The sequence below is a fragment of the Burkholderia sp. AU28863 genome (assembly GCF_002223195.1).
Classification (GTDB): Bacteria; Pseudomonadota; Gammaproteobacteria; order Burkholderiales; family Burkholderiaceae; genus Burkholderia; species Burkholderia sola.
Genome location: NZ_NKFE01000008.1, coordinates 1 through 56,488, shown reverse-complemented (window position 1 = coordinate 56,488; position 56,488 = coordinate 1). Strand labels below are relative to the sequence as shown.

At 66.1% G+C, this 56,488-nt stretch carries 52 protein-coding genes, 1 rRNA gene and 1 pseudogene (1 of these 54 cut by a window edge); 25 read left to right on the top strand and 29 right to left on the bottom strand.

The window, feature by feature from the left end:
• From CFB81_RS30160 to CFB81_RS30145, 4 genes are all read right to left on the bottom strand, one after another.
• Positions 1-991 carry the 5' portion of a hypothetical protein gene (locus CFB81_RS30160; RefSeq protein WP_089438127.1) on the bottom strand. The gene continues 419 nt to the left of window position 1, outside the view, so the window shows 991 of its 1,410 coding nt (coding positions 1-991); its start codon is at positions 989-991; the stop codon falls past the left edge of the window.
• Positions 992-1,061: 70 nt separating this feature from the next.
• Complete coding sequence (locus CFB81_RS30155; RefSeq protein ID WP_089437603.1) at positions 1,062-1,952, bottom strand: cupin-like domain-containing protein; 891 nt, start codon at positions 1,950-1,952, stop codon at positions 1,062-1,064.
• A 25-nt stretch (positions 1,953-1,977) separates the two neighbouring features.
• Entirely contained in the window at positions 1,978-3,306 is a 1,329-nt protein-coding gene (locus tag CFB81_RS30150; RefSeq protein WP_256976381.1) for an MBL fold metallo-hydrolase, read from the bottom strand.
• Positions 3,307-3,532: 226 nt separating this feature from the next.
• Positions 3,533-3,742 carry an MbtH family NRPS accessory protein gene (locus CFB81_RS30145; protein WP_069619516.1) on the bottom strand — a complete coding sequence of 70 codons (210 nt, stop codon included), beginning with the start codon at positions 3,740-3,742 and terminating at the stop codon, positions 3,533-3,535.
• A gap of 329 nt (positions 3,743-4,071) precedes the next feature.
• Here CFB81_RS30145 and CFB81_RS30140 point away from each other — a divergent pair, with 329 nt between their 5' ends.
• A complete protein-coding gene (locus CFB81_RS30140; RefSeq protein ID WP_089437601.1) occupies positions 4,072-4,863 on the top strand; it encodes a thioesterase II family protein in 792 nt (263 codons plus the stop codon).
• A gap of 94 nt (positions 4,864-4,957) precedes the next feature.
• On the opposite strand, the gene CFB81_RS30135 is transcribed toward CFB81_RS30140, so the two are convergent.
• The 4 genes from CFB81_RS30135 to CFB81_RS30120 form a co-directional block, all read right to left on the bottom strand.
• Positions 4,958-7,039, bottom strand: a complete 2,082-nt coding sequence (locus CFB81_RS30135) for a bifunctional diguanylate cyclase/phosphodiesterase (RefSeq protein WP_089437600.1) — start codon at positions 7,037-7,039, stop codon at positions 4,958-4,960.
• 237 nt (positions 7,040-7,276) lie between these two features.
• Positions 7,277-8,350, bottom strand: a complete 1,074-nt coding sequence (locus CFB81_RS30130; RefSeq protein ID WP_069619513.1) for a porin — start codon at positions 8,348-8,350, stop codon at positions 7,277-7,279.
• Between the two features lie 188 nt (positions 8,351-8,538).
• Positions 8,539-9,981 (bottom strand): MFS transporter, encoded by a 1,443-nt coding sequence (locus CFB81_RS30125; RefSeq protein ID WP_089437599.1) that lies wholly within the window; start codon positions 9,979-9,981, stop codon positions 8,539-8,541.
• A 233-nt stretch (positions 9,982-10,214) separates the two neighbouring features.
• Positions 10,215-11,138 (bottom strand): dihydrodipicolinate synthase family protein, encoded by a 924-nt coding sequence (locus CFB81_RS30120; protein ID WP_089437598.1) that lies wholly within the window; start codon positions 11,136-11,138, stop codon positions 10,215-10,217.
• Between the two features lie 180 nt (positions 11,139-11,318).
• Between CFB81_RS30120 and CFB81_RS30115 the strand changes: the two genes are divergently transcribed.
• Positions 11,319-12,263 carry a LysR family transcriptional regulator gene (locus tag CFB81_RS30115; protein WP_089437597.1) on the top strand — a complete coding sequence of 315 codons (945 nt, stop codon included), beginning with the start codon at positions 11,319-11,321 and terminating at the stop codon, positions 12,261-12,263.
• Between the two features lie 147 nt (positions 12,264-12,410).
• Here the strand turns inward: CFB81_RS30115 and CFB81_RS30110 are convergent, their stop codons facing one another.
• The 3 genes from CFB81_RS30110 to CFB81_RS30100 all read right to left on the bottom strand — a co-directional run bounded on the left by CFB81_RS30110 (position 12,411) and on the right by CFB81_RS30100 (position 14,868).
• Entirely contained in the window at positions 12,411-13,211 is an 801-nt protein-coding gene (locus CFB81_RS30110; protein ID WP_069619564.1) for a hypothetical protein, read from the bottom strand.
• 121 nt (positions 13,212-13,332) lie between these two features.
• Complete coding sequence (locus CFB81_RS30105; protein ID WP_089437596.1) at positions 13,333-14,160, bottom strand: hypothetical protein; 828 nt, start codon at positions 14,158-14,160, stop codon at positions 13,333-13,335.
• A gap of 120 nt (positions 14,161-14,280) precedes the next feature.
• Entirely contained in the window at positions 14,281-14,868 is a 588-nt protein-coding gene (locus CFB81_RS30100; protein WP_089437595.1) for a tetratricopeptide repeat protein, read from the bottom strand.
• A 400-nt stretch (positions 14,869-15,268) separates the two neighbouring features.
• Here CFB81_RS30100 and CFB81_RS30095 point away from each other — a divergent pair, with 400 nt between their 5' ends.
• Positions 15,269-15,871, top strand: coding sequence for a TetR/AcrR family transcriptional regulator (locus CFB81_RS30095; protein ID WP_069617241.1), 603 nt, complete (start codon positions 15,269-15,271; stop codon positions 15,869-15,871).
• Between the two features lie 241 nt (positions 15,872-16,112).
• Positions 16,113-17,405, top strand: a complete 1,293-nt coding sequence (locus CFB81_RS30090; RefSeq protein WP_089437594.1) for an Nramp family divalent metal transporter — start codon at positions 16,113-16,115, stop codon at positions 17,403-17,405.
• 110 nt (positions 17,406-17,515) lie between these two features.
• Here CFB81_RS30090 and CFB81_RS30085 read toward each other — a convergent pair.
• Positions 17,516-18,037, bottom strand: a pseudogene (locus CFB81_RS30085) (protein-glutamate O-methyltransferase CheR); the annotation flags it as partial.
• A gap of 227 nt (positions 18,038-18,264) precedes the next feature.
• Between CFB81_RS30085 and CFB81_RS30080 the strand changes: the two are divergent.
• Together CFB81_RS30080 and CFB81_RS30075 are read left to right on the top strand one after the other, a co-directional pair.
• On the top strand, positions 18,265-18,546 hold the full coding sequence (locus CFB81_RS30080; RefSeq protein WP_089438126.1) for a hypothetical protein: 282 nt from the start codon (positions 18,265-18,267) through the stop codon (positions 18,544-18,546).
• Between the two features lie 578 nt (positions 18,547-19,124).
• Positions 19,125-20,033, top strand: a complete 909-nt coding sequence (locus CFB81_RS30075; protein ID WP_089437593.1) for a manganese catalase family protein — start codon at positions 19,125-19,127, stop codon at positions 20,031-20,033.
• A gap of 165 nt (positions 20,034-20,198) precedes the next feature.
• Here CFB81_RS30075 and CFB81_RS30070 read toward each other — a convergent pair whose 3' ends face one another.
• The 4 genes from CFB81_RS30070 to CFB81_RS36325 all read right to left on the bottom strand — a co-directional run bounded on the left by CFB81_RS30070 (position 20,199) and on the right by CFB81_RS36325 (position 23,323).
• The gene (locus tag CFB81_RS30070) at positions 20,199-20,486 is read right to left on the bottom strand and encodes a hypothetical protein (RefSeq protein WP_179236123.1); all 288 of its coding nucleotides are present in this window, start codon (positions 20,484-20,486) and stop codon (positions 20,199-20,201) included.
• 116 nt (positions 20,487-20,602) lie between these two features.
• Positions 20,603-22,225 (bottom strand): chaperonin GroEL, encoded by a 1,623-nt coding sequence (gene groL / locus CFB81_RS30065; RefSeq protein ID WP_089437592.1) that lies wholly within the window; start codon positions 22,223-22,225, stop codon positions 20,603-20,605.
• A gap of 80 nt (positions 22,226-22,305) precedes the next feature.
• Entirely contained in the window at positions 22,306-22,623 is a 318-nt protein-coding gene (gene groES, locus CFB81_RS30060) for a co-chaperone GroES (RefSeq protein ID WP_006482399.1), read from the bottom strand.
• A 304-nt stretch (positions 22,624-22,927) separates the two neighbouring features.
• Entirely contained in the window at positions 22,928-23,323 is a 396-nt protein-coding gene (locus CFB81_RS36325; RefSeq protein ID WP_179236121.1) for a hypothetical protein, read from the bottom strand.
• Positions 23,324-23,385: 62 nt separating this feature from the next.
• On the opposite strand from CFB81_RS36325, the gene CFB81_RS30050 reads away from it, so the two are divergent.
• The 8 genes from CFB81_RS30050 (at position 23,386) to CFB81_RS30020 (ending at position 30,951) form a co-directional block, all read left to right on the top strand.
• Positions 23,386-23,664 (top strand): hypothetical protein, encoded by a 279-nt coding sequence (locus CFB81_RS30050; protein ID WP_089437591.1) that lies wholly within the window; start codon positions 23,386-23,388, stop codon positions 23,662-23,664.
• Between the two features lie 773 nt (positions 23,665-24,437).
• Positions 24,438-24,605, top strand: coding sequence for a hypothetical protein (locus tag CFB81_RS36320; RefSeq protein ID WP_176730156.1), 168 nt, complete (start codon positions 24,438-24,440; stop codon positions 24,603-24,605).
• 30 nt (positions 24,606-24,635) lie between these two features.
• The gene (locus CFB81_RS30045) at positions 24,636-25,922 is read left to right on the top strand and encodes a 1-deoxy-D-xylulose-5-phosphate synthase (protein WP_089437590.1); all 1,287 of its coding nucleotides are present in this window, start codon (positions 24,636-24,638) and stop codon (positions 25,920-25,922) included.
• A 53-nt stretch (positions 25,923-25,975) separates the two neighbouring features.
• The gene (locus CFB81_RS30040; protein ID WP_089437589.1) at positions 25,976-26,785 is read left to right on the top strand and encodes a squalene/phytoene synthase family protein; all 810 of its coding nucleotides are present in this window, start codon (positions 25,976-25,978) and stop codon (positions 26,783-26,785) included.
• Between the two features lie 53 nt (positions 26,786-26,838).
• Complete coding sequence (gene ispH / locus CFB81_RS30035) at positions 26,839-27,792, top strand: 4-hydroxy-3-methylbut-2-enyl diphosphate reductase (protein WP_089437588.1); 954 nt, start codon at positions 26,839-26,841, stop codon at positions 27,790-27,792.
• Positions 27,793-27,831: 39 nt separating this feature from the next.
• A complete protein-coding gene (locus CFB81_RS30030; protein ID WP_089437587.1) occupies positions 27,832-28,875 on the top strand; it encodes a Rieske 2Fe-2S domain-containing protein in 1,044 nt (347 codons plus the stop codon).
• Positions 28,876-28,889: 14 nt separating this feature from the next.
• Complete coding sequence (locus tag CFB81_RS30025) at positions 28,890-29,972, top strand: Rieske 2Fe-2S domain-containing protein (RefSeq protein ID WP_089437586.1); 1,083 nt, start codon at positions 28,890-28,892, stop codon at positions 29,970-29,972.
• On the top strand, positions 29,965-30,951 hold the full coding sequence (locus tag CFB81_RS30020) for a terpene synthase family protein (protein ID WP_089449589.1): 987 nt from the start codon (positions 29,965-29,967) through the stop codon (positions 30,949-30,951). The genes CFB81_RS30025 and CFB81_RS30020 overlap by 8 nt, the downstream gene beginning before the upstream one ends.
• Here CFB81_RS30020 and CFB81_RS36725 read toward each other — a convergent pair.
• Entirely contained in the window at positions 30,912-31,463 is a 552-nt protein-coding gene (locus tag CFB81_RS36725) for an RES family NAD+ phosphorylase (RefSeq protein WP_256976380.1), read from the bottom strand. The genes CFB81_RS30020 and CFB81_RS36725 overlap by 40 nt on opposite strands.
• A gap of 40 nt (positions 31,464-31,503) precedes the next feature.
• Here CFB81_RS36725 and CFB81_RS35855 point away from each other — a divergent pair, with 40 nt between their 5' ends.
• The 5 genes from CFB81_RS35855 to CFB81_RS29995 all read left to right on the top strand — a co-directional run bounded on the left by CFB81_RS35855 (position 31,504) and on the right by CFB81_RS29995 (position 36,388).
• On the top strand, positions 31,504-31,722 hold the full coding sequence (locus tag CFB81_RS35855; protein ID WP_143328651.1) for a hypothetical protein: 219 nt from the start codon (positions 31,504-31,506) through the stop codon (positions 31,720-31,722).
• A gap of 67 nt (positions 31,723-31,789) precedes the next feature.
• Positions 31,790-32,320 carry a peptide-methionine (R)-S-oxide reductase MsrB gene (msrB, locus tag CFB81_RS30010; protein WP_089437584.1) on the top strand — a complete coding sequence of 177 codons (531 nt, stop codon included), beginning with the start codon at positions 31,790-31,792 and terminating at the stop codon, positions 32,318-32,320.
• A 35-nt stretch (positions 32,321-32,355) separates the two neighbouring features.
• Positions 32,356-34,215, top strand: coding sequence for a cytochrome c biogenesis protein DipZ (locus tag CFB81_RS30005; RefSeq protein ID WP_089437583.1), 1,860 nt, complete (start codon positions 32,356-32,358; stop codon positions 34,213-34,215).
• A 58-nt stretch (positions 34,216-34,273) separates the two neighbouring features.
• Positions 34,274-35,017 (top strand): peptide-methionine (S)-S-oxide reductase MsrA, encoded by a 744-nt coding sequence (msrA, locus tag CFB81_RS30000; RefSeq protein WP_069620586.1) that lies wholly within the window; start codon positions 34,274-34,276, stop codon positions 35,015-35,017.
• 255 nt (positions 35,018-35,272) lie between these two features.
• Positions 35,273-36,388, top strand: a complete 1,116-nt coding sequence (locus CFB81_RS29995; RefSeq protein WP_050016159.1) for an aromatic ring-hydroxylating dioxygenase subunit alpha — start codon at positions 35,273-35,275, stop codon at positions 36,386-36,388.
• Positions 36,389-36,421: 33 nt separating this feature from the next.
• On the opposite strand, the gene CFB81_RS29990 is transcribed toward CFB81_RS29995, so the two are convergent.
• The 8 genes from CFB81_RS29990 to CFB81_RS29955 all read right to left on the bottom strand — a co-directional run bounded on the left by CFB81_RS29990 (position 36,422) and on the right by CFB81_RS29955 (position 46,968).
• Positions 36,422-36,811 (bottom strand): cytidine deaminase, encoded by a 390-nt coding sequence (locus CFB81_RS29990; RefSeq protein WP_069620585.1) that lies wholly within the window; start codon positions 36,809-36,811, stop codon positions 36,422-36,424.
• A gap of 25 nt (positions 36,812-36,836) precedes the next feature.
• Positions 36,837-38,153 carry a thymidine phosphorylase gene (gene deoA / locus CFB81_RS29985; protein WP_089437582.1) on the bottom strand — a complete coding sequence of 439 codons (1,317 nt, stop codon included), beginning with the start codon at positions 38,151-38,153 and terminating at the stop codon, positions 36,837-36,839.
• Between the two features lie 39 nt (positions 38,154-38,192).
• Positions 38,193-39,467, bottom strand: coding sequence for a NupC/NupG family nucleoside CNT transporter (locus CFB81_RS29980; RefSeq protein ID WP_089437581.1), 1,275 nt, complete (start codon positions 39,465-39,467; stop codon positions 38,193-38,195).
• Between the two features lie 247 nt (positions 39,468-39,714).
• Positions 39,715-41,172, bottom strand: a complete 1,458-nt coding sequence (hydA, locus tag CFB81_RS29975) for a dihydropyrimidinase (protein ID WP_069620582.1) — start codon at positions 41,170-41,172, stop codon at positions 39,715-39,717.
• Positions 41,173-41,238: 66 nt separating this feature from the next.
• Positions 41,239-42,747 (bottom strand): NCS1 family nucleobase:cation symporter-1, encoded by a 1,509-nt coding sequence (locus CFB81_RS29970; protein ID WP_089437580.1) that lies wholly within the window; start codon positions 42,745-42,747, stop codon positions 41,239-41,241.
• Positions 42,748-42,848: 101 nt separating this feature from the next.
• Positions 42,849-44,165, bottom strand: a complete 1,317-nt coding sequence (preA, locus tag CFB81_RS29965; RefSeq protein WP_069620580.1) for an NAD-dependent dihydropyrimidine dehydrogenase subunit PreA — start codon at positions 44,163-44,165, stop codon at positions 42,849-42,851.
• Positions 44,166-44,220: 55 nt separating this feature from the next.
• Positions 44,221-45,558: an NAD(P)-dependent oxidoreductase gene (locus tag CFB81_RS29960; protein ID WP_089437579.1), complete on the bottom strand. Its 1,338-nt coding sequence runs from the start codon at positions 45,556-45,558 to the stop codon at positions 44,221-44,223.
• A 129-nt stretch (positions 45,559-45,687) separates the two neighbouring features.
• Positions 45,688-46,968 (bottom strand): Zn-dependent hydrolase, encoded by a 1,281-nt coding sequence (locus CFB81_RS29955; RefSeq protein WP_069620578.1) that lies wholly within the window; start codon positions 46,966-46,968, stop codon positions 45,688-45,690.
• Between the two features lie 319 nt (positions 46,969-47,287).
• Here CFB81_RS29955 and CFB81_RS29950 point away from each other — a divergent pair, with 319 nt between their 5' ends.
• The gene (locus CFB81_RS29950; RefSeq protein WP_069620577.1) at positions 47,288-47,980 is read left to right on the top strand and encodes a TetR/AcrR family transcriptional regulator; all 693 of its coding nucleotides are present in this window, start codon (positions 47,288-47,290) and stop codon (positions 47,978-47,980) included.
• Between the two features lie 149 nt (positions 47,981-48,129).
• On the opposite strand, the gene CFB81_RS29945 is transcribed toward CFB81_RS29950, so the two are convergent.
• From CFB81_RS29945 to CFB81_RS29935, 3 genes are read right to left on the bottom strand one after another with little or no spacing between them, the layout of a single operon-like run.
• Positions 48,130-49,320 carry an acetyl-CoA C-acetyltransferase gene (locus CFB81_RS29945; protein ID WP_069620576.1) on the bottom strand — a complete coding sequence of 397 codons (1,191 nt, stop codon included), beginning with the start codon at positions 49,318-49,320 and terminating at the stop codon, positions 48,130-48,132.
• A gap of 18 nt (positions 49,321-49,338) precedes the next feature.
• Complete coding sequence (locus CFB81_RS29940) at positions 49,339-50,106, bottom strand: 3-hydroxyacyl-CoA dehydrogenase (RefSeq protein ID WP_089437578.1); 768 nt, start codon at positions 50,104-50,106, stop codon at positions 49,339-49,341.
• 13 nt (positions 50,107-50,119) lie between these two features.
• Positions 50,120-51,787 carry an acyl-CoA synthetase gene (locus CFB81_RS29935; RefSeq protein ID WP_089437577.1) on the bottom strand — a complete coding sequence of 556 codons (1,668 nt, stop codon included), beginning with the start codon at positions 51,785-51,787 and terminating at the stop codon, positions 50,120-50,122.
• A gap of 144 nt (positions 51,788-51,931) precedes the next feature.
• Between CFB81_RS29935 and CFB81_RS29925 the strand changes: the two genes are divergently transcribed.
• The 5 genes from CFB81_RS29925 to CFB81_RS29905 all read left to right on the top strand — a co-directional run bounded on the left by CFB81_RS29925 (position 51,932) and on the right by CFB81_RS29905 (position 56,133).
• The gene (locus CFB81_RS29925) at positions 51,932-52,936 is read left to right on the top strand and encodes an AraC family transcriptional regulator (RefSeq protein WP_069620573.1); all 1,005 of its coding nucleotides are present in this window, start codon (positions 51,932-51,934) and stop codon (positions 52,934-52,936) included.
• Between the two features lie 119 nt (positions 52,937-53,055).
• Positions 53,056-54,309, top strand: a complete 1,254-nt coding sequence (locus CFB81_RS29920; RefSeq protein WP_256976379.1) for an SMI1/KNR4 family protein — start codon at positions 53,056-53,058, stop codon at positions 54,307-54,309.
• 193 nt (positions 54,310-54,502) lie between these two features.
• Positions 54,503-55,102, top strand: coding sequence for a hypothetical protein (locus CFB81_RS29915; RefSeq protein ID WP_069620571.1), 600 nt, complete (start codon positions 54,503-54,505; stop codon positions 55,100-55,102).
• 51 nt (positions 55,103-55,153) lie between these two features.
• Positions 55,154-55,525: a nuclear transport factor 2 family protein gene (locus CFB81_RS29910; protein ID WP_089437575.1), complete on the top strand. Its 372-nt coding sequence runs from the start codon at positions 55,154-55,156 to the stop codon at positions 55,523-55,525.
• 143 nt (positions 55,526-55,668) lie between these two features.
• Entirely contained in the window at positions 55,669-56,133 is a 465-nt protein-coding gene (locus tag CFB81_RS29905) for a GNAT family N-acetyltransferase (protein ID WP_089438123.1), read from the top strand.
• Between the two features lie 233 nt (positions 56,134-56,366).
• On the opposite strand, the gene rrf is transcribed toward CFB81_RS29905, so the two are convergent.
• Positions 56,367-56,479 (bottom strand): 5S ribosomal RNA (gene rrf / locus CFB81_RS29900).
• Positions 56,480-56,488: the final 9 nt, after the last annotated feature.

The following is a 56,488-nucleotide window of genomic DNA, read 5'->3' as shown; positions in this document are numbered from 1 at the left end:
CCGGGCATTGGCGCGCCCGCGCGATCTCGGCCTCGTCCCCCTGCAGCAGCATCGCGAGATCCTCGCGCGCAATCTCGTGCGCAAGCGGGCTCGTGTGTTCGGTGGACCAATCCTCGAAACGCGCCAGCGCGTCGCGAAACGCTTGCGTGCGCGCCTGACCGGGCACCGCGTCTAGCGCGACGATCAGCGCGCGCAACTGCTGCGCCGCACGCACCGCGAACAGGTATTTTTCCGCTTCGAGCTTCAGGAACGCCGCCGCGTAGCGGTAGAAGCCGGGCTCGGCCGCGCTCGCGTCGGCGCCCGCCGGCGACGCCGGCTCGATCATCGCGCGGTAGGCCTGCTCGACCATCGTCTGCGGCCCCGCGCACACCGAGTTGCGGCCGACGAGCAGGCCCGCCGCCTCGGCGATCACGTAATACGCGTCGCTGGCAAGGCACGGCGCGGCCGGATCGCCGCCCGATGCCATCCGCTTGATCAGCGCGATATGCACGATCCGGTGCATGCCGAGCGAGATCCGGTAGATGATCGACGGCACGACGGGAATGCTGTCCGGGTCGGCCGGCTGCTCGCGCCGACGGATCAGGTAGGCGGGCAGCAATTGGCACAGCTTGCTGATGAACCACAGGTCGAGCATCGACACCGCGCCGGCGTGGCTGCGCAGACGGCAATACCCGTCGCGCAGCGTCGAGATGGTCGGCAGCACCAGGTGCCAGTGGTTTCCGAACTGACGCAGCGACGAGATGTTCATCGGCAGCGCGTGATGAAACCGGCTGCCCTCGTACTCGCAGCGCGCGGCCTCGATCTCGATGCCGTCGCGCGATTCGGCCGGTGCGATCTCCTCGCCGAGCGGACGAAAGAAGCTGTCGCGATAGGCGACCATCGAGCCCAGCATCGAGCGCCAGTAGAACTCCGGTTTGTCGAGCGCGCGCGGCCCGTGATAGCCGGTCGCGTACAGCGCATCGATGACGGTGAAATCAAACTCGTTCTGCATCATGGCTTCCTGAAGAGACACGGCCGCCGGCACGGCGGCCCGATAGAACGAACGGCGTGGGAACGGCGCGTCAGCGCGGCATCGACATCGGCTTGCCGGCCGTGTCGGCCGCGCGGCGCCACCGGCGCGCGAGCGCCTGCCACAGGCTCGCGAGCTCGACCCGGCAGAAGGTCCGCACGGCGCGGGGCGACCACCACCAGTAGTTCACGTTGATCGAATCGCTCAGCGATTCCACGTAGTGCCACCAGCCGGGCGGCAGGTACAGCACGTCGCCCGCCTCCAGCACGAAGTCGTGGCGCGGCGCCGACTGCACGCGCGGAAACAGCACCGGGTCCGGGTCGCTCATGTCCACCGGGCTGAAGATCACCGGCAGATCGCGGCGCTGCCGGTAATACACGTTGGCGGACTGCTCGGGCGCGAACAGCACCCAGCGTTTGCGGCCGTACACCTGCACGTTCAGGTTCTCGTGCCGGTCGAAATGCATCGGCGACGAAATCCCTTCGGGGCCGAGCCAGAAGCCCGGCCGCAACACCAGCCTGCGCCTCAGCCACCGCGGCATCCAGCCGGGAAAGCCGTGCTGCTCGTGCAGCGGCACGATGTCGTCCTTCAGTTCCGGCGCCGTCGAATAAATCGCCGCGTAGGTGATGTACGCGGTGCGGGCGCTGCCCTGCGCCTGCATCGCGCGGATCGTCGCGCCGAGGCGCGCGGTTTCGTAGCGGCGCGCGCCCAGGTAGAGGTCCGGCCGGGTCGGCGTCGGCGACAGCTGCGACGTCTCCACCGAGATCTCGTGTTCGCCGTAGCGCTCGACGAAGAAATCCGGCGTCCAGCGCGTGCGCGCGGGCCACGCGTCGATGAATCCTTCCAGCACGGCCGGATGCTTCAGTCCGGCCAGAACGTCGCGCATGCTCCGGCTGCCGTCGTAGCGAATCCGCGGCATCGGCACAATCTTGCTGCCAGTCATCGTGGGGCTCCTGTCGACAGGAAAATCAGGACACCTGCCAATCGCCGTTATGCCGAAGCACGTCGCCTGGCAGCCAGCGGATCACGCGGGTGGTCGCGCCGAGCGTGTCGAGGCGCGCGTCGATCTGGTCGAGCGTGTCGGCTTCCGCCGGCTCGCCGTTGATCCAGCCGATGTCGTCGATCTCGGTGGCGATGCCGCAGAATCCGTTCGCATACGGCGCGAACGCATGGGCGCCGGCGCGCGCGCAGAGCTCGCCGATACCGGACGGCCCGAGCGTGATGGACGGGCCGTCGCCCGCCTCCGCGATGCGCGGCAGGCGCTGCAGGTCGGTCATCGGCAGCACCATCCAGAACGTGAACAGGCCCTGCCAGAACGGCGCCTTGCGCATCTCGCGGCAGCAGCTCAGGACCAGGTCGGGCCGGCCGCGCCGGGCGACGGACCGGTCGATCACGTCCATCACCGAGCCCTTCGCGTCCTCGCCGCTGTCGACGAGCAGAATCACCGAGAACTGCGGCGTCGTGACCCGGTAGCAATTGCCCCAGTTGCGCACGTCGTGCGGCGGCACGGCCGCGCCGATGGTCGGTTGCTCGCCGTAGAACGGCAGGATGTCGATCTCGATGTCGCCGATCCGCACCGTCTCGCCCCAGCCGGGCGCGAGCACCGTCTGCCCGACGTCGCGCAGCGACTGCTGCATGTCGTCCTGCGCCAGCAGCGATGCGACCGGGATGTGCGGCACGATGACCGGCACCGATCCGTCGCCGCCGTGCCGCAGGATGGTCGGGATGTGCCAATGGTCGAGATGCCCGTGCGTCACGAGCATGCCGTCGATCTGCTGGCCCAGGTTGGACGGCGCGCGATCGAGATCGGGCAGGCCGACGTTGCCGCCGATCGCAAGGCTGATCGGGTCGGTCAGCAGACGGGTGGTTTCGGATGCGATCAGCAGCGACGCGTGTTCGAGCCGCTGGATGCCGGGGCCGTCGAACGCCGGCCATGCCAGCGCCGCGTCGCCCTTCGGCCGTTCACAGCCGAGCAGGCGCGGGTCCGCGTACAGCTCGGACAGCGGCTGCCAGCGGTTGCGCTGCAGCGCGTCGCGCAGCGCATTCGCGAGCTGCGGCACGTCGCCGGCGGCGGTATCGAGCACGATCGGCTCGCCGCCCCGCGGCGCCAGCGCGAGCGTCCAGCGGTCGCGGCGCTGATGCAGGTCGTAGAGCAGCGCGCGGCTCGCGATGCAGCCGCCGGCCGCCACCGAATCCGGATCGAACAGTTCGGCCAGAAACGGATAGCGCGCAATCGCATCGCGCAACAGTGCGGCGCAGGCGGCCGGTTCGAATTTCGCTTCCATGAATTGCTGCATGAGCGCGTCCTGCCGCTCGATCAACAAGCTCAGATCATGCGCGCGCGAAGCCAGAATGCCTGTATTGAGGAAGACCCCCAGGCGATCATCGACTGACATGGTGTGTTTTACCCTCGGATTCTCTCGGCGAAACGCAAACGTGCTCCCGCGCGCCGTCACCGGACCGCGAAATGCCGCATCGTTCCTTTATCTTTTATTGCGTGCTCGTGGTGCGAAGCGTCGATAATTATCTCGACAGCGCGGCCCGCACGCTCAATGGACGCATGTCGGTCCAGTTGGCGCCGATCCATTCGAGACAGGCTTCCCGGTTTCCCGACGGGCCCGCCGCCCGCCAGCCTTCCGGCACTAGCTTGTCGTCCGGCCAGATCGCATATTGTTCCTCGTGATTGACGACTACTTTGAAAACGGTATCGTTTTGCGGCGTTTCGGCTTCCATGTCTCTCTCGTTTCAATAATCGATCACACGTGTCACACGCATCACATAATTCGATATTTCGATAAGAACAGCACGCCCGACAGCACCGAGTGACGATGCAAGCACGCTAAAAATCGAAGCGAACAGACTTTACCATAACCCATCTTAAATCAATTACATTTCTATTGCATGAAAACAGGATAAATCATAATCTTCTGCAACCAATAATCCAGCCCATTGTTTCATAAATATGCGAATAGATACGCAAAATATGCCTTTGCAAATAAATCGATAATCGATCCAATTGTTTTGGATTTTGTTTGGTTCGTTTTTAACCGGAGTTCAGAAGCATGGTCTTGCTGGCCAGTACTGTCACCATTCCGCTCGAGCGCCCGACGGCGCGGCATCGGCTGCTGGTGTTCCATCACGCGTGCGGCGCGGCGGCCAATTACTATCGATGGGGGGCGTCGTTCCCGGACGACGTCGAGGTGTGGCTGATCGAACTGCCCGGCCGCGGCCGGAGTCTGGGCGCTCGCGCGATCGATACGTTGCCCGAACTGATCGACTTCCTGCGCGCGCTGCGTCCGCTGTTGCCGCGCACCTATTCGGTGTTCGGCCACAGCATGGGGGCGTTGATCGCATACTGTTTCGCGTGCGACATGGCGCAACAGGGGCATCCGCCCGTCTGGCTCGGCGCCTCCGGCGCCGATGCGCCGTTCTACCCGCATCGCCACGCGCACCGCGATGGCATGCCGGTCCATTCGCGCACCGACGCCCAGATCGTCGACTATGTCGTGTCGCTCGGCGGGACGCCGCGCGAAGTGGTGGAACACGACGCGCTACGGGCCATGCTGCTGAAGCTGGCCAAGGCGGATTTCCGCGTCGTCGAGCGGTTCTTCCCGCTGCCGTCCGCGACCGCGCTACCCTGCCCCGTCACGGTTTTCTCCGGCCGCGACGACACGTTGCTGAGCCCGGCCGGGCAACGTGACTGGTCGCGTGCGTCGCACCACACGGTCGATTTCCGCGAATTCGATGGCGGGCACTTCTTTCTTTTGGACAATCCGGCCGCCGTTCAGCACGCAATCGGCCAGGCGTTGGCGCAGGCGGGGCAGCGCGACACCGATGATTGCGCGATTCCGTAGCCGATCGCGTGGGCGGCCCGCTGCGGGCATCGATCGCTGCGGAGATGCGCCGGGCGATCGCGCTTGGGCGGCCACGACGCGCGCCGGATCGCGATCACGTATTCTTGATCGCCGTGCGTTGCGCGGTCACTTCGACGAAGTGATCCGCCGGCATCGGACGCCCGAGCAAGAAGCCCTGCAGCGAATTGCAGCCGAGCCGGGTCAGGAACTGCTGCTGCGCGGTCGTTTCCACGCCCTCCGCGACGATCTTCAGGTCGAGTGCCCGGCCGAGCGCGACGATCGCGGAAATGATCGCGGCATCTTCGGTATCGTGTTCGAGATCCCGGATGAATCCCCGATCGATCTTGAGCTCGCTGGCCGGCAAGCGCTTGAGATACAGCAAGCTCGAATAACCCGTTCCGAAGTCGTCGATCGAAATTCGCACCCCCATGTCGTGAAGCTGCTGGAGGATTCTCAGGCTGGCGTCGGCATCGCGCATCGCGGTCGATTCGGTGATCTCCAGCGTCAGGCAGTGCGGCTCCAGCGCATGCCGCTGCAATGCGGCCTCCACGACCCGGATCAGGCTCGCGTGACCGAACTGCAACGGTGAAAGGTTCACCGCCATCGTCCAATCGGTTCGACCCGCATCCCGCCACGCGCGCATCTGCCGGCAGGCCTCGTCCAGTACCCATTCGCCGATCGGCACGATCAATCCGGTCTTTTCCGCAATCGAGATGAACTGATCGGGCGACATGAGGCCGCGCGTCGGGTGCTTCCATCGCAACAGCGCCTCGACGCCCATGATCGGTCCATCAGGGACTTCGAACTTCGGCTGGTAATGCAGGACCAGTTCGCGCCGCTCCAGCGCCAGACGGAGTTCCTGCACGATTTTCAAGTGCTCGCGGACATTCGCGTTCATCGATGCCTCGAAGAAGCAGTACGCGTCTCGGCCGAGCGCCTTGGCGTGATACATGGCTGCATCGGCATTGGCCATCAGCTCCCGGAAATCGCTGCCGTTGCCGGGATAGAGCGCGATACCGATGCTGGCCGACACGCGCAATTCGTGTTCGGACACGTGGAACGGCGCCCGAATCACCGCCAATACCTTGTCCGCCACGTCGGCCGCGTCGGCGGGCTCGTTCACGGCCACGACCAGCACGAACTCGTCGCCGCCCAGACGGGCAATCGTGTCCTGCGAGCGCAGGTTCGCGCCGATGCGCCGGGCCACGTCAACCAGCAACAGATCGCCGACATGATGACCATAGGCATCGTTGACGGCCTTGAATCCGTCGAGGTCCATGAACATCAGCGCGAAACATCCGTGCTCGCGATCGGTGCTCTGGATCGCCTGGTCGATCCGGTCTTCGAGGAGCACGCGGTTGGGGAGCTTGGTGAGGGTGTCGTGCAGCGCCAGATACGTCAGCTCCTGGTTCGCTTCGGCCAGCGACGTCGCCAGCACCGCCGTGCGGGATTCCAGACGCAGGTCGAGGACCGAAACGATCAGCGCGATGGCGAGTATCGCCAGCGTGGCCACGACGATGACGAGCGCAAGCCCGCCGGGATCCATGCTGGAGCGGGCGGCCCCGCAGATGCTGCCCAGCGGGAACCGGGCGGCCGCCATCCCCGTATAGTGCATGCCGGCGATGGCGGCCCCCATCAGGACCGCAGCCCCCAGGTTGAGCAGGCGCACGCGAGACGAACCGGTTCGCCGAATGAATACGATCCATAGCACGGCGCCCGATGCGACGACGGCAATCGCGACCGACAGGCAGACGAGCAACGGGTCGTACTGGATGCCCGGCGACATGTGCATCGAAGCCATGCCCGTGTAATGCATGCCCGCGACGCCAGCCCCCATCAACATCGCTCCGCCGCCAAGCCGGTGCCACCTGAGCGTGCCCCGACAGACGAGCCACAGCGCAACCGTGGAGCAGCCAATGGCGATCAGCAACGAAAGCACGGTCATGGCCGGATCGTATCCCAGCGGAATCGGCAACGCGAAGGCAAGCATGCCGACGAAATGCATCGACCAGATGCCCGCCCCCATCACGCTGGCCGCGCCTACGAGCCACCCATGTGCGGCGCGCCCGTTGGCCGTCTTGATACGCCCGGCCATGTCCAGCACGGTGTAGGACGCCAAGATGGCGATCAGGAGCGAAAGAAGAACGAGCAACGCGTTATATCTTGTCGGCAGCATTGTTATTTACAGATCGCTTTCGATTTGGCGGTAACGAGCCCCCCGGGTAGCCGGGGGCTTCGCGGATTCGCGTGAAAGTTGGGCACAAACGGAAAGCGGTGTCCGAAGGAATGGACCGGTGGTGTGACGCGTCAGGCGATTCCGACGACGACCGCTTGCAGCGGCGGATCATAAACGCGCGCTCCCGTTCAGGAAAGGATTTACCGCAGCGGGGGCGGGGGAGGACGCTGGAAGGAATCAGAACGTGTGGCGAATGCCCGCCGCGAACGTATTGCCGGTGGGGTGAGCGCTCAGCTTGTCGTAAGAGTAAATCGCGTAGAGGTCCGTGCGTTTCGACAGCAGGTGGTTGTAGCCGACAGACGCGGTATTCCGCAGGCTGCGGGCCGCTTCGGTCGGGCCGGACCGCTTCGTGCGCGCCCACTCTGCAAGCAGGAAGTCGGCCGGCGACAACGGGATCGACACACCCGCCTCGTAAGTATGGCTGCCGGTCGGCGTACGCGCGTCGCTCGTCATCGCCCAGGCGCCGTAGAGCGTGACGATCCTGAAGTCGTATGCCGCGCCCGCCAGATAGGCGTACTGCGCGCCGACCGGCCCTGCCGCGGTATAGCGCACGCGCTGGCCCGACAACACGGCCGTGAGACCGTGCGCTCGATAGTTCAAGTGAACGCCGAGGTTACCGACGCCAGGCGAACCCGCAACGCCGCCAAGACCATAGATGACGGTGGCGCCGAACCCGTTGAAGTCCGGCGTCGTGTACTTGACGGTGTTGTTCCACACCGTATCGCCGAGGATCGTCCCGCCATAGTTCGTCACGAACGTCTGCAGGACGAGTGGAGAGAAGACTGTCGAGGATCCGAACGGATTGACGATGGATTCGGCCGTATAGGCCGGGTTTCTCTGGCGGCCGAAGGTCAACTGGCCGAAGCCACCTTGAAAGCCCACGTACGCATTGCGTGACCAGAACGGGTCCGCCGCACTGCGCCCCAGCGCGCCGTTGGCGGGTTGAAAGAAGCTTTCGAGGACGAAAATGGCGCCGACGCCGCCGCCAAGGTCTTCCTTGCCGCGGATTCCCCAGAACGACGTGGTGAGCCCGCCGCTTCCCATCAGCACCGTGGACCGCGGCATGTCAGTGCGTTTGATACTCCCGACGTAGGTGCCGATGAGGCCATAAAGCTGAACCTGGGAGCCGCTATCTGCGCGTGCGCCGTCGGAAGTCCATACCAGACCGGCGCTGAATATCGCCGTCGCGCCGAGCGTACCGACAACGCGCCGGGTGACCACGCGCACCACGACCTGTCGTGTCTTTTTCATTTCGGTTGTCTCCATTCATATTTTTGTGAGCGTCCTTTTCCGCGGCAATCCTGTCAGCAGTACTGATGGATTACTCTATGACGAGGAGCTTGTCGCGAGCATGTCGCTGAAGCCACTGGCGTGACGAGCGACGAAACGCCTCCCCCTCGGGGCTTCTCAGGGAAAGGCGCCGTCAGGAACGCGCGTGACTACGGGGAAATCTCTTCGAGCGAACGATTGGTCGTCTCCACCATTCGCGCGGCGACGAAGAAGCCCACCGCACTGACCACGGCAAACATGACGAATACCGCGGCGATGCCTCTCCCGGTCAATACGACGCCGACAATCGCCGGCGCGGCGGCAGACGCCGCGCGTAGCCACGAAGTCGCGAGACCGGTGCCGATCGCGCGCATCCGGGTGGGGTAGATTTCAGGGGTGTACAGGTACAGAAGAACCGTGGTCGTCGCCATCACCGCGTAGGCCGACGATCCGAGCAGCATCACGGACCACGCGCTGCCTGCGCCATGAATGCCCAGTGCGGCGAGCAGGGCGGCGCTGATGATGAAACAGGCCATTGCCCACCGGCGGCGTCCGACCCGATCGATCAGCAGCGCACAGGCAAGCACGCCGCACGTACTCAGGACGTTCGAGATCGACGCCATCTGAAGCGACGCTTGCAGCGGCAGGTGGTAAACCGTCTTGTAGAGGCTCGGCAGCCAGTTGTTGATGCCATTGGCCACGAAATAAGCGCTCGCCCAAAGCAGCCACACGACGACGGTGCGGCCCCGGTAGAACGGCGAGAACAGTTCCTTCCACGTTCCCTTCTGCTTCGACTGTCGTCCGATCAGAAGGCCCGCCACGCGCGCGTCCACTTCGGCCCGTTGCGCATGCGTGTCGAGGTTGCGCTTCATCGTGCTTGCCTCCAGCCGCTCGATGATGCGTTCGGCCTTATCGAAACGCCCGCGTGATACGAGCCAGCGCGGCGATTCCGGCAGGCGTGCGATCAGGATCGCGACGACGATGCCGGGAATCCCGCCGATCAGGAACATATATTCCCAACCGAAGCGCGGGACGACGAACGCACCGAGCTGCGCGGCCGCGAGCAGGCCCAACGGGAAAATGAGCTCGTACAGGATGAAGAAGCGTCCGCGGCCGTGCGCTTGAGATAGCTCGTTGATGTACGTGGCAGCCACGGGCACTTCTCCGCCCACACCGATGCCTTGCAGGAAACGCATCAGAAACAGCATGTGAAAGCTGCCGGTGAACGCGCATACGACGCTCATGGCCGACATGACGCCCACCGCGACGGTGGCGCTCGGCACACGCCCCAGGCGCTCCGCCAGCCAGCCGAACGCCAACGCGCCGACGACCTGCCCAAGATAGCCGGCAGCGATCAGCACGCCGATCTGGCCGGGAGAAAGATGCCAGAGCCCCACCAGTACGGGCAGCACGAAAGCAAGCGACAGTGCGTCGAACGCATCGAACAGGGTCGCGCTGCCCATGACGATCCGTGCCTGGGTGTGCCACTTGCAAAACGGCACGTTCTCGATGCGGAACAGCAGGTTCGCCGCCCGCAGTTGCTCGCTCATGGGACGCGTTTCGCTCGCGGATCGACCAAGGTCGACGCCGCAGGCGGTCGAAGGGGTGTTCATGCTGTCTCCTGAAAAGCTGCATTTTATGAACCTTCGGCTTGCTTCTTGTTGTGCGGCACCGGTCGCGTTTCTTGATGGTTTTCCGCGATATCGGCGCCCTTTTTATCGTTTGCCGAGCCTGTCGGCGGCGGTGCGTGCGATGCGGTGTCGCGCGCCGCCCCGACGCTCGACGCCGACGGCACGCGAGTGGCGCTGCGCCGTCGTCATCCGACTATGGATGTGCCGCGCCCGAGTCAGTCGACGAGGCCGGCCGAACGAAGCGCGTGCGCGATTTCGGCGTCCGCGCCTGGCGCGAGCGGCAACAGCGGCGAGCGCACGGTGGCGTGCTCGAGGATGCCGCGAGCCACCAGACCGTGCTTGAGCGCGACGGTGCCTTCCATGTGCGACCCGCGGTGATACACGTTACGCGTCACCGGCAGCAGGCGATCGTGAATCGCGCGGGCGGCCGCGTAGTCTTTCGCCTTGCCCGCCTTGATCAGCTCGATGAGCGGCTCGGGAGCCAGACTGCCGTAGCCGACGAGCGCCCCGTCGACGTCGAACATCGTGTGGAGCAGATACTCGTCGTGGCAGGTGAGGATTTGCAGTTCCGGACGCTCGCGTCGGATGATCGGAATCTCGACGTCCCAGCGACGCATGTTGCGCACGCCGTTTTTCATCGCGAAGACGCCCGGTTGCGCGGCGATCTCCAGCTGCGTGTCGAGGTTGTAGGTCGCCTTGGTGGCGTCCGGGTATTGGAACAGGATGAGCGGCAAGCCGCTGCCCTCGTGGATGGCGCGGTAGCGATCCTGCGGCGCACCGTTCTGATAGCCGAAGCGCAGCCAGCCGTGCGACGGATACACCAGGCCGGCCGACGCGCCGGCGTCGACCGCGCGCTTCGCTTCTTCCACCGCCACTTCCGTGCCTTCGAGCGTGATACCGGCGATCACCGGAATCTTGCCGTCGACGGACTTCACGAAGCTTTCGATGACTTGAGCCTGTTCTTTCTGCGAGAGGAACGTGCCTTCGCCGGCATGTCCGAGCACCGTCAGACCTTTGACGCCTTCGATGCCGCCAAGCCACGCGCCCAGCCGTTGAATTGCCGCATGGTCCACCGCGCCCTCGCGGGTGAAAGGGGTGACGGGTGCCGGGACCAAACCGCGCAGATCGATCGCTTTCATGACGTCTCCAAATGTGAGCTTTTCCGCTCCTCTTTCCGGGAGGAGAGCCCGCCGCCCGTTTCGCATCGAACCGGAACGACGGTGCATGCGTTGCAGTGTAGGGACGCGCGACCCATGCGAGAACGGCCAAATTGCGCATTTCAGCTATACTGATTTGACATATCTGCGGGAGGCTTCGCGGTGGACTATGCGGCCTGGAAGCTATTCATCGACGCGGCGGAACTTGGGAGCCTGAGCAAGACGGCCGTTGCTTACGGGACCAGTCAGCCGCACATCAGCCGGCAGATCGTCGAGCTCGAGCAGTACTGCGGGGGCCGCCTGTTTCAACGGACAGGCCGGGGTGTGGTCTTGACCGAGCTGGGCGCGCGTATCGCGCCGCGCGTGAGAACGTGGTTGGCCAGCACGGAGCAGTTGGCCAACGACATCCGCAGCACGGCGGGCGAGCCAATCGGCGTGGTCAGGCTCGGGATCCTGCCCTCCACCGCCCATCCCCTGGTCAGCACCGTTTACCATCGGCTTCGAGAGCGCTATCCGCTGGTGCAGTTACAGGTGCGCGAGGGTCAAGGAGCGTTACTGGAAACCTGGCTCGAGAACGGCAGCGTCGATCTCGCCATCCTGTTTCGAAATAGTCCGACGCCGAGAAACGGCGACGAATATCTGGTCGAGGCCGCGACTTATCTGGTGGGGGCGGAAGGCGATCCGTTGACCAGTCAGCCCACGATCGCTTTTTCCAGGCTCGATGGCATTCCGCTGGTCTCTTTCTGCCGCCCCAATAGCTGGCGCGAGCGGCTCGAACAAGTCGCGGGCGAACATCAGGTGTCACTGAATTTCGCGGCGGAAGCCGATTCTCTCAGCCTGCAGGGGCACATCGTCGCCGACGGCGGCATTCATGCGTTGCTGGGCCCTTACGCGATCGCCCATCTGGAACGGGAATGCCGGTTGCAAGCGTCGATGGTGGTCGATCCGTCCGTGCCGCGCTTCATTGCGCTCGCCATGTCGCCGCACGGCGAACTGACGCTGGCTTGCCGCACGGTCATGCAGCTCACGAAGGAAATCGCACGGTCGCGCACGCTCTCGTCGGATCTTCGGTTGGGTATGTCCGCCGCGTTCCTGCGCTCCATTTGAGTGGCTCGGCACAGTGCGTTCGCAGCCCTGATCGGGCGGATATCGATCTCGGCCATGCGCGTCGTGTTGTCGGGCGCCGGCTTGCGCGGCGAATGGCTCGGCGGGCGGCGCAACTTGTCCATCCGCGCCGCCCATCCGCACAGACGTTTAGTACGACCTACCGCCTACCGTCGCCGCTTCCAGTTCGCGCGTGATGATCTGCGTGCCGCCCACGTCGGCGACCGACTTGACCAGGCCGACACCGGGCGCGAGCCAGTCGTCTGCACTCGTCTTGGTCGTTACCGCCGGGTTGGCGGCGGTCTCCGTGGTCTGATAGTGGCAAGCGTTGGCGAAGACCTTGCCGTTCCGGAGACTGACCGTTTCGCGCGCGACGTACGTCCGCTGGATCGAGACGGACGTTTGCGCGCCGCCTGACGGAACGACGGGCGTATTCACGTAATTCACGGTCTCGCTTCCCGCGAGCCCGATCGTCTCGACATAGGGCGGCGAGTTCACGTCCCGCACCACGAGCGTGCTGCCGCTGTAAACCTCGCTGCCGTAGTTCGTGCGCACACCGTTTCCGACGAGGTAGTAGTGATGGGTCTGGATCGGCGAACCGGGCGTCGTTTCGGCCTGCTGCGTGAGCGCCACGCCGTTGAACGTCGCCGGCGCGTAAGTCCGCGTGTACACGCCGTTGTCGACCGACGGGCTCTGCGACGTCGCTTGCGTGTACATGTGCAACTGCACGGTATCGCCTTGCTGGTAAACCGGGTCGCACTCGACGTTCGACGCGGTCGGCGAGCCCGGATTGCCGCCGGATGTGCCGGTGGTCGGCGTTCCGCCGCTTCCGCCGCTGCCGCCGTTGTTGCTCGTGCCCGAGCCGCCCGACGAAGCGGGCGAGGGATTGTCGTCGCCGCCGCAAGCGGTCAGCGCGAGGCAGGTCAATGCAATCAGTGCAGCGGCTTTCATCGGGATCACCTTCCAAACGAACAGGACGAACGAAGCCCGTACGCGCGGATCACGCCGCACGCACCGACCATCACGAATCACGAATCAGGATCGGCCGGCGGCCCCCGCCGGCCCGGCGACGTCAGTTGACCTGCAGCTGGCCACCGCGGCCCAGCCCGCCCTTGACGTCCTGCGCCTTGTAGCTGCGCAGCGCCACGACCATCTTGTTCCACGCGTCGATGAACGCGACGACCGTCGCCTTGCCTTCCGGCGTCGTCGAGAAGCCGGCGAGCCCGCCGCCCACCCCGCCGCCGAGGCCGCCCAGCGCCGCGCCGTAGTTCGTCGCCGTCGAGCTGCCTTCCGACGCCGCGATCTGCACCGCCGAGCGCACGTCGAACAGCGTCAGCGTCACCACCGACGCCTTCGTCTGCAGGTGGCCCGCCACCGCCGCCACCGCGCTGTTGCCGATCAGCCCGCCGATCATGCTGCCGATCCCGCCGATCGGCGAATCGTTGATCACGATCTGCGGTTCCATGTAGTAGTCGGCCGCGACGCGCTGGCCCTTCTGCTGCTTCGAGCCCGCGCGGTATTCGCCCGAGTTGCGCTGCAGCTGCGTGATGCGCGACAGGCGCGCGTCGCTCTTCTGGTTGCCGATCGACGTGATCACGAAGCAGTTCGACTGCTGCACGGCCAGCCGCAGCAGCGGGTCGATGCTCGTCACCTTGGTCGCGCTGCCGAACGGGCCCCACCAGTCGGCGTTGCGGCCGTCGTCGACCGCGATCGTGCCCAGCGGCGACGCACAGCGCTGCAGTTGCGAATCGGCGCCGGCGCTCGCGCCGCCTGCCGCCGCGCCCGTCACGCCGGCGTTCTGCCCGCCGGGCGTCACCACGCCGCCGCAACCCGCGACGCACGCGCCAAGCGCTGCAACCAGCGCGCCTTGAGTGAGACGTTGGGAAAGGTTGGTCTTCATGTCGTTGTCGGTCGATTAGAGTCGTTGTTCGGCTTATGTGTTCGTGCGAACGTCGATAAGCCCCCCGGCGTGGCGCGCGATGGTGGTCTCCCCGCTGCTGCCCCGTTGCTCGATACCCGGTCAGTAGTACCAGTACGTCTGTTGCCAGACGCCGTAGTACGGATAGCCCGAGTACCAGTAGCCGTAATACGTGTCACGCCATTGCGTGCGCCACTTCCAGTCTTCTTCGTCTTCTTTCTTGGCCTTGCGCGCGAGTTCGAGCAGCTTTTTCGATTCCTTGTCGCCGCGGCCCGCCGCGATCGACAGCCACTTCTCCGCTTCGCGCGCATCCGAGCCCATTTCCTCGAGGCCGAACAGGTAGAAACCGCCGAGCGCCTTTTGCGCGTTCAGGTCGCCGCGTTCGGCGGCCTCGCGCATCCACTTGAGCGCCTGGTAGCTGTCCTGGCGCACGCCGTCGCCGCGGAAATAGCGCAGGCCAAGGTCGTAGGCGGCCTTCGGCTGGGTCTTCGCGGTTTGCTTGAGCGCGGCGATGCGTGGATCGTCGCGGTCTTGCGCATCGTCCCTTTTTTGATAGGAGACCTGATCTTTAGGGCGATCGGAACAACCCGTGTCGTCGCAAATCCGTACCGTGCCGGCGGTGATCGACGGATCCTGCGCGCACGCGGCCAGCAGCAACAGCAGCCCCGGTGCGAGTAAACGGCGATACATGGGTACTTTCCTCACGTTTCATTGGCGCCGTATTGCTTCGCGCGCTCGCCCGCGAGCCTGCCCCGGGCGGTGCGAGGCGCGGACGTTCCGCGGGCTCGCATGCCGAGGCTCTCTCAGGTTCTCTTTTCGGCTTGAAACATCGTTGCAGCGTCCGATACGGCGGAAAACAGAGAGCGGAACACAGCCCCGCGTTCCGCCTCTTTAATCCACGCAATACCGATCGATGCTTTCTGGATTCAAATGATACATATCGGTCTATCCAATAGTCAAGATGACTTGATGACCGGCGCCGGCCGCCAGGATTGCCCGGCGGGACAACGCCGGGATGCCGATTTCGTCGAGCAGCATGATGCTAGAATAATCGGTCTATGCTACTGAAATATCGAGGAGGAAGCCGTTCGTGCGAGCCAACAAACGCCAGCTGGTGGTGGACAAAGCGACCGAACTGTTCTCCAGGCACGGATTCCATCCGGTGGGTGTCGACTGGATCATCGACGATTCCGGTGTCGCCCGCATGACGCTGTACCGGCATTTTGCGAGCAAGGACGAACTGATTCGCGAAGTGCTGGTCCAGCGCTACGACCTCATCGTCGGCAGCATCGCCGCGCAGTTGCAGCACGTCACCGATCCGGTCGAGCGCGTCAAGACCATCTTCGACTGGTACGCGGCATGGTTCAGGACACCCGAATTTGCCGGCTGCCTGTTCGAGCGTGCGCTGGCCGAATTCGGCACCGCTTATGCGCCGATATCGGATGTCGCGATCCGCTATCGCCGCACGATGGTCGAATGGATCGCGGAGCTGATCGGGGCTCTCGTGCCGCCCGAAACCGCCAACCGGCTGGCAACGGTCTTCATGATGCTGCTGGACGGCGCGACGGTCGAAGCACGGGCCTTCAACGATTCCGCGGCTGCCGCGCGCGCGTGGCAAGCCGCGCACGCCCTTCTCGAACAGGCGATGCACGCGACGGTCTCGCCCGCCGACGGTGCGGCTAGCCCGACGTAACGCGCGTCGCGCGCCGGCGATGTGTCGGGACTCGATGCAAACGAACCGGTGCGCGTGAAGTTGCGCATCGGCAGCGCGAGCATGGCCGGTGCGCGGCCGGTCTCGAAGGAACACGCGATCAAGATCGACGCTGGCGACATGGCGAAGCCGAACGGGCCGTAACGCCCGGCCGGGCCGCCGCGGCGCGACGCCCGCCGGGCGGGTACGGCGATTGCGCGTGCCGCACGGGAGGCCCGCCATCATGAACGACAACGATTTTCTCCAGCCCGAGCCGACGGAACCGGCCCCGAATGCGGCCACGTGGGTCCGGCGTCTCGGTCCCGGCCTGGTCACCGGCGCCGCCGACGACGATCCTTCCGGCATCGGCACCTATTCGCAGGCGGGTGCGCAGTTCGGCTTCGAATTGCTGTGGGCGCTGCTGTTGACGTATCCGCTGATGACGGCCATCCAGCTGGTCAGCGCGAGAATCGGCCGCGTGACGGGCAAAGGTCTCGCGTCCAACATGCGCACGCACTACCCGCGATGGCTGCTGCACGGGACGGTCGTGCTGCTGATCACGGCCAACGTGATCAACATCGCGGCCGACCTGTCGGCCATGGGGGCGGCCGTCAATTTGTTGCTGCCCGGCCCGCAGCAGCTCTACATCGTGTGCCTCGGCGGCGTGTCGGTCGTGCTGCAGGTGTTCGTTCCATACGACCGCTACTCGCGATTGCTCAAATGGACCGCGCTGACGCTGCTGGCGTATGTCGCGGTCGCCCTCATCGTGCCCGTCAGCTGGGCCGAGGTCGGTCGCGCTATCGTGCAGCCCGATGCGCAACTGACCGCCGCCTATCTGACCACGGTCGTCGCCGTGCTCGGCACGACCATCAGCCCGTATCTGTTTTTCTGGCAGGCGTCCCAGGAAGTCGAGGAATTGCGCGCCGCGCCGAACCAGCGGCCGTTGCGGCGCATGCCGCGCCAGGCGCCCGCGCAGTTGCGCCGGATCAGCTTCGACACGTGGTTCGGCATGGGCGTGTCGAACGTGATCGGGTTCTTCATCGTGCTGACGGCGGCGGCCACACTCCACGCCCGTCACATCGACGTCAAAACGTCGGCGGACGCCGCGCGGGCACTCGAGCCGCTTGCCGGTCACTTCGCGTACGTGCTGTTCGCGCTCGGCATCGTCGGCACCGGCCTGCTGGCGCTGCCGGTGCTCGCGGGATCGGCCGCCTATGCGGCGGCCGGCACGTTCCGCTGGCGCAATAGCCTCGCGTTGCAGTGGGGCGTCGCGCCCGAATTCTATGCGGTGATCGTATTGGCGATCGTCGGCGGAATCGCGTTTACGTTCATGCATTTCGACCCGATCCGCGCGCTGTACTGGAGCGCCGTCATCAACGGCGTGAGCGCCGTGCCGATCATGGTCGTGATGATGCTGATGGCGAGAAGCCGACGAGTCATGGGCGAGTTCGCCGTCAGAGGCCCGCTTGCGTGGGGAGGATGGGTCGCGACGCTCGCGATGGCGATCGCGGCGCTAGGCGTGTTCGTGCCGGGATAAAACCCCCGGCGCGGTTGGCGCGGCTCGCTGCGCTCACTCCAGTTTGCCCCTGCTTATCGCCGAGCCGACCGCATTGCGCAGCACGTCCGCGAGCCGCTGGTTTTGGCCTGCTTCGCGCGATGCGTGACGACGCGTGCACGGTAAATCCGGCGTTTCTTGTCCACGACCGAAAACAGATCGTCCGCCGCGTCGGCCGATTCGGCGGTGCCGAGGAACAGCTAGCCGTTCGGACGCAACGCGAAATGGAACAGCTCCAGGATTTGCCGCTGCACCGCCCGTTCCAGATAGATCAGCACGTTGCGGCACGAGATCAGGTCGAGATGCGAGAACGGTGGATCGCGCAGCAGGCTGTGCGCCGCGAACAGGATGCGTTCGCGCACCGCCTTCGCGATCACGTAGTGCGCGCCTTCCCGCGTGAAATACCGTTGCAGCAACGGGGCGGGCACATCGCTCGCGATCGACAGCGGGTAGGAACCGGTCCGCGCGCGGACGATCGCCGCTTCGTCGATATCGGTCGCGAAGACCTGGATGGCCTGGCTCGACATCGCGGCCTCGCGCGCCCGCGCGAACAGCAGCGAGATCGAGTACGCCTCTTCGCCCGTCGCGCATCCGGCCACCCACACGCGTACCTCGGTTGGCGAAACGCGATGCTTCCCATCGATCGCCATCGGGAACGATTCGTGCTCGTGCGTCGGCCCGTCGGATTCAATTTATTTCCTTTGACGGATGCCGTATTACCGGCGAATATTCGCGTCGATCAATCGGTTAGTACCGCTCAAAAAAAACGAGACGATGCTCGCCCACGTAGTCGGGGACGTTACGCTGCTTCGCCAACAGATACTTGATCGAAGGGGAAGAAATGACGCCGTTTTCCCAGGATGTGAGCATCAAGCAAACCGCCGCCGTCTCCAAGGCAGGCACGCCGTCGCCCGTTTTCTGGAAAGCGGGGCCGATCGTCGAAGCCGCTCCGCCGGAGCCGAAATCCGCGACGCCGGACCTGCGCGATTTCTTCGCCGCCGCCGCGCTGCAGGGCTTGCTGTCACGCGACGCCGGGCGCAACGTGTCGACGATCGCCGACTACGAATCGAAGCGCGCGGTCAGCGCCTACCGGCTCGCCGACGAAATGCTGAAAGCGCGCTGAACCGGCACGCCGGCCGGCGCTGGTCGGCCCGCGCGCCCGTCGTCATCCGGTTCGCGCGGCATCGCGGGGAATAGGGGCTGCCGCGATCGTCCGGACGCTGACGCACCGGCCATTCAGGTGCCGCCCGACCGCGACGCCACCGCGCCGATCGGCCCCGCCAGCAACGCGGCATGTCCGTCGCGGTGCGCTCCTTCGCCGCGCGTCGCCATCGTCACGAAACGGGCGTCACGCGCCCCATGCTGCCGAAACGACAACCGCTTGGAAATCCGGCAACGACGGTTGCAAGTCACGCGACGCGCTCGTATTGCCGCCGACGCCGCCCTTCCCTCGCGCCGCGTCCTTGCATCGGCAACCGTCCACCCCGTGCGCGAGAAGCGACACCTCGCGAACCGATCGCGCCTTCGTCATCCGGCGCCGACCCGTGCTCGACCGGCCATTGTTCGCCGAAAGCCGCTCCCACAGCTCAGCGCACGCCGGCCGGAATCGCGCCGCGTACCCGGGATCGTCGGCCGGCCACGGGATCGATTCGTGCTGACTCGCCACCGCGAATGTCGCGCAACCCTTTCCACGGAGATGCCATGTTCATCCACAACACACGGCTTCAGTACACGGTGCGCGTCGGCGCGCCGAACCCCGGCCTCGCCAATCTGCTGCTCGAGCAGTTCGGCGGCCCGCAGGGCGAACTCGCCGCCGCGATGCGCTATTTCACTCAGGCGATCACCGAGGAGGACCCCGGCCGCAAGGACATGCTGCTCGACATCGCGACGGAGGAGCTGAGCCATCTCGAAGTGATCGGCTCGATGGCCGCGATGCTCAACCGCGGCGCGAAGGGCGAACTCGCGGAAGCAGTCGACGAACAGGCCGAGCTGTACCGCAAGCTGCACGGCGCCGGCAACGACAGCCACGTGACGCAGGTGCTGTACGGCGCGGGCGCGCCATTGACGAATTCGGGCGGCGTGCCGTGGTCGGCCGCGTACATCGACACGATCGGCGAACCGACCGCCGACCTGCGTTCGAACATCGCGGCCGAAGCGCGCGCGAAGATCATCTACGAACGGCTCATCAACGTGACCGACGATCCGGACATTCGCGACGCGCTCGGCTTCCTGATGACGCGCGAGGTCTCGCACCTGAAGTCGTTCGAGAAGGCGCTGTATGCGATCACCGCGAATTTCCCGCCCGGCAAGCTGCCGCCGAAGGCGCCGTACGACAGCGTGTACTTCCGGATGCAGCCGGACGCGGCGCCGCTGGTCGGCCCCTGGAATCATGGCGAAGGTCTCGAAATCCGCGACGCCGAGCCGGCGGTCGACGGCGGCACCGGTATTGCCGAAGGGATGCTCGAGCCGCAGCAGGTGGACGCGATCGACGCGATGGCGCAGCGGCTCGCGTCCGATCCGAACAGCGACCCGGTCACCGGCGCCGAGCTGGGTGCAGGCCAGCCGGTCCCGCAGGGCCGCGCGCCCGGCAAGCCGGACGGTGGCGGCTGACCGCAAGCGCGAAGACGGGTGCTCGGGCGCCGCCGCGAGCGTCGCTTCGTTCTGCGATGGAGGATGACATGACAACAGCCTGACACCGCGGGCGACGAACGTTCGATGGAATCGCTGCGCGGCGCGCACACGCACTTGCACTCGCCAGCGCGCGTTCAGCGCACGTCAGGCGCCTGCTTCGCCGGGCCCGGCCTGGTCGGTCTGGTCGGCCATCAGGTACTGGATGACCAGCGTCGGATCGGCGATGTCGAGAATCAGGCGGCGCATCACGCGCTTGCGCATATGGTCGTCATCCAGCGTCCACGGCGCCGCCGCGTCGCCGAGGTAGCGGCCGATCGCGACGCGATGGTCGCCGTCCGGCGGCAGGCCGAGCCGCGCCGCGAGCAGGCCGGCGATCACGTCGTCGATCTCGACGTTCAGCGGCCGGGAATCGATCGAAAGTTCGAGCTTCATGGTCGGTCTCGCAAACATGAAAAAACGGCGCGGCGCGTCCCCACTGTCGCGCGCGCCGGCAAAAGCCGCTCCGGCCAGCGGCTGGTCGACCATCGCAGGCGGGCCTGCGACGCCGGTCAGTAGCCGAGTTCGGGCGCGGGAGCCGGCTCGACGCTGTCCTCTTTCGGCGCTTGCGCGACGGTCGCATCGGTCGTCAGCACCAGGCTCGCGATCGACGCGGCGTTCTGCAGCGCGGTACGCGTGACCTTGGTCGGATCGACCACGCCCGCGTCCACCAGATCGCCGTACTCGCCGGTCGCCGCGTTGTAGCCGAAGTTCCCGGTGCCTTCGAGCACCTTCGAGACCACGACCGACGGTTCGTCGCCCGCATTGGCCGCGATGACGCGCAGCGGCGCCTCCAGCGCGCGCAGCGCGATCCGGATGCCGGCGTCCTGGTCCGCATTCGCGCCCCGGAGGTCCGACAGCGCCGCGCGCGCGCGCAGCAGCGCGACGCCGCCGCCGGGCACGATGCCCTCCTCGACCGCGGCGCGCGTCGCATGCAGCGCATCGTCGACGCGATCCTTCTTCTCCTTCATTTCGACCTCGGTGACCGCGCCGACCTTGATCACCGCCACGCCGCCCGCGAGTTTCGCGACACGCTCCTGCAGCTTCTCGCGATCGTAGTCGCTCGTCGCTTCGTCGATCTGCGCGCGAATCGCCTTCACGCGCGCGTCGATGCGCGCCGCATCGCCCGCGCCGTCGATGATGATCGTATCGTCCTTGCGTATCTCGACACGCTTCGCACTGCCAAGATCCTCGAGCGTGGCCTTGTCGAGCTGCTTGCCGGTTTCCTCGGAGATGACCGTCGCGCCGGTCAGGATCGCGAGATCCTCGAGCATGGCCTTGCGTCGGTCGCCAAAGCCCGGCGCCTTGACGGCGGCGACCTTCAGGATGCCGCGCATCGAGTTCACCACGAGTGTCGCGAGCGCTTCGCCTTCGACGTCCTCGGCGACGATCAGCAACGGCTTGCCGGCCTTTGACGCCGCTTCGAGAATCGGCAGCAGGTCGCGGACACTGGAGATCTTCTTGTCGTGCAGCAAAATCAGCGCATCGTCGAGATAGGCCGCCTGCTTCGCCGGATCGTTGATGAAATACGGGCTCACGTAGCCGCGATCGAACTGCATGCCTTCGACCACGTCGAGTTCGTTCTCCAGCGACTTGCCGTCCTCCACGGTAATCACGCCATCCTTGCCCACTTTCTCCATCGCGTCGGCAATGATCTTGCCGATCGCCTCATCCGAGTTCGCGGAAATCGCGCCGACCTGCGCGATTTCCTTGTGGGTCGAAATCGGCCGGGACAGCTTGCGCAACTCGTCGAGCACCGCGCCGACGGCCTTGTCGATGCCGCGCTTCAGATCCATCGGATTCATGCCGGCCGCGACGTGCTTCATGCCTTCCTGCACGATCGCCTGCGCGAGCACGGTGGCGGTGGTCGTCCCGTCGCCGGCCACGTCGGCCGTCTTGGACGCGACCTGCTTGACGATCTGCGCGCCCATGTTCTCGAAGCGGTCCTTCAGCTCGATTTCCTTCGCGACCGACACGCCGTCCTTCGTGATCACAGGCGCGCCGAAGCCGCGTTCGATCACGACGTTGCGGCCCTTCGGGCCGAGCGTCACCTTCACCGCGTCGGCCAGCACGTTCACGCCCTTGACGATCTGCTGGCGGGCGCCGTCGCGGAATTTCACGTCTTTTGCAGTCATTTTCTTGCTCCGGATACAGTCGTTGAACGGGATGCCGCGCGCATCGGGCAGTCACCCGTGCGACGCGGTCGAATCGGCATTCAGGCCGCTTTCCTGGCGGCCGGCGATTCGGGTTCGAGTACGCCCATGACGTCCTCTTCGCGCATCACGAGCAGTTCCTCGCCGTTCACCTTCACGGTCTGGCCTGCATATTTGCCGAAAAGAACCTGGTCGCCGACCTGGAGCTGCAGCGGGCGCTGCGAGCCGTCCTGGAGCAGCCGGCCGCTGCCGACCGCAATCACTTCACCCTGCTCGGGCCGTTCGGCCGCCGAATCGGGAATCACGATGCCGGAGGCCGTCGTCCGCTGCTGTTCGATTCGCTTGACGATAACCCGGTCGTAGAGGGGACGAATCTGCATTTTCATCTCCTGAGCGATGAGATCACCTGGAAAAGGGAATCCGCCGACGCGTGCATGCGCAAGGGCTGCGCTGCGCCGGCGTGCCGTCGATTGGCGAAAAGCGAAATAGTGGCGCGGGAAGCGCGCTTCAAGGGGGTGAGAAAAGGACGTTTGTAACAAAATGTTTCGGCGCGGAAGCGCCTGTTTGATGATCGGCGGTTGTCTCGCGACACCCCCGTGACGAGCGACAACACGACGCCGACGGCCGCCGCACAGGCCACGCGAATCGTCACGGAGGCGGCGCTTGAAATCCGCGCTTCCCATCCTATTTTGGGTATCGCTCAAGCAGCCGCGGCTTACGCGCTGCGTGTTTCGATTTGTTTGTCAGCGAGGCCTCTCGCGGATCGACGAACTGGAGCGCGTGGTCCGGTTCGTCCTCCGTGCGAGGCTCAACCGGGAGCGAATCATGAACGATCCTTTCCTTCTCTTCGATCGGCTGCCGGGGGTCGGCCGCCGACCACGACGCGCCGCCCGCGTCGTCACGGGTCTGCCGGCCGGCCTGCGGACAGCGCGCAACGGTACGAGTCGCCTGGCGCCGATCGGCGCTCGCGTACGTGCTGCGCGCAAGCCATTCGCGTTGCGCGGCGCGGCCCAACCCGCCGCGATCGGCCAGCCGAAGCTGCCGCGCCGCCGGGTCGCCGCGCTTGGAAGCGTGCAGCACCCCATTTCGTTTTTCCGCGTGATGCCCGCTATTGGCAGTGCCGTGCGCGACGGGGGACGGCCATGCTGAGCCCGCACGAATTCGCGACGCTGATGCTGGTGTGCCAGGCGCCGGATCAGCTCGACATGAATCGCGCCGAACTCGATGCGTTGCTCGAACGGCAGCTCGTCATGCTCGAACATGGCGCCCCCGGCCGCCGACGCGCGTATCTGACGAAGAAAGGCCGATCGATTCTCCATGCGCTCGGGGGCGACATCGCTTCCCGCCGGAGCCATGGGGTGACAGCGAAGCGCGGCGGTCAAGGCGAAGCGCGCGTCGCACTATCGGATGAGGCCGGATGACGCGGCTCGGTCGCCGACTCGGCGACCGACGTGCAGGCGGTCGTGCCAGTTCGGCCTGCCTCAACGCATAGGTGATCTGTTCTTCGGTGAACTTGCTCTTCTCGATCACCCCAAGTGGCTTGCAAAAAGCGTTGGGCCGCACATGCCCGCACAGTCGACACCCTCGTGTCGCGATAAAACTGCACGCAACGTGCGGCTACCGCGCGCCAGGTTGTCGATCGTAGGGATCCGCCACGCCGTCTCCCGAACCGGGCGATCGTTTCGCAATATTCATCTAACCCGGTAATTGTATAAAATTCCAAAAAAATGTAATCAACATAATAAATCCCACATGCGTTTCTCGATCACTATTACAAAAACAGATGAGGTGCGATTCTTGACATTCACGAATCGCCCTCCTAGATTTAACCAAACATAAATTCTACTAAAGAGCCGGCGCGGATCGTTCCGGCTCGGCATTCGTTGCTTGACGGAAACGCTTCCTGATTTACAACGTGCACAGCAACCACCGCCTGCCTGCCTTCGTTCGTAACGGAGCGGCGTCATCGGAGGACGCTCTGCATATGGGTAATGACATGGCTCGTTTCGACTCGCCACGCCTTCCATTTCAATAATCGCACGAACGCAATTTTCGCTTTCATATTGATCGCGGTAATTCAATATCCGCTTTCGAAGGAAAATCTGTCGCATTGCGCTGCACCCTGCCGAATCGAATTCCACCTTCGACGCGGCGCTTCATTTTTTAAATGGCGAATCCATTTAGGCGAAAGTAAATGGAAGAAATACTGATTCAGGCGCACGAAAACGACGCGCAGGTAGAAACCGATACCCAAACCCACATGCACCAGCCCGGCCTGCTGCTTCGCGAAATTCACGCGCGCGTTCGGCTCGATGACGCCGTGCTCCAGCCGCGTGCCGCGCTCCTGTCGGTATCGACATAACCCACCGCCCCTATCCCCCGGAATACGGACATGGATGCCTTGAGTGCAATCGACGCGCCGGCCGACCTCAGGAAACTCGCGCGCGCACAATTGCCTGACCTCGCGACCCAACTGCGCGATTTCGTGCTGCACAGCGTCGCCGCCACCGGCGGGCATCCCGCGTCCAATCTCGGTTCCGTCGAACTGGCCATCGCGCTGCACTACGTATTCGATACGCCGCGCGATCGCATCGTCTGGGACGTCGGGCACCAGTCCTATCCGCACAAGATCCTGACCGGTCGGCGCGAGGCGATGAAGACACTGCGCCAAAGCGGCGGCATCTCCGGTTTTCCGCGCCGCAGCGAATCGCCGTACGACGCGTTCGGCACCGCACACTCCAGCACGTCGATCTCCGCCGTGCTCGGCATGGCGCATGCCGCCCGGATCAACGGCGAAGCGCGGCATTGCGTGGCGGTGATCGGCGACGGCGCATTGAGCGCCGGCATCGCCGAGCAGCACGCGATCACGTTCGCCGGCGGGCTGGCGGCCGACGGACTGAAACCCGTGGTAGCGATCTACTCGACGTTCCTGCAGCGCGGATACGACCAGTTGATCCACGACATCGCGATCCAGCGCCTGCCGGTCACGTTTGCGATCGATCGGGCAGGCATCGTCGGCGCGGACGGCGCGACCCACATGGGTGCGTTCGACATTGCGTTCCTGCGATGCATCCCGGATCTCGTTCTCATGGCGCCGGCGGACGAAAGCGAGTGCCGCCAGATGCTGCATACAGCGCTCGATCACGATGGCCCCGCGGCCGTGCGCTATCCGCGCGGCTGCGGCCCTGGCGTGCCGCCCGTTCAACAGATGCAGCCCATACCGATCGGCAAGGGCGCGGTGATACGTACCTCGTCACAGCCACCAGGCGCCCGCATCGCGATCCTGGCTTTCGGCTCCATGGTGGAGGCCGGCCTAAAAGCCGGCAAGCGGCTGGATGCCACGGTGGCGAACATGCGCTTCATCAGACCGCTGGATATTGATCTCGTGCGTACCCTCGCCGACCAGCACGACGTACTCGTCACGGTAGAGGAAGGTTGCGTCGCCGGTGGTGCGGGTTCCGCCTGCCTGGAAGTGCTGGCCGCGCAGCGTGTGCCGATTCCCGTATTGCAACTCGGCCTGCCGGACCAGTTCGTCGGACATGGCGACCCGGCCATGCTGCTTGCCGCCTGCGGCCTCGATGTCGACGGGCTGGTGCAATCCATCGATCGTTTTTTCAGTGAAGCCGCCGCCCCTTGTCGTTCGCCCCGAACGATGACGCACATGAGCCTGGCGTCCTAGCCCTGCCGCCCCCCCCCTGGCCCGCAACCTTTCTTTCCCACCGGGAGAAAAAGATGATTCCGCTCTCGAAAGCCCATGACATGATCCGGCAGTACAGCAAGACGTGGTATCTGCCCGTAGTCGGCCTGCCGCCCAGGCTGAACGAGGCGGCGTCGTGCGCCTACCTGTGCATGCGCGGCATCGATGAAATCGAGGATCACCCGACCATGGCCGCCGCGGACCGGGCTCGCCTGCTTCGGCGTGTCAGCGCCATTCTGCAAACCCACTTCTCGCCAGCGGATTTTCAGGCCGCATTCGAAGGCTATGAAGACGTTCTCCCACCGGTTTCGCTGCAACTGGGCCAATGGGTCACGCTCGCGCCGATCGACATCGCGCCTCGCGTACTCGACACGTTTTCCGTCATGGCAGAGCGAATGGCGGATTGGGTCGAATCGGATTTCGCGATCCGGACGGAGCAGGACTTGAACCGGTATACCTATGCAGTGGCCGGTACGCTGGTGCTGCTACTCAGCGATCTGTGGGGCTGGTTCAATCACACCGACACCAACCGTACCGACGCCATCGGATACGGCCGCGCGCTGCAGGCCGTCAACATCCTGATCGATCGTGACGAAGACACCGGGCGCGGGGTCGATTTCTGGCCACACGGCTGGGGCTTGCGCGAGATGCTCGGTTATGTCGGGCGAGAACTCGCACTGGCGCAGGCGTATCTGGACGCGCTGCCACCAGGCCCCGCGCGCAGCTTCTGCGAACAACCGCTGATCACTGCGCGGCACGCCGCGCTGAATCTGAAGCAAGCGATCGACGCCGGCAGCGAACCACGCGCTTACGCGGCAGCGGATGGACTCGCCGGTCGACCATGACGGCACCACGTTCCGCGTTTATCGCCATATCGCGCTTTCCCGGAGGCTTCAACATGCGCGTCATCCTTGCCGAACCTCGCGGCTTCTGCGCCGGAGTCGTACGCGCGATCGACATTGTCGATCGCACACTGGAAAAATACGGTGCTCCCGTCTACGTTCGGCACGAAATCGTCCACAACCGGCGAGTCGTGGACGGCCTCAGGCGCAAAGGCGCCGTCTTCGTCGAGTCCCTCGCCGACATTCCCGAACAGGCGGTGACCGTGTTCAGTGCGCATGGTGTCGGTCAAAAGGTGGAGGCCGAAGCGCGACAGCGTGGCTTGCATGTGCTCGACGCCACCTGCCCGCTCGTCGCCAAGGTCCACGTCCAGGCCCGGCGTTATGCGTCGCAAGGGAAGACCGTCGTGCTGATCGGGCATGCCGGACACCCCGAAGTTGTCGGCACACTAGACCAGGCCCCGGACGCGACGGTCCTGGTGGAAAGCAAGGCCGATGTAGCAGCCCTGCCGTTTGCCGCCGACGCGCCGCTGGCCTATATCACGCAGACCACACTCAGCGTGGACGACACGCGCGACATCATCGCCGCGCTCAGACAGCGATATCCCGGCATCGTCGGCCCCGATGTCCACGACATCTGCTATGCCACGCAGAACCGGCAAACGGCCGTACGCGAGCTTTGCCGCAGAGTCGAACTGATGCTGGTGATTGGCGCCCGCTACAGCTCGAACACCGTTCGACTGCACGAGATCGCGCTCGAGTCGGGCATCCCCAGCCACTTGATCGCCGATGCGAGCGAACTGGGGCGCCAGTGGTTCCAGGGCATCGGAACCGTCGGCGTCACTGCGGGTGCATCCGCACCCGAAACGTTGGTCGACGAGGTGATTGCGGTACTGCGAACGTACACGCCGCTGGAGATCGAAACCCTGTCCGGACGGCGTGAAACAGCGATCTTTCCGCTGCCGACCGAATTGCTGCCCGGCACCGCATCGGCGGTCACGCTGCATACCTGACGCGCAGCCCGGCGCAACCGTCGCATTCGGAGATGTCCCATGCGGAATCCGACCTACCCGATCTTGCCCCGACACAGCCCCGTAGTGGATGCGCGCAGCCCGCTGCCCTACCCGAACGGCTGGTTCGGCGCGTGCTTCAGCCGCGATCTCAAACCAGGCCGCGTACAGACCGTTCCGTTCATGGGGGGCGAACTTGTCGTCTACCGCACGCAGTCCGGCGCCGCCAAAGCCATCAGCCCGTATTGTCCGCATCTGGGCGCCCATCTCGGCCATGGCGGCAAGGTCGACGGCGAACATCTCGTCTGCCCATACCACGGGCTTTCCTTTGCGCCGGGCGGACAATACCAGCCGGATCGAGACAGCCCGCCCTTGCACGGCGGCCCCCGACTGACCGAATGGCCGCTGCGTGAAGTCAACGGCGTGGTATTCGTGTGGCACGACGCCGAACGCCGGGCGCCCACGTGGGATATACCGGAGCTCGACCTCCGGACGTTCTCCCGCGCGGACCGGAACACCTTCGACATTCCCGGATACGTGCAGGACATCGCCGAAAACGGCATCGACAGGTTGCATCTGGTGCGCGTTCACCAGTTTGCCGACGCGCAGGTCAGCGCCTTTCGCGCCGCCGGCCCCAGACTGACGTACGAGATCACGACGCACGCTTCCGGCCAGTGGCTGCATTTCCGGAACACGTACTGCGGCCTCGGATACATGATCGGCGAAATCGACGTGCCGACGCTGCGCGTGCAGTTGAAGGTGCTCAGTTGCCCGGTCCCGACCGCACCGCTCGAATGGCGCGCCCGGGTACTGAATTTCATTCACGTCGACGCGCTCGACCGGTGGCCGGGCCCGCTGCGACGCGGGCTGCAAGATACGCTGGTGCTGGCGCTAAGGGTGTGGTTCCGATACCAGATCGGCAACGACATCAAGATCTGGAATCACCGCCGCTACAACCACGAAGCGAGGCTGGTGCCAGGCGACGGACCCATCATGGCGTTTCGACGCTGGGCGGCCCAGTTCTACCCGACCCATGAATCCGTCGCCGATAGCCGTCGAGGCCTCGGGCGCGTGAACGAAACCTGAACGGGAGAGACGAGATGAACTGTCCGGCCATGCCTATCCAGCATCGTTGTGTCACGGTCGAAAAGCGCAGCGTCCAACCGTATCCGAGGGGCTGGTTTGCGGTGTGTTACAGCCACGACGTCAAGTCGGGGACGGTACGGACCTTCCCGCTCGCCGACGGTGAAATCGTGCTGTACCGGACTCGATCCGGCGTGCTCAACGCAATCAATTCGTATTGTCCGCATTTCGGTGCGCACCTCGGCCACGGCGGCAAAGTGAAGGGCGAAAACCTCGTCTGCCCCTTTCACGGTTATGCGTTCGGGCCCGATGGCGCGTGCCTGCGCCCGAAAAACGAACCCCCATCGCCGGGCCTGCGGTTGAGCAAATGGTATTTGCGTGAAACCGGTGGAATGGCGTGGGTCTGGTACGACTTCGATGGCAATCCACCGATGTGGGAGATCCCGGCCTTCGACAGCATGGAATTCTCGCGCGCCGTGTACCGCTGTACGGTCATCGCAGGACATATGCAGGATTCGGCCGAAAACGGCGCCGACATGGGCCATATGGCGCACGTTCATCACTTCCGCGCGCCCGTCATGCCGGAGGTGAAGATCGATGGCCCCATTATGGTTGCCTACACGAAGACGATGTACGAGAACCGGTGGCCGTTCAACTTCCGCGCCAGTTGGTATGGCATTGGCTATCTGATCGGTGAACTCGAATTTCCCGGCATCGGACTGGAAATCCGGACGCTTGGCGCTTTCACCCAGATCGGGCCGGCCAAATGGACGCTCAGATGGAGTCATGTCGCCCGCATCGCTGCATTCGATGCCCTCCCACGCCTGCTTCGCCTGCTGCTCAACACCCTCGTCGTCAGACTCTATGAACCGTGGTTTCACATGCAGAACATGCGCGACAAGCGCATCTGGGACTACAAGACTCACCGGCCCCACCCTGCCACCACGCCCATGGATCGCTCCGTCCTCGAATATCGGAAATGGGCGGCGCAGTTTTATCCGCCGGAAATGGAGACGGTCGACAGCGTGACGACGAACAGGCCCGGCGTCCCGCGCATCGAACCCGCCCGCATGACATCCCGGAGTGCCGCCCATGAATGATCCGCGCCAGCTCACCCCAGTGCCGGACACCCTGGTGATTCCCGAGCGCTATTGCCCGCTGCTGCAGGACGTCAATCCCATGCGCGCGCGACTCGACGCGAGTATCGAAGCCTGGGTCCAAAAATTCGGGTTGGTACGGACGGAGCGCGAGTGGACCTTGTTCCATGCGGCGCAAACGGGCTTGCTGACATCCCTGTGCTATCCGCGCATGCCGTTCGAGACGCTGGAACCCGCGGGCCATCTATGCACATGGATCCTGCAATTCGACGAGTCCGGCTTCGAAGGCCCGGCCAGCCAAGGCAATTTCTCGCAAACGACGGCCAACCTCGCCCGCTTCCAAAAAATCGCCGATGCGCCACAGCAGCCCCTCGACGTTCAGGAACCGTATTGGGTGGCGTTGCAGGACATCCTGCTTCGGCTGCACAAGATCGCCACTGGCGAGCAACTCTACCGATTCGACATGGGTATCCTGCGCTGGCTGCACGGCAACGGGTGCGAACTCGGCTACCGCGTCAAGGGAACCATGCCCACGCTGCAAGATTTCCTGGTGATCCGCGGCAACACGGCCGGGTCGAGCCTGTTCGCGTCGATGATCGACATGGGCAGCGACCGACCGATTTCGAGCGCACATTGGGGCAGCCCCGCGCTGCGCGAGCTGAACCTGCTCGGCGATTTTCTGTACGGAATCGACAACGACATCGCGAGCTACTTGCGCGATGCGCAATCGCCCCGGCAACTGCGCTGGAACGTCGTGGATGTGCTGGCTCACGAATACGGTATATCCGCGGAACACGCGATCCAACGTGCCTGCGACATGCACCGCGAAAAGATGCAGCAGACGGCCGATCTCTGCAGCAGCTTGCGCCATCATTCGGACACCGGCGTCCGGGAATTCGCCACCGACTTCGAATACATGATGTCGGGGCCGTGGAAGTGGTATCAGATGATCAACCGATATCGGGTGGTCGATGAGTTCTGATTGACAGCCTCGAAGCAGAGGTCGGCACCGACGCGGAATCGGAAAACTGTCACGACATCACGGACCTGCGTGCCGCGCAATAAAATCATCACCGCACGTCGTATCGCGAACGTCGGTGTCAATTCCCCTGCGGCGCCGACAGTGGCGGTCACGCGTTGTGCGAAATCCGAATTTGAGCCGACAATCGTGCCGTCGTGACAACTCAGGCGCGGGCCGCCATCGAGGCTCCATGACTGCCCGGACGGGGGCAGGACAAGGAGGCGTTCGTCCCACACCACGGGTTGAGGACCTGCCACGACGATTCGCGCCGCGTCAGGACGTGCCGGATTCACCCGCACGTTGAACTCTGCCCGGACGACGACGGAAGGGATGACCCGGCGCGCTGTCCTCGATTCGGTCAGCCATGCATCGGCGAACTGCCGTGCTACCTGCAGTGCCGCCGCATCCCATTCTCTCGGCAACGTTTCTGCCGCTGCCTGGCACACACCGACAAAAGCTGCCTCAGGCGACACAGGCCTCCTTCATGCCCAGCACGTCGAAGGACAGCTCGGAATGGACGCCCTGTCCGATTCGACCGGCAAGCCAAAGTCCGGATTCGCCACGCGGCTCGACGAACACTCAAAAGACAATAAAAACCGCGCCGCGAACAGATGCTCGGCCCACATCGGCGGCTCACCCGCTCGATGGCCCGTAGCCAGCCGGCGCTTCGGCACGTTCCAGCGCACCTCGACGGCACATCCCAATCATCACGATTCATTTAACTTTCCGTGAGGACTTCGACACCGGCTGCCGCCTACGATGGGCGCATGTTTTCAGGACCTGCTTCCAGGAGCCCATCATGCCCACCCGCAGACATCTGCTGTTCGCCGGCGCCACCGGCCTCGCCGCGCTCGCGGCGCTGTCGTCCGCCGGCCGCCGCGCGCTGGTCGGCCGCGCGTTCGCCGCGCCGCCGGCCGGCTCGCCGAAGGCCGTCCCGTTCGAAATCACGCTCAGCGACGCCGAATGGCATCGTCGGCTCACGCCCGCCCAATACACGGTCCTGCGCGAAGCCGGCACCGAGCGGCCGTTCACCAGCCCGCTGAACGACGAGCACCGGCACGGCACGTTCGCGTGCGCCGGCTGCGACCTCGCGCTGTTCTCGTCGGCCACCAAGTTCGACAGCCATACGGGCTGGCCGAGCTTCTGGAAACCGCTCGATCACGCGGTGGGCACCGACACCGATGCGTCGTTCGGGATGGTCCGCACCGAGGTGCACTGCCGCCGCTGCGGCGGCCATCTCGGCCACGTGTTCGACGACGGCCCCGCGCCGACCGGCCTGCGCTACTGCATGAACGGCCTCGCGCTCGCGTTCCACCCGGCTGCCGCCTGATCCGGCCCCACTCCCATCCGACTGGAGAACGCATCATGCTCCTCATCGTTCTTGCCTATCTCGGCGGCGTGCTCACGATCCTGAGCCCGTGCATCCTGCCCGTGCTGCCGTTCGTGTTCGCGCGCGCCGACCAGCCGTTCGTGCGCACCGGCCTGCCGCTGCTCGCCGGCATGGCGCTCACGTTCGCCGTCGTCGCGACGCTTGCCGCCGTCGGCGGCGGCTGGGTCGCGCAGGCCAACCAGGCCGGCCGCTGGATCGCGATCGTGCTGCTCGCCGTGTTCGGCCTGACGCTGCTGATGCCGCGTTTCGCGGAACACCTGACGCGCCCGCTCGTCGCCGCCGGCAACCGGCTCACCGGGTTCGCGCAACGCGACGGCCGCCCGGCCGGCCCTGCGTCGTCGCTGCTGCTCGGCGTCGCGACGGGCCTGCTGTGGGCGCCGTGCGCGGGCCCGATCCTCGGCCTCGTGCTGACCGGCGCCGCGCTGCGCGGCGCGAGCGTCGGCACGACGCTGCTGCTCGTCGCGTATGCGGCCGGCGCGGCGACGTCGCTCGGCGTCGCGCTCGTGATCGGCGGCAAGGTGTTCGCCGCGATGAAGCGCTCGCTCGGCGCCGGCGAATGGATCCGGCGCGGGATCGGCGCGGCGCTCCTGGCCGGCGTCGGCGCGATCGCGCTCGGCCTCGATACCGGCGCCCTCGCGCAACTGTCGACGGTCACCACGGGCGGGCTCGAAACGAAGCTCGTCGACCGCCTCGGCGGCCGCTCGAACGGCGCGCAGGCGGCAGCGGCCGCGAGCGCCGCTACCGACAACGCGACGGGCGGCGCGATGATGGCCGCCGCAGTGGATGGCGCGCAGGCCGGCGGTGGTGCGATGGCCGGCAGCGCAATGATGCGTGCGGCCGGCGCCACCGCGGCCGCGCTGCCGGTCGAAGGCACGCTGCCGTCGCTCGACGGCGCGGTGCAGTGGCTGAACTCGCCGCCGCTGACGGCGGCCGGGCTGCGCGGCAAGGTCGTGCTGGTCGATTTCTGGACGTATTCGTGCATCAACTGCCTGCGCACGCTGCCGTACACGGCTGCGTGGGCGCGCAAATACGCGCCGTACGGGCTGGTCGTGATCGGCGTGCACGCGCCGGAGTTCGCATTCGAGCGCGACATCGGCAATGTGAAGAAGGCCGTTCACGACCTCGGCATCGACTACCCGGTCGCGATCGACAACGGCTATTCGATCTGGCGCGCGTTCAACAACGAATACTGGCCCGCGCACTACTTCATCGATGCGCAAGGGCGGATCCGCCATCACCACTTCGGCGAAGGCGAATACGCGCAATCGGAACGCGCGATCCAGTCGCTGCTCGCCGAAGCCGGCCACCCGGACGCGCTGAACGTGCCGCTCGGGCTCGCCGGCGCACCAGCGAAGGGCGCGCTCGCGGCGGCCGACAGCGCGGACGTCCGTTCACCCGAAACGTATGTCGGCTATGCGCGTGCGGAAAGCTTCGCGTCGCCGGGCGGTGCCGTGCGCGATGCCGCACACCGTTACGACGCGCCGGCCCGGCCGGCGCTCAACGACTGGGGCCTCGCGGGCACGTGGAACGTCGGCGCCGAGCGCGCGTCGCTCGCCGCGCCGGATGGCCGGATCGTCTACCGCTTCCATGCACGCGACCTGCACCTGGTGCTCGGCCCGGGCACGAACGGCCAACCCGTGCGCTTTCGCGTGACGCTCGACGGCGCGGCGCCCGCCGCCGCGCATGGCACGGACGTCGACGCGCAGGGCTACGGCACCGTCACCGGCCAGCGCCTGTACCAGCTCGTCCGCCAGCCCGGCGCAATCGCCGACCGCACGTTCGCGATCGAGTTTCTCGATCCCGGGGTCGATGCGTATGCATTCACTTTCGGCTGATCGCACGCCGCCGCCATCCCGGCGCCGCCTTTCCCAACGCATTCCGAAGGAGCAAAAGATGAACCCGATCCCTACCCGCGATGCCGCCGCACGCCGGCGCGCGACCATGCTGCGCCGCATCGGCGCCATCGCCGTCGCGGCGGCCGCCGTGTTCGGCTACCAGCGCATCGTCAATTCGGCGGAGCCGATGCGCACCGTGCCCGCGCCGACGCTCGACGAAACGCCCGGCGCGTCGCACGACGAGACGGCCGTGTTCGCCGGCGGCTGCTTCTGGGGCGTGCAGGGCGTGTTCGAGCACGTGAAGGGCGTGAAGCAGGTAACCGCAGGCTACGCGGGCGGCGCATCCGAAACCGCGCACTACGCGCTCGTCGGCTCGGGGCTGACCGGGCACGCGGAATCGGTGCGCATCGTCTACGACCCGACCCAGGTCACGTACGGCCGGCTGCTGCAGGTGTTCTTCTCGGTCGCGCACGACCCGACCGAGCTGAACCGGCAGGGCCCCGACGAAGGCTCGCAGTACCGGTCCGCGATCTTCCCGACCACGGCGCAGCAACGCACGGTCGCCACCGCGTACATCGCGCAGCTCGGCGGCGCGCATGTGTTTCCGGCGCCCGTGGTCACGCGTGTCGAAGCCTACAAGGGCTTCTATCCGGCCGAGGCCTATCATCAGAACTACCTCGAACTGCACCCCGACGCGCCGTATATCGCGTTCAACGACCTGCCGAAGGTCGCCGGGCTGAAGCAGCACTTCCCGGCGCTGTACCGTGCCGACCCGGTGCTGTGGCGCGAAGCCCGCTTATGAGTCATTGATGAGTCGTTTATAAGCCGCTTGTGACCGTCCGCTCGCTGCATGACGGGGCGGCCGCCCGCCGCCCAGCAGAGCCGCGGGCACACCGCACCAGCGGCTCCCGTTTGCGCCGGATCAACGAACCGGCGGACGCGATGCCGGGGCAAACCCGCATCGCATCCGCCGCGATCGGCAACTTCGCGTAGACTCTCCTGATTCCCGCCGCTTCTTGCGGCGCTCGACATTCAGTCCAGCCAGGAGGCGTCACGCATGCGCGCAGTGCCTTTGCCTGACAGCAACACCCTTGAAGAACCGTCCACCGGCGCGGTCGTGCGCGACCTGCGCCGCGTGCCCATTCACCCGGATCACTGGTACCCGCTCGCGTGGTCGCGCGAGCTCAAGCGCGGCAAGACGCTCGGCGTGCGCTTCGCCGGCGATCCGATCGTGCTCGTGCGCACCGAATCGGGCGCCGTGTATGCGCTCGAAGATCGTTGCGCGCACCGCCAGGTGCCGCTGCACGCGGGCGTCGTGAGCGGCGAAACGCTGCGCTGCTGCTATCACGGCTGGACCTACGCGTGCGACAGCGGCCGCTGCGTCGACGTGCCCTACCTCGGCCGCGAGCGCTTGCCCAACGGCGTGCGCGCGTATCCGTGCCGCGAGGCCCACGGGCTGATCTTCGTGTTTCCGGGCGACGCCACGCTCGCCGACGAACGGCCGTTCCCCGCGCTCGAATCGGCCGACAACCCCGCGTACAAGACGCGCCGCTTCGGCCGCGAGGTCAAGTGCCACTACTCGTTCATGCACGAGAACCTGATGGACATGAACCATCAGTTCCTGCATCGCAAGCAGATGGGGCAGATGCGCGCGCGCTCGGTGGGCCGCCGCCGCGGCGACGACTGGGTCGAGGTCGACTACACGTTCGCGCGGATGGAAGGCAAGCAGCCGGTCGGCGAGGCGCTCGTGTTCGGCGCGAGCAAGAAGCCGGCCGACCAGTCCGACAAGAGCGTGATGACGGTGCGCACCGGCTACCCGTACCAGACGCTGCAGATCCGTTCGAGCGAAGGCACGCTCGTGATGGACCTGTGGATCGTCTACGTGCCGCTCGACGCCGAGCAGCGCACCAACCGCACGTTCGGGCTGCTGTCGATCCACAAGCCCGGCATCCCGTTCGCACTCGATCTCGCGTGGCCGCTGCTCGTGTGGTTCACCGAGCGCATCTTCCGCGAGGATCGCTGGATCGTCGAGCGCGAGCAGGAAGCGCACGACGCCCAAGGCGCCGACTGGAACCACGAGGTGTTTCCGGTCATCAACGAGCTGCGCGACCTGCTGCGTCAGTGCGGCGCACGCACCGTGATCCCGATCCGCGACGCGCGCGACAGCGCGTGACGTGACGCATGCGGCTCGCCGCGGTGCGCGCCGTTACAGCGTGAACGCGCCCGGCAGCAATGCGCGGGCCGTCGTGATCTCGACGGCCCCTTTCAGGTTCGCCAGGATCACCTCGATGTCGGGCTTGCCGATCTCGATGATCACCTGACGACACGCGCCGCACGGCGCGATCGGGCCGTCCGTGTCGCCGACGACCGCGAGCCGCGCGAAATCCCCCGGCCGATAGCCGGCGGCGATCGCCGCGAACAGCGCCGTGCGTTCCGCGCAATTGCACAGTCCGTACGACGCGTTCTCGACGTTGCAGCCGTGGAACACCGTGCCGTCGCGCGCCAGCAGCGCCGCGCCGACCTTGAAGCGCGAATACGGCGCATACGCGCGCTCGCGCGCGGCCTTCGCCTGTTCGATCAGTTCGTCTCGTTCCATCGTGGTGATGCCTCCGCGAGCAGGGTCAGCCGATCTGCTGGTAAAGGGTCGGCGGCGCCTCGCCGGTCTCGCCGAGCACGTAGCTGCGGCGCACTGCGTCCACCGCGCGGGCCGCGGCCGCTTCGTCGCGGGCATGCACGAAGCCGAGCGGCTCGCCGGCCTCGATGCGCTGCCCGATCTCGGCGAGCGCCGACAGGCCGACGCTGACGTCGATCGCGTCCTCCGCACGCGTGCGGCCGCCGCCGAGCGCGACCACGGCCAGCCCGAGCGCGCGGCAATCGATGCGCTGCACCACGCCGCTCGCGGGTGCCGCCACCGGCACGATCGTCGCCGCGCGCGCCAAATGCCGCGCGGGCGCGTCGATCAGATCGGTCGGGCCGCCGAGCGCGACGACCATCCGCGCGAAACGCTCGGCCGCCGCGCCGGAATCAAGCGCCTGCTGCAGCTTCTCGCGTGCGTGGGCGATATCGGGCGCGAGCCCACCGGTCACGAGCAATTCGGCCGACAGCGCCATCGTCACGTCGTGCAGGCGCGAGGGACGCGACTTGCCCGTCAGGTAGTCGATCGCGCACGCCACTTCGAGCGCATTGCCCGCGCACGGCGCGAGCGACTGGTTCATGTCGGTGAGGATCGCGGTCGTCTTCATGCCGGCGCCGTTGCCGACGTCGACGATGCTGCGCGCCAGTTCCGCCGATTTCTCCGCGGTCGGCATGAATGCGCCGGAGCCGACCTTGACGTCCATCACGAGCCCGTCGAGCCCCGCCGCGAGTTTCTTCGACAGGATCGACGCGGTGATCATCGCGACCGATTCGACGGTCGCCGTCACGTCGCGGATCGCATAGATGCGCTTGTCGGCCGGCGCGAGCCGCGCGGTCTGCCCGATGATCGCGACGCCGACCTCGCGCACCGTGCGGCGAAACGCGTCCGTCTCGGGCATCACGTCGTAACCGGGAATCGCGCTGAGCTTGTCGAGCGTGCCGCCTGTGTGGCCGAGCCCGCGCCCCGAGATCATGGGCACGTAGCCACCGCACGCGGCCACCATCGGCCCGAGCATCAGCGACACGACATCGCCGACGCCGCCCGTCGAATGCTTGTCGATCACCGGCCCGCCGAGATCGAGCGCGCGCCAGTCGAGCACGTCGCCCGAATCGCGCTGCGCGAGCGTGAGCGCGACGCGTTCGTCCGTGCTCAGGTCGTTGAAATACACGGCCATCGCGAACGCGGCCACCTGGCCCTCGGTCACGCTGCCGTCGGTCACGCCGCGCACGAACGCGGCCATCCCGTCGCGATCGAGCGGCTGCCCGTCGCGCTTCCTGCGAATGAATTCCTGCGGTAGAAACATCGTTGCCTCGCTTCGATCGGTCGGAGTCGACTGCACGGTTCAATGCAGCGAGAAAAACAGGCCGGCAATCGCCGCGCTCATCAGGTTCGACAGCGTCGCGGCCGTCAGCGCGCGCAAACCGAGCCGCGCGACGTCCGACCGGCGCTCGGGCGCGACCGCGCTGAAGCCGCCCGCGAGAATCGCGATCGACGAGAAATTCGCGAAGCCGCACAGCGCGAACGACACGATCGCAAGCGTCTTCGGATCGAGCACCGGCAGGCCGGCCGCCGCCGCGTGCGCACCGCCCCTCAGGTATGGCGACAGGTCGCCGTACGCGACGAATTCGTTGAAGATCAGCTTCTCGCCGATGAAGTTGCCGGCCAGCGCCGCATCATGCCATGGCACGCCGATGATCCACGCGAGCGGCGCGAACAGGTGGCCGATGATACCGACCAGCGTGACCTGCGGAAAGCCCGCGAACGCGGCCGCGCCGCCGACGATCAGGTTCATCAGCGCGATGAGGCCCACGAACGCAATCAGCATCGCGCCGACGTTGATCGCAATGCGCAGGCCGACCGACGCACCGGATGCGGCCGCCTCGATCACGTTGGCGGCGCGCTTGTCGTCGAAATCGAGGCCGTCGACCACCACGCGGCTCGGCTCGACGGTCGGAAACAACAGCTTGCCGAACAGCAGCCCGCCCGGCACCGCCATGAACGACGCGGCGAGCAGGTACTCCATCTTCACGCCGAGGCCCGCATAGCCGACCAGCACCGATCCCGCGACCGACGCCATTCCGCTCGCCATCACCGTGAAGATCTCGGCGCTCGTCATGTTGCGCACGAACGGCTTCACGAGCGCGGGCATCTCGCTCTGCCCGAGGAAGATCGTCGCGACGGCCGAGCACGCCTCGATGCGGCTCACCCCGAGCAACCTTGCCAACCCCGCGCCGAGAATCGCGACGATCCACTTCATCACGCCGATGTAGTACAGCACCGAGATCAGCGCGGTGACGAAGATGATCATCGGCAGCACGCGCAGCCCGAACACGAACCCGCCATCGCCGAACAACTGGAACATCCGCGCGTCGACGAGCCCGCCGAACACGAACGCGATGCCGTGATTGCCCATGTCGAGCACGCGATTGACGCCGTTCGCGGCCGCGGCCAGCGCCGCGCGGCCGGACGGCACGAACAGCACCAGCGCGCCGATCGCGAACTGCGTGAGCAGCGCGGCGATCATGGTCCGCGCGCTGACCGCGCGGCGGTTGTTCGACAACAGATACGCGACCAGCAACAGAAACAGCATACCGAGGAGACTGCGCAGAATATCCACCTTGTGCTCCTTTCTCACTATTTGAACTGTCCGGCGGGCGGCCCGTGCCCGCGACCCGCGTGATCGGGTGGGTGGATGTTACTCGCTCGATACGCACGCCGGCAACGTCGCCAAAATCGCCGCGATCAATGGCATCGATCGTTTCCGTTTTCGTCTTCGTCAACTTGATCAGTTGTTCTATCTACGCGGCCAAAACACGCGCGGGGCGCGCCGTCGGAACGGACACGCCCCGCACGATACGCGTCGTTCAACCCGCGCGCTCGACCGGATGCGGCTCGCGCAGCCGGTTCGCGATCCGCGCGGCCTCGTAATACCCGGCCGCCGGCGGACGCTTCAGGTAACGGCCCGCGCCGCGCACCGCGCGCAATTCGCCGTCGGCCCACGCGAGTGCGCCGCGCGTGAGCGTGTGCGTCGCGACGCCCTGCACCGTCATCCCCTCGAACACGTTGAAGTCGACCTGCTGATGATGCGTCTTCACCGAGATCGTCTTCGTCGCGGCCGGGTCCCACACGACGAGATCGGCATCGGCGCCGACCTGCACCGCGCCCTTGCGCGGATACAGGTTGAATATCTGCGCGGCATTGGTCGACGTAATCCGCACGAACTCGTTCGGCGTGATGCGGCCGTGGTTCACGCCGTGATGCCACAGCACCGACATGCGATCCTCGACGCCGCCGCAACCGTTCGGGATCTTCGTGAAATCCTCGCGGCCCATCGCCTTCTGCGATGCGCAGAACACGCAGTGATCGGTCGCCGTCGTATGCAGCTGTCCCGACTGCAGCCCGCGCCACAGCGCCTCGCGATGCTCGGCCGAGCGAAACGGCGGGCTCATCACGTGGGCCGCCGCGCGCGTCCAGTCCGGATCGCGATAGACGGCCTCGTCGATCACGAGGTGGCCCGGCAGCACTTCGCCGAACACGCGCAGCCCTTCGCTGCGCGCGCGCGTGATCACGTCCACCGCGTCCTTCGCCGACACGTGCACGATATACACGGGCACGCCGAGCACCTGCGCGATGCGGATCGCGCGGTTCGCGGCCTCGCCTTCCACCTCCGGCGGCCGCGACAGCGGATGCGCCTCCGGCCCCGTGATCCCGCGCGCGAGCAGCGCCTTTTGCAGCTGGAACACGAGCTCGCCGTTCTCTGCGTGCACGGTCGGCAGCGCGCCGAGTTCGAGCGAACGCGTGAAGCTGTTCACGAGGACTTCGTCGTCGGCCATGATCGCGTTCTTGTACGCCATGAAGTGCTTGAAGCTCGAGACGCCATGCTCGCGCACGAGCGTGCCCATGTCGCGGTGCACGCTGTCGTCCCACCACGTCACGGCCACGTGGAAACCGTAATCGGAAGCCGCCTTCTCGGCCCAGCCGCGCCATTCGCGGAATGCTTCCATCAGCGGCTGCTTCGGGCTCGGAATCACGAAATCGATGATGCTCGTCGTGCCGCCCGACAACCCGGCAGCGGTGCCCGAATAGAAATCGTCGCTCGCGGTCGTGCCCATGAACGGCAGTTCCATGTGCGTATGCGGATCGATGCCGCCCGGCATCACGTACTGGTCGTGCGCGTCGACGACGGTTGCGCCGGCCGGCGCGTCGATCTGCTCCGCAATCTGCAGGATCGTGCCGCCGTCCTGCGGATCCGCGCAGAGCACGTCCGCGCGATAGGAGCGGTCCGCATCGACCACGGTGCCGCCACGAATCAGGATTGCCATTTCGTTGCCTCCTCGTTGACTGTCGGTGTGCCGCATGCCGCGCGCGAGTCGCATCCGGCCCGCGCGTCATGCGCTCGCGATCTGCGCGCGCGGTCCGGCGCGCCACTTCATCCAGGTGCCGTACACGCCCGACGCCAGCACGAGGCCGACGAACCACGCGTATGTGTAAAGCGTGTTGAAGAACGCCGGCACGTTCGGAAACGACGCCGGAAACGCCGTATGCAGGAAGCCCGGCAAATTCGGCAGCACGCCGACCGCGAGCGCGACCAGCGCGGCCGGGTTCCAGCCGCGCGCGTAGCTGAAGTCGCCGCGCTCGTCGAACAGCGCCCGCGTGTCGAGCTGCGTGCCGCGAATCAGGAAGTAGTCGACCATCAGGATGCCCGCGACCGGCCCGAGCAGCGCCGAATAACCGACGAGCCAGGTGAAGATATAGCCGTCCGTCGTCGCGAGGATCTTCCACGGCATCATCACGATCGCGATCGTCGCGGTGATCATCCCGCCCGCGCGGTACGAGATCGCCTTCGGCCACAGGCTCGAAAAATCGTAGGCAGGCCCGACGAGATTCGCGGCGAGGTTGCAGCACATCGTATCGAGCGTGAGGATCACGAGCGCGATGCCCACGCCGATGCCGGTCATCCGGCTCGTCAGGTCGATCGGATCCCAGATCGCGTTGCCGTAGATCACGACGGTCGCCGACGTGACGACGACCGACACCACCGACAGCAGCGCCATCGGCAGCGGCAGCCCGATCGACTGGCCGATCACCTGGTCGCGCTGCGAATGCGCGAAGCGCGTGAAGTCGGGAATATTCAGCGCGAGCGTCGCCCAGAAGCCGACCATCGCGGTCAGGCCGGGCCAGAAGGTCGCCCAGAAGAGCCCGGCCTTCTTGCCGCCCGCCGCGAACTGCGACGGCGCCGACAGCATCGAGCCGAACCCGCCCGCCTTCGACGTCGCCCACCAGACGAGCGCCACGCACATCACGACCTTGATCGGCGCGGACCAGCTTTCGAGCCAGCGGATCGAATCGGTGCCGTGCCAGATGAAGTACAGCTGCAGCACCCAGAACACGAGAAAGCACGCGAGCTGCCCGAACGAGATGCCGACGAGCGGCAGCGCCGCGCCGTGCAGCGCGTTGCCGGTCAGGATGTTCAGCAGCGTGTAGATCGCGCTGCCGCCGAGCCAGGTCTGGATGCCATACCAGCCGCAGGCGACGATCGCGCGCAGCAGCGCCGGCAGCTTCGCGCCCTGCGTGCCGAACGACGCGCGCACGAGCACCGCGTACGGAATCCCGTACTTCGCGCCCGCATGGCCGATCAGCAGCATCGGCACGAGCACGATCAGGTTGCCGAGCAGCACCGTCATCACCGCCTGCCACGGCGACATGCCTTCCTGGATCAGCCCGGCCGCGAGCATGTACGACGCGATGTTCATCACCATCCCGACCCACAGCGCCGCGAAGTGGTACCACTTCCACGTGCGCTGCGCCGGCGTCGTCGGCGCGAGGTCGTCGTTGTACAGGCTGCCGCCGTGCGCCGCGGCGCTATCGGGATCGGCGGGAATCGCTGCGTGATTCATCGAACACACTCCACGAAAACGTCAACGCCGGCATCGTGCGATGCCGGCCCGGGTGGAACGAAAGGCGGCGGTGCAGGATGCCCCGCATCGCCGGACGCCGGTCAGGCAGCCTTCTTCGCGTGCTTCTCGGGTGCCGCGGCGCCTGCACTCGCCCCCGCCTCGGCGCTCGCCGGATTGTTCGGATGCGTGGTCCAGTTCGCGTAGTCGCCCGCGTCGACGCGCTCCATCGTGATGCATTGCTCGACCGGACACACATGCATGCAAAGATTGCACCCGACGCACTCCGAATCGATCACTTCGAAATGCCGCACGCCATCCTTCGTCGCCGTGATCGCCTGATGCGACGTGTCCTCGCACGCGATATGGCACAGCCCGCACTGGATGCAGCGGTCCTGGTCGATGCGCGCCTTGATGTCGTACTTCAGGTTCAGGTATTTCCAGTCGGTCACGTTCGGCACCGCGCGGCCGCGAATGTCGTCGAGCGTCGCGTAGCCCTTCTCGTCCATCCAGTTCGACAGGCCGTCGGCGAGATCCGACACGATCCGGAACCCGTAATGCATCGCGGCGGTGCACACCTGCACGCTACCGGCGCCGAGCACCATGAACTCGGCCGCGTCGCGCCATGACGAGATGCCGCCGATGCCCGAGATCGGCAGGTTCGGCGTTTCCGGATCGCGTGCGATCTCCGCGACCATGTTCAGCGCGATCGGCTTGACCGCCGGCCCGCAATAGCCGCCGTGCGTGCCCTTGCCGTCGACGGTCGGCATCGGCGCCATCTGGTCGAGATCGACCGCGACGATCGAGTTGATCGTGTTGATCAGCGACACGCCGTCCGCGCCGCCCTTGTATGCGGCGCGCGAGCCCATCCGGATATCGCTGATGTTCGGCGTGAGCTTCACGAGGCACGGCAGCTTCGTGCCTTCCTTCACCCAGCGCGTGACCATCTCGACGTATTCGGGCACCTGCCCGACCGCCGCGCCCATCCCGCGCTCGCTCATCCCGTGCGGGCAGCCGAAGTTGAGTTCGACCGCGTCGGCGCCGGTATCCTCGACGAGCGGCAGAATCCATTTCCAGTCGCGCTCGTTGCACGGCACCATCAGCGACACGATCAACGCACGGTCCGGCCAGTCGCGCTTCACCTGCGCGATCTCTCTCAGGTTCACGTCGAGCGGACGGTCGGTGATCAGCTCGATGTTGTTCAGCCCCGCGATGCGCTGACCGTTCCACTGCACCGCGCCGTAGCGCGAACTGACGTTGACGACGTGCGGATCGAGCCCGAGCGTCTTCCAGACGACACCGCCCCAGCCCGCCTCGAACGCGCGATTGACGTTGTAGGCCTTGTCGGTCGGCGGCGCGGACGCGAGCCAGAAAGGATTCGGCGAAGTAATGCCTGCGATGGTGCAGCGAAGATCGGCCATGTTCGGCTCCGTGAGAATGGGGTCGTGTTCGGTGTGCGTGCGGTGCGTCGCGCGTTCAGGCCGCCTTCGCGTCGCGCGCGGCGAGCGTCGCGTCGATCGATGCGGCCGCGCACTTACCGTCCTGCACGGCCTGCACCGTGAGGTCGATGCCGCCCGTCGCCGCGCAGTCGCCACCGGCCCACACGTCCGGCAGCGCCGTGCGCCCGTTCGCATCGACCGCGATACGCGAACCGTCCGCGGTCAGCAATTCCGCCGCGATGCCGTCCGGCACGAGCGTCTGGCCGATCGCCTTCAGCACCATGTCCGCGTCGATGGTGAAACGCTCGCCCGACGCGACCTCGAACTCGACGCCCGTGACCTGCCCGTCCGTACCTGCGATACGCACCGGCCTCGCGTGCGTGACGAGCGTGACGCCGCTCTTCTGCGCGAACTCGCGCTCGGCCCACGTCGCGCTCATCGCGTCCACGCCGCGCCGGTACACCATCGTCACGCGCTCGGCGCCGAGCTTGCGGCTCTGCACGGCCGCATCGATCGCCGTGTTGCCGCCACCGATCACGACCACGCGCCGTCCGACCGGCACGTTCTCCAATCCGTCCGCCTGCCGCACCTGCTCGATGAAGTCGACCGCGTTCATCACGCCGCCCAGTTGCTCGCCGTCGATCGCGAGCGCGCGCACACCGCCGAGCCCCATCGCCAGGAATACCGCGTCGTGTTGCTCGCGTAGCGCGTCGAGCGTTACGTCGCGTCCGAGCGCCATACCCGTTTCCAGCGTGATGCCGCCCACCGACAGCAGCCACTCGACTTCACGCTGCGCGAAATCGTCGACGGTCTTGTACGCGGCGATCCCGTATTCGTTGAGTCCGCCGGCCTTCGGCCGCGCGTCGAACAGCGTGACGCGGTGCCCGGCGAGCGCGAGCCGGTGCGCACAGGCGAGCCCGGCCGGCCCCGCGCCGACCACCGCCACATGGCGGCCGGTCTCGGGTGCGCGCCGGAACTGCACCGCCCCGGTCTGCATCGCCCAGTCGGTTGCGTGCCGCTGCAACGCGCCGATCGCGACCGGTTGCGCATCCTGATGGTTGCGCACGCATGCGCCTTCGCACAGGATCTCGGTCGGGCACACGCGGGCGCACATCCCGCCGAGCGGATTCGCGGACAGGATATCCATCGCCGCGCCTTTCAGGTTGCCGTTGCCGATCTTGCGGATGAAGCTCGGGATGTCGATCTGCGTCGGGCACGCGTGCACGCAGGGCGCGTCGTAGCAGTAGTGGCAGCGGCTGGCGGCAGCCGCCGCGGCGGTCGGATCGAGCAGCGGCGCGATATCGGCGAATTCGCACGAGAGTTGCGTGGACGACAGGCGATGCGCGGCGATATCGCCGGTTGGCTGGGTGGTCATACGCGTTCCTTCGACTGGGTGGAGACAAAGCCGTCCCCGCCGGCTGCGGATGCACAGTCGGGGCGGTCATGCTTCGGGGTGCTACGGTCAGGCGACGCGCAGCCTGCCTGCTGCGCTATGTCCGGTCGGTCATGAAGCCGGCTCGCACGCACGCGACAGCATCGCGTGCAGCAGCACGTTCGCGCCGGCCTCGATCCATGCGGGCGTCGCGTCCTCGATCTCGTTGTGGCTGATGCCGTCGATACATGGCACGAACACCATCGACGTCGGCGCGACCTGCGCCAGATAGCACGCGTCGTGGCCCGCCCCCGACACGATGTCGCGATGCGAGTAGCCGAAGCGATCGGCCGCATCACGCACGGCCGCCACGCAGGCGGGGTCGAACGCGACGGGCTTGTAGTAGAAAATCTGCTCGAGTTCGGTGTCGAGCCCGATGTCGCCCGCGATGCGCGCGACGCCATCGCGCAGCGCCGCGTCCATCTTCGCGAGCACGGCGTCGTCCGGATGACGGAAATCGACGGTAAAGAACACGCGGCCGGGAATCACGTTGCGCGAGTTCGGGTGGACTTGCATCATGCCGACCGTCGCGCAACCGAACGGCGCATGATCGAGGCCGATCCGGTTGACGAGATCGACCACCCGCGACGCGCCGAGCAGCGCGTCGCGGCGGCGCGGCATCGGCGTCGGCCCCGCGTGCGCTTCCTGGCCGGTGAACGTGATCTCGTACCAGCGCTGCCCCTGCGCGTCGGTCACGACGCCGATCGTCTTGCACTCCGCTTCGAGAATCGGCCCCTGCTCGATATGCAGTTCGAACGCCGCGTGCAGCTTGCGCCCGCCGCACGGCACGTCGCCCGCGTAGCCGATGCGCGCCAGTTCCTCGCCGATCGTCTTGCCGTCGACGTCCTTGCGCGACAGCCCGTAGTCGAGCGTGAACACGCCCGCGAACACGCCCGATGCGACCATCGCCGGCGCGAAGCGCGACCCCTCCTCGTTGGTCCAGATCACGACCTCGACCGGATGCTCGGTCTCGATGCCGTGATCGTTCAGACTGCGAATCACCTCGAGGCCGCCGAGCACGCCGTAGATGCCGTCGAAGCGCCCGCCGGTGGGCTGCGAATCCGCGTGCGAGCCCGTGACGACCGGCGCCGCGTCGGCCACGCGGCCCGCACGACGCATGAACACGTTGCCCATCGTATCGACCGTCACCGTGCAGCCGGCGGCCTTCGCCCAGCCGACGATCAGGTCGCGGCCGGCCTTGTCGAGATCGGTCAGCGCGAGGCGGCATACGCCCCCCTTCGGCGTCGCGCCGATTTTCGCGACTTCCATCAGGCTGTCCCACAGCCGCCTGCCGTCGACCTTGATCGACGTGTCGAAAGCTGCCCGCTTCACTGTTTCCGATACCGCGCTCATTCGTATCGCTCCTGTGGGGTCGGTGATGTCGTCAGCCGGTCTGTGCCGGTGCATGCGAGACCTGTTTCGGGGCGCGCCGCCCGGATGCGGTGCATGCTCGGTCGGTTCGCGAAATGCGTCAAATCCTGTCCGATTGGACAGGTTTTAGACGATCAAAATGCGCAGCGCAACGTCTTTCTTGCGCAACGCACGGGAGCGAGAAACGTGCCATCGCAACGCAGCATCGCCGCGGCGTGGCGGCATTCACGTGCGTGCGCGCGACGCGAATCAGCGGCTAGAATGAAGCCCAACGCGGCATGGCCGCCGCGCGAGGGTAACGATGAGACATGACGAGGTGACGATCGAAGCCACCGACCGGGACGAAACGCCGGCGCCTTTGCGGCGACGCAAGGCGCACATTCGCGAGTCCAACGAAGCGCACCTGCTCGCGTGCGCGGAGGCCGTATTCGCGGAACGCGGGCTCGCCGGCGCCAGCACCGCGATGATCGCGGAGCGCGCCGGCCTGCCGAAGGCGAATGTGCACTACTACTTCCCGACCAAGCTCGCGCTGTACCGACGCGTCCTCGACGACCTGTTCGAGGACTGGCATCGCGCGGCCGGCTCGTTCGAGGCCGGCGACGATCCGGTGGAGGCGATCGGCGGCTACGTGCGCGCGAAGATGGCGCTGTCGCAGCGGCGCCCGCTCGGCTCGAAGGTGTGGGCCAACGAGATCATTCACGGCGCGGAGCACATGCAGGACATCCTGTCGCAACGTGTGAAGCCGTGGTTCGACACCCGCGTGAAGGTGATCGAAGGCTGGATCGCGAGCGGGCTGCTCGCGCCGATCGACCCGCATGCACTGATGTACCTGATCTGGGCGACCACGCAGCACTATGCGGATTTCGATGCGCAGATTCGCGCGCTGAGCGGCAAGCGCGCGTTCACGAAGAAGGCGTTCGACGAAAAGACCGAGCAGGTCGTGCAGCTCGTGATTCGTGCGTGCGGCGCGGTGTCGCCGAACGCGAAGCCGTAGCGCGACACGACGATCCGCCGAATTAAAAACGGGCGGCGAGCACCACACGGGGATGTCCCGTGCGATACGCGCCGCCCGTGATGCCGCGTTCGCGCGTGCGAACGATGCGATGCGATGCGATGCGTAAAGCGACGTGTTGCGGCGACGTATTACGCGATGCGCTCGATCGCAATGGCCGTCGCTTCACCGCCGCCGATGCACAGCGATGCGATGCCGCGCTTCAGGCCATACGTGTCGAGCGCGGCCAGCAGCGTCACCATCACGCGCGCGCCCGATGCGCCGATCGGATGCCCGAGCGCGCACGCGCCGCCGTGCACGTTCACCTTCTCGTGCGGCAGATCGAGATCGCGCATCGCGGCCATCGGCACCACCGCGAACGCTTCGTTGATCTCGAACAGGTCGACGTCACGCAGGTTCCAGCCGGTTTTCTCCGACAGCTTGCGCAGCGCGCCGATCGGTGCGGTCGCGAACAGCCCGGGCTTGTCCGCATAAGTCGAATGCCCGACGATCACGGCCTTCGGCGTGAGGCCGAGGCGCTCGGCTTCCGAGCGGCGCATCATCACGAGCGCGGCCGCGCCGTCCGAGATCGACGATGCGTTCGCGGCCGTCACCGTGCCGCCTTCGCGGAACGCCGGCTTCAACGTCGGGATCTTGTCGAGTTTCGCCTTGCCCGGCTGCTCGTCGATCGACACGACGCTTTCCGTCTTGCCGGCCTTCACGGTCACCGGCGCGATCTCCGACACGAAATGCCCTTCCGCGATCGCGCGCTGCGCCCGCGTCAGCGACGCAATCGCGAACGCATCCTGCGCTTCGCGCGTGAACTGGTAAGCCTGCGCGCAATCCTCGGCGAACGTGCCCATCAGGCGGCCTTTTTCATACGCATCCTCGAGCCCGTCGAGGAACATGTGGTCGAGCACCTGCCCGTGCCCCATGCGCATGCCCGCGCGCGCCTTCGGCAGCAGGTACGGCGCATTCGTCATGCTCTCCATCCCGCCCGCCACGGCCACGCCCGCCGAACCCGCCAGCAGCAGATCGTGCGCGAACATCGCCGCCTTCATCCCGGAACCGCACATCTTGTTGACCGTCGTCGCGCCCGCCGCGAGCGGCAGCCCGGCCTTCAGCGCGGCCTGGCGCGCGGGCGCCTGGCCCTGGCCGGCTGGCAGCACGCAGCCGAACACGATTTCATCGATGCGTTCGGCCGGCACGTTCGCGCGTTCGAGCGCCGCGCGAATCGCCACCGCGCCGAGGTCGCTGGCGCTGGCTGCCGCCAGATCGCCCTGAAAACCACCCATCGGCGTGCGCGCCGCACCCACGATTACGATCGGATCCTGAGTCGTCATGATTCGCTTCCTCCAGTGTCAGCGCGGCGCCATGCGCAACGCGCCATCGAGACGGATGACTTCGCCGTTCAGCATCGTGTTTTCGGCGATGTGGCGCACCAGCGCCGCAAATTCTTCCGGGCGGCCGAGCCGCGGCGGGAACGGCACGCTCTTGCCGAGCGCGTCCTGCACGTCCTGCGGCATGCCGGCCATCATCGGCGTCGCGAAGATGCCGGGCGCGACCGTCACGACGCGAATGCCGAAGCGCGCGAGCTCGCGCGCGATCGGCAGCGTCATGCCGACCACGCCGCTCTTTGACGCCGCGTATGCGGCCTGTCCGATCTGCCCGTCGAACGCCGCGACCGACGCGGTATTGACGATCACGCCGCGCTCGCCTTCCGCGTCGGCGTCCTGCTTCGACATCGCTTCGGCGGCCAGCCGGATCATGTTGAACGTGCCGACGAGGTTGATCGATACCGCGCGTGCGAAGCGGTCGAGCGAATGCGGGCCGTCGCGGCCGACGACCTTCTCGCCCGGTGCGACGCCCGCGCAATTGACGAGCGCATCGACGCGGCCATACGCGTCGCGCGCGGCCGTGACGGCCGCCTGAGCGTCGGCTTCGCTCGTCACGTCGGTCTTCACGAAGCGCGCGGCCGCGCCGAGTTCGCTGGCGAGACGCGCCCCCGCCTCGTCGTTGACGTCCAGCAGCACGGCTTTGCCGCCTTGCGCGACGACCATGCGCGCCACCGCGGCGCCGAGGCCGGAACCGGCGCCCGTAATCAGAAAAACACGATCCTTGATATTCATTCGCAGTCCGTATTCAGGGTTGAGCGATCTTCTCGGCTTCCATCTTGCGCAACACGAAGCGCTGGATCTTGCCGCTCGGGGTTTTCGGCAGCGCGTCGACGAAGTCGATCGCGCGCGGATAAGCGTGAGCGGACAGCCGCCGCTTCACGTGCAGACTCAATTCCTCGGCCAGTCCGGGCGTGCCGTCGAACCCTTTCGACAGGACGACGAACGCCTTCACGATTTCCGTGCGCTCCGGGTCGGGCACGCCGATCACGGCGGCCTCGCTGACGGCCGGATGCTCGATCAGCGCGCTCTCCACGTCGAACGGGCCGATCCGGTAACCGGACGACGTGATCACGTCGTCCGCGCGGCCGATGAAGCTCACGGCGCCGTCCGGTTCCAACTCGACGTTGTCGCCGGTCCGGTAGTAACCGCCCGCTATCGCCGGCGTGTCCTGCTGCCAGTAGCCGCGGAACCACAGCAGCGGCGAGCGCGCGATGTCGATCGCGAGGTTGCCGGGCTCGCCGGGCCCGAGCTCGCGGCCCGCTTCGTCGAGTACCGCGACACGGTAGCCCGGCATCGCGAAGCCGGCGGAACCGACGTGCACCACGTGCGCGAGGCCGTGATGGTTGTTCACGACCATTCCCAGTTCGGTCTGGCCGTAGTGATCGTGGATCGGCGCGCCGAGCGCCGCGTGGAACCAGCGCACGACTTCCGGATTCAGCGGTTCGCCCGCGCTGCTCACCACGCGCAGCTGGCCCTTCATGCGCGCGGCCGCTTCCGTCCCCGCCGCCATCAGCATCCGGAACGCGGTTGGGGAACCCGCAAGGCTCGTGATGCCGAGACGCTCGATCACGTCATACGTGCTGTCGACCGTGAAGCTGCCCTCGTAGAGCGTCGTCGCATGGCCGAGGAGAAGCGGGCCGGTGATCGCGTAATAGAGGCCGTACGCCCAACCCGGGTCGGCGATATTCCAGAACCGGTCAGTGGCGCGCAGATCGACCGCTTCGCGCATGTACGCGCCGAACGCGAGCAATGCGTAGAGCGGCACCGGTACGCCCTTCGGCAAGCCCGTCGTGCCCGACGTCGACATCATCATGAACAGGTCCGACCCCTTGCGCAGCACGGGCTCGAACGTATCGGACCGCGCGTCGAGCGCCGCGCGGAAATCGATGTCGTGCGCCGGCAGCGTCTCGCCTGCTTCGCGCACCGTCGCCACCGGCGGGCAATCGGCAATTTCGTCGAGCTTCGCGCGATTCGCCACGTTGGTCACGATCAGCCGCGCGTCGCTCATCCGCAACCGGTGCTCGATCGCCTTCGGGCCGAATGCTGTGAACAGCGGCTGATACACGGCGCCCGCGCGCCACGTGCCGAGGATCGTCGCGACGAGCTCCGGCGTGCGCGGCAGCAGCCCCGCCACCACGTCGCCCGGCTGCACGCCGTGCGCGACGAGCAGGTTCGCGACCCGAGCCGACAACGCCTGCATCTGCGCGAACGTGAAGCGGTGATGCTGCCCGCCGGCGTCGATCCAGTCGATCGCGATAGCGTCCGACTTCGCGTGCCGGTCGCAGCATTCGACGCACGCGTTCAGGCCGCGCTCCAGGTCGCCGCTCAGTTGCGCGGCGGCTGTCTCGATACTGAACCGGGCCACGGCGTCGGCGTAAGCCGGCACCGGCTGGGCGGTAGCTCCTTCAGGCATGCGTGTCTCCTGTTCGTTATGGCCACCGACGAGCCAGGGGCGCGACGGGGATACATCGATAGTAGACAGCCGCTACATTGCAATCAATGACAAACGGAATCTAGAATCGTGATCGCTTTTGCCATGTCGGGGGGACACAGGAAAATGGGGCCGCAGATGATTTCGCCGGATTTCGTCGACGATGCGCTCGCGTGCCTGCGCCGGCACGACCTGCCGACGGCGCCCGTGCTGCGCACCGCCGGGCTGCCGGCCGTCGTGCGCGAGTCCGTCACGCCGCAGCAGTACGGCCGCCTGTGGCTCGCGATCGCGGGCACCCTGGACGACGAATTCTTCGGGCTCGCCGCGCGTCCGATGCGGCGCGGCAGTTTCACGCTGCTGTGCCACGCGGTGCTGCATGCCGGCACGCTCGACAAGGCGCTGCGGCGCGCGCTGCAGTTTCTCCGGGTCGTGCTCGACGAGCCGCACGGCGAACTCATCGTAGCCGACGGGCACGCGCAGATCGTGCTGGCGCAATCGGGTTCGCCGTACCCGGCGTTCGCGTACCGGACGTTCTGGCTGATCCTGCTCGGCGTCGCGTGCTGGCTGATCGGCCGGCGCATCCCGCTGCAGCGCATCGATTTTGCGTGCTCCAGCCCCGGCCAGCGCAGCGACTATCACCAGTTCTTCGGCGTCCCCGTGCATTTCGACCGGCCCGACAGCCGGCTCACATTCAACGCGGCCTATCTCGCGCTGCCGACGATCCGTTCGGAGCAGGCGCTGAAGACCTTCCTGCGCGGCGCGCCCGGCAACCTGCTCGTGCGCTACCGGCACGACACGGGCTGGGTTGCGAAGACGCGCGCATATCTAAAGGCGCTGCCGGCCGCCGAGTGGCCCGACTTCGATACGCTGGCCGTACGCCTCGACACGACGCCCGCGACGCTACGGCGGCGTTTGCGCAGCGAAGGGCAAAGCTTCGCGGCGATCAAGGACGAGTTGCGCGGTGCGCTGGCCCAGTCGCTGCTGCGCGGGCGCGCGCTCAGCGTCGCGGAGATCGCGGCCGAGCTCGGCTTCACCGAGCCGAGCGCGTTTCATCGCGCGTTCCGGAAATGGACGGGCACGAGCCCCGGTGCATTTCGGCGCGACGTGCATGTGGCGAACGCGGAGTCTTGAATGGCGTGCAAGCACGAAGCGTCTCGCCCCGCACCGCTGATACGATGCAAACATGCGGCTGCCGTCCATTGTCCCCGGACCGCGGCGAACACCGATCAACCCTCACCGCTCACGCTCCGATGCAAGCCACCTCCTTTTCCGACACCGAACTGGCCGATCTGCGCGCGCACGGTATCGTGCTGTTTGCCGGCCGCGTGATCTTCGACGCACAGCCGCCGATGGCGCCTGACCAGATCGCGGCCGTGCAGGCCTGCTGTCACGGCGATATTCCGCTCCCGTTGCTCGAGTTGTGGCGCATCACGGCCGGCGGCAGCCTCGACTACGACCTGACGCTGGAGATGAACGGCAATGTCGAAGCCATCAGCTGGAGCGAGCTGTTCTACAACGGCAGCGACGGTTACCGCGACCTGCAGGGCTGGATCGACCACGAACTCGAACTGGCCGAAGAAGCCGCGGAAGAGAACGCGCGCACGTGGAACGGCAAAATCGATGCGCTGCCGTTCGGCGGCTTCGAATATTGCGACCGCATCTACGTCGTGACGGAGCCCGGCGCACACGACTATGGCCATGTGCTTGCATGGAAACAAGGGTTGCCGCCCGCGTGGCGCGGCGCGATGCACGAGGACGGTCTCGCGACGATCGCGCCCGATCTGTACGCAGCATTCGGCGCGCTGCAGCTTCATGCCGATCCGCTGGCGCCCGGCGGCGAACCAGGCACCGGTGTCGCGCTGCTCGAATACGTCGATGAACGCCGCGACGATCATGGCCTGCCGGCCTCGCTGGCCGACAAGCTGATCGCGTTCTATCGACAAGCGGTGATCGACTGGCGCACGCCGCTCGCCGACGGCACACTCGGGATGCAGCCGGTACTCGCACGGCACGCATTACGCCATGCGATCGATCACGACGATGCGGCACTCGTCGCGCGACTGGCGCCTATCGTCGCCGATCTTGGCGTGGCGCTCGCGGGCAGTTCGATCCCGACGGATTACGCGTTGCGACGCCAGAAGTTTTCCGCAGCCGCCGCGTTGCTCGCCGCGGGCGCGCCAGTCGTGCCCGATGCGCTGGCATCCGTGTCCGGCGCCGTACCGGTCAAGCTGATGCGCATGCTGCTTGAAGCCGGCGTGCGGCCGGATGCCGACGCAATGGCGCGTTGCGTCGCGGGCGGCGGCACCGATAGCGCACGGCTGATCGGCGCGGCGCTGTCGGCCCATGGCGTCGATACGGCAGTTGCCTACCGCACCGCGAGCGACAAACTGCTGGACGAGTTGAAGGCCGACATCCGCAAGGTTCGCGCCGGCAAGCTCAGCCACTATCTCGGGCTCGACGGGCTCGAAGCACACGCCGAGCGCCTGCGGATGTTCGATTGCTGACGTCAAGCAGGCGCCGATGCGCCGTGGGTTTGCCTGCAGCATCGCAGTCAGGGTGCCGTTTGTTTGGATTGGATTTCTTGCACGTTCCGGTGCGAATCTGCATGACGCTCACCGCACCGCAGCGCGCGTATGACGTTGCACCCCGATCCGTCAGACCACATACTGGTCGGCCAGTCTGAACGAGGTTGCGCGGATGGTGAATGTCGATGGGAGCGCCGCTTCGATCTTCGGCGTGATCGGAACGGCCGTTTCGTTGCTGGCAGCGATTCCTTACGCGCTCGCGATCTACCGGCGCACCATTCGCCCGCATCTGTTCACGTGGCTCGTGTGGTCGGTCGTCACGGCGATCGCGGCCGCTGGCCAGTTCGTCGCGGGCGCGGGGCCGTCCGCGTGGTGCACGGCGGCGATTGCCCTCACGTGCTTTCTGACGCTGATCGCCAGCCTGTTTCGCGGTGAGCGCGGCTGGACGGGCCTCGACTGGCTGTTCCTGTGCGCGGCACTGTCGGCCATTCCGCTGTGGATGCTGACCGACGATCCGACGGTGTCGATCTGTCTGGTCACGCTGATCGAGCTTGCCGGCCTTGGCCCGACCGTGCGCAAGACGATCCGCGATCCGTGGAGCGAGAGCCTCGCCTATTTCGCGCTGTGCGTGCTCAAGTACGCACTGGCGTTGCTGGCATTGAGCACGTGGAGTGTCGCGGTCGCGTTCTATCCGGCCGTCAACCTCATCGCGTCGATCGGCATCTGCCTGGTGATGCTGGTCCGGCGTCAGTCGTTGCCGAATGCGCGGTAGGCTGCGTTTGTCGCCGTACCGCTACCCCTCCGAAATGATGCGAGGCCTGACATGGATGCGATCCGTACCGTCATCGAACCCTGCGAAACCGCGCTTCGCGCGGCGATGCTCGCCAACGACGTCGAAGCGCTCGAGGCGCTGCTGGACGACGATCTGGTGTTCACAGTCCCGACCGGCCAGGTCATCTCGAAAGAGGACGACCTCGTCGCGCATCGCGCGAAGCTTTTGCGTCTCGACGCACTCGACGTCCACGAAATGCGCTCATGCGCGATCGACGAGATGATCCTGACCACGACGCGAGCGACCCTCGCGGGCCATTTCGATGGCACGGCATTCGCCGGTACATTTGCCTATACGCGGCTCTGGCGTCGATCAGGCGCTAACTGGCGCGTCGTCGCAGGACATGCATCGCAGGTCGTGTAGCTGCGCCGCGTGTGCGGTTGAACTGCCGCAGGTGATGCTATGGCGAACGGGCCGGCTGTCGGTCGGCGGTGAGACCGTACGATGCGGGTGATGCGCCGATGAAAACGTCGACCGAGGTGGTGTCGACCACGACGAGAGACGAAATGCACAAGCTATTTACCGTGCGTGCCGCACGTGTCGCGGACGCGGACGAACTCAGTCGACTGGCGCGCCTTTCGAAGGCGCACTGGGGCTATCCGAAGGAATGGCTCGACCTGTGGCAAAGCGATCTAACGATTTCGCCGGAGACGATCGAAGGGGCGATCAGTTACGTCGCGGAATCGGCCCAGTCGATCATCGGGTTCTGGGTGCGAGCATCAGTGGATTCTGGTCGACCGACACCCGGATGGTTGTTCGTTCATCCCGATCATATGGGCCGGGGTGTCGCCCGTGCGCTGTGGGAAGCAGTTCGGACTGAGGCCGCCGCGAGAGGAATCAAAAGCTTTGTGATCGAAGCGGATCCCAATGCTGTGCCGTTCTATCTGACGCTCGGCGCTGAAAAGATCGGCGAAAAGGAATCCAGCGTCGTTCCGGGAAGGTTTTTTCCGATCTTGCGGATCACGGTCTGATGGGCGGTGAAAGCAGCAAGATGGTTCGCTGTGCGTGTGGCCGATGGGATTGAACTGTCAGTGGTGACAAGCGAAGTTGCGGCGGAGAAATGCCTGAGTTCGATCAGTCCGACCGGGCGCTCTAATGACGCTTTCTACGCCCCGCCTCGCGTAGAGTTCGCCATCCAGCATGTTTTTTGGACGCCGAAATGCAAAAACCCCCGCCTTTCGGGCGGGGGTTCTTGGCTTAGGGAGCCTGACGATTACCTACTTTCACACGGGAATCCGCACTATCATCGGCGTAGAGTCGTTTCACGGTCCTGTTCGGGATGGGAAGGGGTGGGACCGACTCGCTATGGTCATCAGGCAAAGGGGG

What these genes read in the sequence shown, in the direction of transcription:
- CFB81_RS30155 (WP_089437603.1), bottom strand. Translation starts at nt 1,952, where the DNA reads ATGACTGGCAGCAAGATTGTGCCGATGCCGCGGATTCGCTACGACGGC.
- CFB81_RS30150 (WP_256976381.1), bottom strand. Translation starts at nt 3,306, where the DNA reads ATGCAGCAATTCATGGAAGCGAAATTCGAACCGGCCGCCTGCGCCGCA.
- CFB81_RS30145 (WP_069619516.1), bottom strand. Translation starts at nt 3,742, where the DNA reads ATGGAAGCCGAAACGCCGCAAAACGATACCGTTTTCAAAGTAGTCGTC.
- CFB81_RS30140 (WP_089437601.1), top strand. Translation starts at nt 4,072, where the DNA reads ATGGTCTTGCTGGCCAGTACTGTCACCATTCCGCTCGAGCGCCCGACG.
- CFB81_RS30135 (WP_089437600.1), bottom strand. Translation starts at nt 7,039, where the DNA reads ATGCTGCCGACAAGATATAACGCGTTGCTCGTTCTTCTTTCGCTCCTG.
- CFB81_RS30130 (WP_069619513.1), bottom strand. Translation starts at nt 8,350, where the DNA reads ATGAAAAAGACACGACAGGTCGTGGTGCGCGTGGTCACCCGGCGCGTT.
- CFB81_RS30125 (WP_089437599.1), bottom strand. Translation starts at nt 9,981, where the DNA reads ATGAACACCCCTTCGACCGCCTGCGGCGTCGACCTTGGTCGATCCGCG.
- CFB81_RS30120 (WP_089437598.1), bottom strand. Translation starts at nt 11,138, where the DNA reads ATGAAAGCGATCGATCTGCGCGGTTTGGTCCCGGCACCCGTCACCCCT.
- CFB81_RS30110 (WP_069619564.1), bottom strand. Translation starts at nt 13,211, where the DNA reads ATGAAAGCCGCTGCACTGATTGCATTGACCTGCCTCGCGCTGACCGCT.
- CFB81_RS30105 (WP_089437596.1), bottom strand. Translation starts at nt 14,160, where the DNA reads ATGAAGACCAACCTTTCCCAACGTCTCACTCAAGGCGCGCTGGTTGCA.
- CFB81_RS30100 (WP_089437595.1), bottom strand. Translation starts at nt 14,868, where the DNA reads ATGTATCGCCGTTTACTCGCACCGGGGCTGCTGTTGCTGCTGGCCGCG.
- CFB81_RS30090 (WP_089437594.1), top strand. Translation starts at nt 16,113, where the DNA reads ATGAACGACAACGATTTTCTCCAGCCCGAGCCGACGGAACCGGCCCCG.
- CFB81_RS30080 (WP_089438126.1), top strand. Translation starts at nt 18,265, where the DNA reads ATGACGCCGTTTTCCCAGGATGTGAGCATCAAGCAAACCGCCGCCGTC.
- CFB81_RS30075 (WP_089437593.1), top strand. Translation starts at nt 19,125, where the DNA reads ATGTTCATCCACAACACACGGCTTCAGTACACGGTGCGCGTCGGCGCG.
- CFB81_RS30070 (WP_179236123.1), bottom strand. Translation starts at nt 20,486, where the DNA reads ATGAAGCTCGAACTTTCGATCGATTCCCGGCCGCTGAACGTCGAGATC.
- groL (WP_089437592.1), bottom strand. Translation starts at nt 22,225, where the DNA reads ATGACTGCAAAAGACGTGAAATTCCGCGACGGCGCCCGCCAGCAGATC.
- groES (WP_006482399.1), bottom strand. Translation starts at nt 22,623, where the DNA reads ATGCAGATTCGTCCCCTCTACGACCGGGTTATCGTCAAGCGAATCGAA.
- CFB81_RS30050 (WP_089437591.1), top strand. Translation starts at nt 23,386, where the DNA reads ATGCTGAGCCCGCACGAATTCGCGACGCTGATGCTGGTGTGCCAGGCG.
- CFB81_RS36320 (WP_176730156.1), top strand. Translation starts at nt 24,438, where the DNA reads ATGGAAGAAATACTGATTCAGGCGCACGAAAACGACGCGCAGGTAGAA.
- CFB81_RS30045 (WP_089437590.1), top strand. Translation starts at nt 24,636, where the DNA reads ATGGATGCCTTGAGTGCAATCGACGCGCCGGCCGACCTCAGGAAACTC.
- CFB81_RS30040 (WP_089437589.1), top strand. Translation starts at nt 25,976, where the DNA reads ATGATTCCGCTCTCGAAAGCCCATGACATGATCCGGCAGTACAGCAAG.
- ispH (WP_089437588.1), top strand. Translation starts at nt 26,839, where the DNA reads ATGCGCGTCATCCTTGCCGAACCTCGCGGCTTCTGCGCCGGAGTCGTA.
- CFB81_RS30030 (WP_089437587.1), top strand. Translation starts at nt 27,832, where the DNA reads ATGCGGAATCCGACCTACCCGATCTTGCCCCGACACAGCCCCGTAGTG.
- CFB81_RS30025 (WP_089437586.1), top strand. Translation starts at nt 28,890, where the DNA reads ATGAACTGTCCGGCCATGCCTATCCAGCATCGTTGTGTCACGGTCGAA.
- CFB81_RS30020 (WP_089449589.1), top strand. Translation starts at nt 29,965, where the DNA reads ATGAATGATCCGCGCCAGCTCACCCCAGTGCCGGACACCCTGGTGATT.
- CFB81_RS35855 (WP_143328651.1), top strand. Translation starts at nt 31,504, where the DNA reads ATGGACGCCCTGTCCGATTCGACCGGCAAGCCAAAGTCCGGATTCGCC.
- msrB (WP_089437584.1), top strand. Translation starts at nt 31,790, where the DNA reads ATGCCCACCCGCAGACATCTGCTGTTCGCCGGCGCCACCGGCCTCGCC.
- CFB81_RS30005 (WP_089437583.1), top strand. Translation starts at nt 32,356, where the DNA reads ATGCTCCTCATCGTTCTTGCCTATCTCGGCGGCGTGCTCACGATCCTG.
- msrA (WP_069620586.1), top strand. Translation starts at nt 34,274, where the DNA reads ATGAACCCGATCCCTACCCGCGATGCCGCCGCACGCCGGCGCGCGACC.
- CFB81_RS29995 (WP_050016159.1), top strand. Translation starts at nt 35,273, where the DNA reads ATGCGCGCAGTGCCTTTGCCTGACAGCAACACCCTTGAAGAACCGTCC.
- CFB81_RS29990 (WP_069620585.1), bottom strand. Translation starts at nt 36,811, where the DNA reads ATGGAACGAGACGAACTGATCGAACAGGCGAAGGCCGCGCGCGAGCGC.
- deoA (WP_089437582.1), bottom strand. Translation starts at nt 38,153, where the DNA reads ATGTTTCTACCGCAGGAATTCATTCGCAGGAAGCGCGACGGGCAGCCG.
- hydA (WP_069620582.1), bottom strand. Translation starts at nt 41,172, where the DNA reads ATGGCAATCCTGATTCGTGGCGGCACCGTGGTCGATGCGGACCGCTCC.
- CFB81_RS29970 (WP_089437580.1), bottom strand. Translation starts at nt 42,747, where the DNA reads ATGAATCACGCAGCGATTCCCGCCGATCCCGATAGCGCCGCGGCGCAC.
- preA (WP_069620580.1), bottom strand. Translation starts at nt 44,165, where the DNA reads ATGGCCGATCTTCGCTGCACCATCGCAGGCATTACTTCGCCGAATCCT.
- CFB81_RS29960 (WP_089437579.1), bottom strand. Translation starts at nt 45,558, where the DNA reads ATGACCACCCAGCCAACCGGCGATATCGCCGCGCATCGCCTGTCGTCC.
- CFB81_RS29955 (WP_069620578.1), bottom strand. Translation starts at nt 46,968, where the DNA reads ATGAGCGCGGTATCGGAAACAGTGAAGCGGGCAGCTTTCGACACGTCG.
- CFB81_RS29950 (WP_069620577.1), top strand. Translation starts at nt 47,288, where the DNA reads ATGAGACATGACGAGGTGACGATCGAAGCCACCGACCGGGACGAAACG.
- CFB81_RS29945 (WP_069620576.1), bottom strand. Translation starts at nt 49,320, where the DNA reads ATGACGACTCAGGATCCGATCGTAATCGTGGGTGCGGCGCGCACGCCG.
- CFB81_RS29940 (WP_089437578.1), bottom strand. Translation starts at nt 50,106, where the DNA reads ATGAATATCAAGGATCGTGTTTTTCTGATTACGGGCGCCGGTTCCGGC.
- CFB81_RS29935 (WP_089437577.1), bottom strand. Translation starts at nt 51,787, where the DNA reads ATGCCTGAAGGAGCTACCGCCCAGCCGGTGCCGGCTTACGCCGACGCC.
- CFB81_RS29925 (WP_069620573.1), top strand. Translation starts at nt 51,932, where the DNA reads ATGGGGCCGCAGATGATTTCGCCGGATTTCGTCGACGATGCGCTCGCG.
- CFB81_RS29920 (WP_256976379.1), top strand. Translation starts at nt 53,056, where the DNA reads ATGCAAGCCACCTCCTTTTCCGACACCGAACTGGCCGATCTGCGCGCG.
- CFB81_RS29915 (WP_069620571.1), top strand. Translation starts at nt 54,503, where the DNA reads ATGGTGAATGTCGATGGGAGCGCCGCTTCGATCTTCGGCGTGATCGGA.
- CFB81_RS29910 (WP_089437575.1), top strand. Translation starts at nt 55,154, where the DNA reads ATGGATGCGATCCGTACCGTCATCGAACCCTGCGAAACCGCGCTTCGC.
- CFB81_RS29905 (WP_089438123.1), top strand. Translation starts at nt 55,669, where the DNA reads ATGCACAAGCTATTTACCGTGCGTGCCGCACGTGTCGCGGACGCGGAC.